Source organism: Actinoplanes sp. NPDC020271, from assembly GCF_044388125.1.
GTDB lineage: Bacteria > Actinomycetota > Actinomycetes > Mycobacteriales > Micromonosporaceae > Actinoplanes.
This window is the reverse complement of the sequence record NZ_JBIRWQ010000003.1, coordinates 392,954-449,067: the sequence shown is the minus strand read 5'-3', so window position 1 is coordinate 449,067 and position 56,114 is coordinate 392,954. Positions and strand designations below refer to the sequence as shown.

Sequence of the window (56,114 nt, the reverse complement as noted above, 5' to 3'; positions counted from 1 at the left end):
GGCCCGCCGGCGTCCCGAGTTCTACAAGCTGACGCCGCTCTACCCGCAGGAGCGCCTGCGGCTGGAGACCGAGCCGCACATCCTCACCACGCGCATCATCGACCTGGTGATGCCGATCGGTAAGGGCCAGCGCGCGCTCATCGTCTCCCCGCCGAAGGCCGGTAAGACGATGGTCCTGCAGGCCCTGGCCAACGCGATCACCCGCAACAACCCCGAGTGCCACCTGATGGTCGTGCTCGTGGACGAGCGGCCCGAAGAGGTCACGGACATGCAGCGCACGGTGAAGGGCGAGGTCATCGCGGCCACGTTCGACCGTCCGCCGCAGGACCACACCACGGTCGCCGAGCTCGCCATCGAGCGGGCGAAGCGGCTGGTCGAGCTGGGCCACGACGTGGTCGTGCTGCTCGACTCGGTGACGCGTCTGGGCCGGTCGTACAACCTGGCCGCGCCGGCTTCCGGTCGCATCATGTCGGGTGGTATCGACTCGACGGCGCTCTACCCGCCGAAGCGCTTCCTCGGCGCCGCGCGCAACATCGAGAACGGTGGCTCGCTCACCATTCTCGCGACCGCGCTGGTCGAGACCGGGTCGATGATGGACACGGTCATCTTCGAGGAGTTCAAGGGCACCGGTAACGCCGAGCTCAAGCTGGACCGGAAGATCGCCGACAAGCGGGTCTTCCCGGCCGTGGACGTCTCCGCCTCCAGCACCCGTAAGGAAGAGATCCTGCTGGGCAAGGAGGAGCTGGCGATCATCCACAAGCTCCGCAAGGTGCTCAGCTCGCTGGAGTCCGGCGCCGCTCTGGACCTGCTGATGGACCGGCTCAAGCAGACCCGGACCAACATCGAGTTCCTGATGCAGATCGCCAAGTCCACGCCTGGCGAGTAAACGTACAAACACGACGAGCCCCACCCGATCGGGTGGGGCTCGTCGTGTTTATCGCACACGTTGTCTGATTCGCCCCGTACGGGGTCGTGCGAACCTCCGGTATCCCATCCCTCGATTCTCCGGAGGCCTTCGATGCTCGTGCCCGGCTACCGGGACCATCCGACCGAGCCCTGGGATCCGGACGCGCCCGCCGACCCGGCCGAGGCCGAGGACTTCCTGCGGCAGTGCTACACCGAGAACCCGCGGCTCGGGCCGGTCGAGCCACGACTGGCGATCGTGCGCGCACAGATCGCCGCCACCGGAACCTACGTGCACACCACCGACGAGCTGACCCACGGCGCGCGGATGGCGTGGCGCAACGCGAGCCGCTGCATCGGCCGGCTCTACTGGCGCAGCCTGCTGGTGCTGGACCGCCGCCGGGCCCGGACCGCCGACGAGATCTTCTCGCTCCTCGTGCAGCACCTGCGGACCGCCGGGGACGGGCAGATCCGGCCGGTGATCAGCGTCTTCGCGCCGGCCGCGCCCGGGCAGCCGTACGCCCGGGTGTGGAATGAGCAGTTGATCCGCTATGCCGGGTACCGAGCCGAGGACGGGGAGACCGTCGGCGACCCGCGGCTGCGGGAGTTCACCACCGCCGTGCGCGCGTTCGGCTGGCAGGGCAAAGGCGAGGCGTTCGACGTCTTGCCGCTGGTCATCGAGACCCCGGCGGACGGGATCCGCCTCTACGAGCTGCCCGAACGCGCCATCCGGGAGGTGCCGATCACGCACCCCGAACACCCCTGGTTCACCGAACTCGGCCTGCGCTGGCATGCCGTCCCGGCGATCTCCAACATGCGGCTCACCATCGGTGGCGTGCACTACCCGCTCGCCCCGTTCAACGGCTGGTACCTCGGCACCGAGATCGGCGCCCGCAACTTCGCCGACACCGACCGTTACGACCTGTTGCCGGTCATCGCCGCACGACTCGGCCTCGACACCACCCGCGAGTCGTCCCTCTGGCGCGACCGCGCCCTGCTCGAACTCAACCTCGCCGTCCTGCACAGCTTCGAACAGGCCGGCGTCAAGATGAGCGACCATCACACGGAGTCACGGCGCTTCCTCAAGCACCTCGACAACGAACACCGCGCCGGCCGCCCGGTTCCGGCCGATTGGACGTGGATCGTCCCGCCGATGTCCGGCGGCATCACCCCGGTCTTCCACCGCTACTACGAGGAGCTGGACCTGCGCCCCGCCTTCTACCTCGACGAGGACGCGGCGATGCTGGCCAGTGAGGGCATGCGCCGTTGTCCCCACCGGAACTGAAAGATCAGGATCAAATTCTTCATGTCCGATCTCCGCTGTGGTCCCGATCGTCGCTCCCGCGGGGACCCTTCCGGGCTGAGCAGGGGCGCGGGGCGCCCCTGAACGCTCAGCCCGGAAGGGCGACGTCCGTGGGTGGTCCCGCTCAGAAAAACCCGCTACGTGATCTCCACCACGCCCCAGCCGCGCCCCGGACAAGAGGCCCCGACGCGAGCCGGTCCCGCTGCGCCCGAGCCGCGTGTGGGTGACACCGACGCGAGCCGGTCCCGGGTCGGGAGAACCGGCCGGCACCGGGATCGCGGCCGCGGCCCGGCGCGGGACGAAGCTCGCGGAGGGCGGGCCGCGGGGCTGGGTGTGATCTCGGGCGGCTCACGACGTACGCGCAAATGGTGTGCGGTGTGGGGGAGCTGAGCCGGCGGCTAGGCGAACTCGTTGACGGCGAAGTCGTCGCGGTGGCGCCAGGCGGCATCGGTCCGGACGTGGTCGGGCCGGACCCATTTGAGCAGCTTGAGCGGGAACTCGGCGGCCGGGATGCGCCCGGCCGCGCGGACCACGAACCCCTCCGAGGTGTCCGGGGAGCGCCGCAGCGACCACGCGGCCCGCGCCTCGGAGAGGCTGCCGCCGCGGTAGAGGACCGGGACGACCGGCAGCTCCAGGCGGCGCGCCCAGTCGACCGTGTCGTCCCAGCCCAGCAGCGTGTCCGTCTCGTCCCAGATGCCGAAGACCAGGAACACGCCGGGCAGATCCGTGTACGCGACGCTGCGGCGCGCCCACATCGACTCGCCGCAGACCCGCCACTCGTCCGGGATCTTGTACGCCGTCATCGCCCACAACGCCTTCGCCGGCCGATCCCACGGCTGAGTGCCGGAGTCGACCGAGCGCGCATACATCGCGTCGCGGGTGAAGGTGAGGTTCCCGCCGTCCATCTTCTCGGTCACCACGAGCTCACCGTCCAGCCACGACAGATCCGTCTGGATCCGATCGTCACCGGACGCACCAGGTGAATCGGGCAAGTGGAACGTACGCGGATACTTCCGCACCTCAGAAGTCTCCCTCCGCCACCTGGAACACCGTCAGGCCGAGCGCACGCCACATACGTACCACCTGCGCCCGGTCGTCGAACACCCCGACGACCCGCCACCGGTCCCGGATCTCGGTGTCGAAGATCTCGCGTTTGACCACCGAGTCCTTGCGGCTGTCACCCTCCGGGCGCATGAACAGAGCCTCGTACGGCACGTCCACGAACAGCTCGAGCCACGCCTGCGTCTCGGCCCGGCACACCTCGTCACGCCCGGTGCAGAAGACGATCGCGTGACCGGCCGCGTGCATCGCCCGGACCGCCGCGATGACCGACGGGTTCGGCTCGTCCTCGCCGACACGGCTCCAGTCGTACGGGCCGCGGCCGGCCATCAGCGCGACCGTCCCGTCGATGTCCACCAGCACGACCGGCGGCAACTCCGGATCCGGGTCGTAGGACAGTCCCGGGCCGCCCGGGTCGACGTACGGCACCGGCAGCGGCACGTTGCGCCCGGCCAGGAAACGCTCGTGCATCCGGCGGATCGCGCCCGCACCGACCCGGTCGTCCTCCGGCCGGGCGGCGTCCCGCCGGAGACACTCCGCCAGCGGGACCTCGGTGAAGTCGTGCACCTCGAACGACGCGCCGTAGCGGACGGCCAGCTCGGCCCACTCCCGTACGGTCCGGGACCGCAGGTTGGTGTCGTCGACGATCACGCTCGCCCGGGCCCGCAGCAGCGCCTCCACCGCGGCCCGCTGCGCGTGCGTGACCTGCGCCTCGGCGTGCTGGGTGAACAGGCGCTGCCCGTGCAGCATCCGCCGCAGGTCGTCCCGGTTGACCCGGACCACACCCGGCTGCAGCTTGCGGGCGAACGTGGTCTTCCCGGACGCGGGCAGACCCCGCGTGATCAGCAGTCGTGTCATTCCCCGGCTCCTCGTACGGCCACGTCCACCGGCGGACGGGCCCGCTGCCACAGGCCGGGCCGGTAGTCGTGCCCGTCCAGACGCTGGAACAACTCACCCCGGTGCGGGCTGCGCACCGCGGCGAGCGCGAACTTCTTGCGCCCCCACCCCGCCGGCAGGCCCGCGACCAGCTCGTCGTAGGCCGCCTCGACCGCCGCGGCGCGCGAGTCGACCTCGGTCGTCAGCCGCTCGGCGACGCCCCGGGCCCACACGTGGAACTCGTCCGGCAGCGGCTCCAGCAGTACGTCCCGGCTCCCGCCGGTGGCGAGGACCGCCCAGACGGTACGCGCGACGATCCGGCCGCCGGAAGAGACGATCAACCCGCGGTACGCGGGCGTGACCGGCGACCAGGCGCCGCTGTACCGGCGCGCCTCGGTGCAGTGGTAGATCGTGAACGGCAGCCGGGGGTGACGCTGCGTCCGGATCAGGCCGGTGCCGACCGCTTCGGTCAGTTCGACCGGATCGAGGACGTCGTGGAGCAGCGTCATGGACGGGCTCCTTCGTGAGCGGGAATTACCGGAGGGGCGCTCACGTTACGAAGACCGAAACCAGTTGCACCTCCGGATTTCCGGCAGCTACCGAGATCTGGCAGACTGGTACATCGGCCAGTAGAGGGTTCCGGTTCCCGTCCTCATTCATCACAGGACGACCCGGCGACCCGCATCATCGAGAGGGACCGAGAAGACATGAAGAGCGGCATCCACCCGGAGTACACGACCACCGAGGTCATCTGCTCCTGCGGCGAGACCTTCACCACCCGCAGCACCGCCAAGGGCGGCGAGATCCGCGTCGAGACCTGCAGCGCCTGCCACCCGTTCTACACCGGCAAGCAGCGCGTCCTCGACACCGCGGGCCGGGTCGCGAAGTTCCAGGCGAAGTACGCCAAGGTCAACGCCGCGAAGAAGAAGTAACTGCTTCAACGGCGCCCGTCCCGGATTCCGGGGCGGGCGCCGTTCGCATGTGCGTCCGCCGGCGGGAGAGCGTGGGAGATTTCGATGAGCAACGACCGTTTGAACATGCTTCTCGCCGAGTACGCGGACCTCGAGAAGCGCATGGAGGATCCGTCCATCCACTCGGACCAGGCGCTGGTCCGCCGGGTCGGCCGTCGCTTCGCCGAGCTGGCGCCGATCTACACGGCGAACGCGGAGCTGGAGGCGGCCCGCGAGGACCTGGTCGCGGCGAAGGAACTCGCGGCCGAGGACTCGGCGTTCGCGGCCGAGGCCGAGGCGATCTCCGCCACGCTGCCGGCGCTGGAGGAGAAGCTCGGCGAGATGCTGATGCCGCGCGACCCGAGCGACGCCAAGGACGTGATCATCGAGATCAAGGCGGGTGAGGGCGGTCAGGAGTCCGCGCTGTTCGCCGGCGACCTGCTGCGCATGTACACCCGGTACGCGGAGCGCCGCGGCTGGACGGTCGAGGTGATCGACTCGCAGGAGTCGGACCTCGGCGGCGTCAAGGACATCTCGGTCGCGGTGAAGACGAAGGGCATGCCGGAGGGCGGTCACGGCGTCTGGTCCCGGATGAAGTGGGAGGGCGGCGTGCACCGGGTGCAGCGCGTCCCGGTCACCGAGTCGCAGGGGCGGATCCACACCTCGGCGGCCGGCGTGCTGGTGCTGCCCGAGGCGGAGGACGTCGACGTCCAGATCGAGCCCGGTGACCTGCGCATCGACGTGTACCGGTCGTCGGGTCCGGGTGGCCAGTCGGTCAACACCACCGACTCGGCCGTGCGGATCACGCACCTGCCCACCGGGACCGTGGTGAGCTGCCAGAACGAGAAGAGCCAGCTGCAGAACAAGGAGTCGGCGATGCGCATCCTGCGTTCCCGGCTGCTCGCGCAGGCCCAGGAGGCGGCGGACGCGGCGGCCGGCGACGCCCGCAAGGCGCAGGTGCGCACGGTCGACCGGTCCGAGCGCGTACGCACGTACAACTTCCCGCAGAACCGCATCACCGACCATCGGATCGGTTTCACCGCGTACAACCTCGACCTGGTGCTCGGCGGTGAGCTGGACGGCGTGCTGGACGCGCTGGCCGCCGCGGACCGCGAGGCGCGGCTGGCCGGTGACACGGAGCTGAGCCGCCAGCGCTGACGCCGCCTCAGCGCGAGCGCGGGCCGAGGTCGGTGACGCCGAGCCGGCCCGAGCCGGTGCAGAGCAGCCGCTGCCCGACGGCCTGGCAGGTGTCGGAGCGGCCGGGGACCGCGCCGATCAGCGTGGCCCGGCCGGTGTCCGGGTCCCACTCGGAGATCGTCACGCGGTAGGGCGCGCTCCTCGTGTCGCCGAGTGCGAGCAGGCGCCCGTCGTCGAGCGGGACCACCTGCTTGCCGGCCGGCGCGACGCGGATGGTCCGGCCGGTGGCCGCGTCGAGCACCGACTGGGCGTCGGCCATCCCGCGGCTGCCGGTGAGCAGCAGCCGGCCGCCGGGCAGCTCGGTGGTGTTGCCGCTGGGCAGTTTCCACCGGCGTTCCCCGGTGACCGGGTCGAGGCCGCTGGTCAGGTGGGTGTCGCTGACGCAGACCACCGGCCCGCAGTCCTGCACGGAGGTTTCGCCGCTGGTCGGGAAGCGCCACAGCTCGGTCAGGGTGTCCGTCGCATACGCCACCACGGTGCTGTCCGGTGTCCCGGTCAGGATGTCGTAGAACTGCCCGCCGAGCACCTGCGGGCCCCAGCCGTAGGCGGTGGGCGGAGTGACCCGGCGCGAGGCGAGCGGGACACCGTCGGCCCAGCGCAGCGTGGTCAGCTCACCGTTCGTGCTCTTGGCGACGATCCGGGTGGAGTCGCCCGGCTCCTCGGAGACCACCAGGTAGTCCGTGGCCGCGATCGGACGGTCCCACACCGCGGTGCCGTCGGTGGTCCGGACCAGGTGCAGCGCGGTGACCCGGCCTCTGTCGTCGCGGCTGCCGAGCAGTACCTCGTCCGCGGTGGCCGCCAGTTCGTCGCCGGAACTATCCCACCGGACCTTCCCGGTACGGACGTCGACCGCGCGGGTGTCGGCACCGATGTAGGCCGGTCCGTCGGCGGCCTCGTAGCTGCGGATCCTCGCCGGGGCGTAGAGCTGGTTGCTGTCCGGGTCGGGGTTGAGCCACGAGGTGAGCGTCGGATCGTCGGCGGTCCAGCGCACCTGCCCGGTGACCAGGTCGTAGGCGGTCGTCTCCTGCTCGGTCCCGGGGTCGCCGTGAATGACCAGCACGGTGTCGTTCATCGTGTGGGGCCAGTTCTGCGCGCCGATCGGCGTGGACCAGGTCTCGGTGACGGCGGGCGGCGCGGGGCGTCCGGCGCCGTTCAGGGCGAGCGCGCAGGCCCCGGCCAGCACGGCCGCGACCACCCGGACGATGCCGCGGCGGGTCAGCGGACGCGCCGGCTCGGGCGGTTCCTCCGGGAAGTCCGGCGCGCTGACGTCGCCCAGATCGATGATGGCCATGGTGACGCCGATCCTATGCGGCCGGGGCACGTGCCGATCAGCTCAGTGCGTTCACCACGATGTCGTCGGAGCCGCGGCAGAGCAGGAACCGGCCACCGCCCGAGCACGGGCCGACGGCGGGTGACGCGACCGTGCCGATCGGGACGATGCGCCCGGCGACCGGGTCGATCCGGCTCACGACGCTGCGGTCCGGGTCGGCGGCGCTGGCCCGGATCAGGGTGCGCGGGCCGTCGGGGCCGCCGGCCGGGGTGGGCCACCCGGGGCTGGGACGGCCCAGCACCCGGCCGGTGGCCGCGTCCATCAGGACGTGCTCGGGCTGCTCGGCGGTGCTGTAGGCGAGCAGGCGCCCGGCTCCGGCCACGTTGACGCCGGCCCACCCGCTCGTCGACCAGAGGGGCGTGCCGGTCGCCGGGTTCAGCCCGGACAGCTCGGCGCCACTGGAGAGGCAGACGACCGGGCCGCACGGGGTCACGTACGCGCCGCGCAGCGTCCGCCGGTTCCAGAGCTCGGCCAGGTCGTCCAGCCGGTACGCCGTGACCGTCGCCCCGCGCTGGTCGGCCCGGGTCACGAAGAGCCGGCCGCCGGCGACCATGGTGGCGCTGTTGAACCAGTCCTGGCCGGTGGCGACGGGCCGGCTGGCCAAAGGGGTGCCGTCGTCGTAGCGGTACGTCGTGACCGTCCCGGCGGTCGTCGCGACGATCCGCGCCGGGCCGGTCTGCACGTCGAGCGCGCGGGCCAGGGGCCGGGTCCAGCGGACCACGCCGTCCCGCGTGCCGACCATCCGCATCGTGTGCAGCTCGCCGTGCGCGTCCCGGTCGGCCAGCAGCACCGCGTCGGCGGTGGCGTCGACCACCTCACCGGGTGAGCGCCAGCGGTCGGCGCCGGTGGCGGCGTCCAGCACGATCAGCTCGGTCGGGAAGGCCATCGCGGCCGACGGATAGCCCGGCGCGGTGACGAACTCGGGTGGGCCACCGAGCAACACCATACCGTCGCTGACCTGCATCGACGTCACGTCGCTGTAGGGCAGAGGCAGGTCGCGGCGCCACCGGACGGCGCCGGTCGCCAAGTCGTACGCGGTCATTCCGTTTCGCCGTACGACATAGACGGCGTCGGCCGTGAGCGCCACACTGTCCCGCTCGGTCAGGCCGGTCTCCCACAGCCGCCGCACCGGCGCCACCGGCGGCCCGCCCGACGCGGCCAGCACCAACGCGCAGATCAGCGCGACGATCGCGAGCCGGCCCCGGAACCGCATCGGCGGCCGTGACGCCGACGGCCCGGCCGGTGGTGAGCTGAGATCGCCCAGCTCGATCACGGACATCTCAGGTGGGTTTCCGGCTCGCCGCGGCCGCGGCCAGAGCGGCGCTGAGCCCGCGGCCGTTCGTCCCCACCTCGGACCAGCCGGCGGCCAGCCCGATCGGGGTGCCGGGCACCAGGACCTGCCAGTTCTCCGCGGCGGCGGCGGCGCTGATCCGGCGTGACACGTCGGCCGCGTGATGCGGGCCGGCGCCCGGCAGGACCAGGACGAACTCGTCCCCGGCGAACCGGGCCGCGAAGTCGCCGCGGCGCATCACCCGGGCCAGCACGCCGGCGATGCGCTGCAGCACCAGGTCACCGCAGTGCCGGCCGTGCCGCATGTTGACGGTGGTGAAACCGACGATGTCGCAGACCCCGACCGCGGCCCGCTCGCCCCGGGCCAGCAACGCGTCCACGTAGTGCTCCAGCTGGCGGCGGTTGGGCAGGCCGGTCAGCGGATCGGTGAGCGTCTCGTCCCCGTAACGGTGCGGGTCGCGCTGCGTCTCCTGAGCGTCCAGACGGGCGGCCACGCCGTCCAGATACCCGTCCCGGAGCTGATCGATGCGCTGGGAGGCGAGGCGGAACGCGTACCGGTCGGCGGTGTGCGCGGCAGCATGATCACCGGCGCTGGCGTGACAGATGCTGCGTAACCGGGCCGGCTCCGGGGCGCCGAGCACCTCGGCCGAGACCGGGATCGCCTCCAGCATGGTCAGCGCCCGCTCCGGCTTGCCGGCCGCGATGGTCAGACAGACCGAGCCGAGATGCCGCAGGTCACGGGTACGGGCGCTGTCCCCGCCGCCGGTCAGCCACCGGGCCGCGCCCTCCTCGGTCGGCTCACCCAGCGCGGCGCGGCGGGCCAGCGCGTACCCGTAGACCGCGCGGCTGCCCGGGCGCAGCTGGTCGGTGGCCACGTACCGCGAGAGCTCGGCGTCGATGTCGCGCAGCACGCGCAGGCAGCCGTCGGTGTCGCCCCAGTGATCCAGGGAGACCGCGTTGCGCAGCCGGATGCCGGGAGCGGCGAACACCTCCGGGGCCAGGCCGGCGCTCGCGCCCACCTCACGGGCCTGCTCGATCGCGGTCAGCGCCTGGCCGTGAAAGCCCAGATAGGAATACGCCATGGCCAGGTCGTGCCAGCCCCAGGCGGTCTCCTGGTCGTGCTCCGGCACGGCGGCCAGCGCCCGGGAAGCCTGCACCAGGTGGGTGACGCCACGGTCCAGATTGCTCTGCAGGTGGGCGCCGAGCGCGGCGAACGCGTGCATCTGGCCGCGCAGGTAAGGATCCGGCACCTCGCGGACGGCCTCGGCGGCCGCGGCCATCGCGGCGGCCAGCTCGGCGACCCGGCCCAGGTTGATCAGGGCGCCGAAGCGCTGGATCAACGCATACGCCCGGGTGATGGGGTCGGTGCTCGTGGCCAGCACCGCGTCCAGGATCGGCAGGGCCTGGGCCGAGCGGCCGTTCTGCTGCAGGTCACCGGCCCGGCGCAGGTCTTCGACATGTTCCGCGAGCTGGTCCAACCAACCCACCAGGCGCCTCCCAGGGCCTCGGCGCGGTGCTGGGCGACCCGGCCGATCCCCGGCGTGCGCGACGTCCCATGATTATGCCGTGACGCCGCCTGACGAACACCCCCGCCGGATCCGTCTGGCACCCGAGCTTGCATCGGCGACCGCCGAACTCTCCGCGGCCGGGGTGTCCTCGCCCCGCGTCGATGCCGAGCTGCTGGCCGCACACGTCCTGGACGTGTCCCGTGGGCGGCTCGTATTGACCGACAGCATGCGTGAGGACGAGGCCGTCCGGCTGCGCGCCCTCGTCGCCGAGCGGGCGGGACGGGTCCCGCTGCAGCACCTGCTCGGCACGGCCGCGTTCCGCCATGTGGAACTCGCGGTCGGCGACGGGGTGTTCGTGCCGCGCCCGGAGACCGAGCTGCTGGCCGGCTGGGGCATCGAGCGGGTCGCGCCCGGGGCGACCGTCGTGGACCTGTGCAGCGGCAGCGGGGCGATCGCGGTGTCGGTCGCCGACGAGTCCCCGGCCGGGCGGGTGATCGCGGTCGAACGCTCGGCGGAGGCTCTTCCGTGGCTGCGGCGCAACGCCTCGCCGTACCGGGAAATCGTGGTTCTCGAAGGTGATGTGACCGATCCGGATCTGCTGTCCGATCTGCACGGTCAGGTGGATGTGCTGCTCTGCAACCCGCCCTACGTGCCCGAGGGGACTCCGGTGCCGCCCGAGGTGTCCGATCACGACCCGGCCGAGGCGGTGTTCGGCGGGGCCGACGGGCTCAGCGTGATCCGGCCGGTGATCGCCCTCGCCGCCGTGCTTCTCGGAAAGGGCGGATGGGTCGGGATCGAGCACGACGACGTGCACGGGGCGGCGGTCCCCGAGTTGCTCCGGGCCGACGGCCGGTTCACCGAGGTGACAGCCCACGACGATCTCACCGGCCGCCCGCGATACGCGACCGCCCGTCGCGGGTGACGGCATGGCAGACTGCACGTCGTGATGCTCTACGACTGCGCTGCCATCGCTGATCGTGATCGCGGCATCGCCGCGGCCGTCGAGGCGGCCAAGAGCGGTGAGCTCGTGGTCCTGCCCACCGACACGGTCTACGGCGTCGGCGCGGACGCGTTCACCGCGCACGCGATCACCCAGCTGCACCACGCCCGCGGGTCGGACCGTCGGGTGCCGCCACCGGTGCTGGTCGGTTCCCGCCACACCCTCGACGGCCTGGTCTACTCCCTGCCCCGGGCCGCGCGGGACCTCGCCGACGCGTTCTGGCCGGGCGCGCTGACGATCATCGTCGAGCACTCTCCGAGCCTGCAGTGGGACCTCGGCGACACCGGCGGCGTGGTCGCGGTCCGGATGCCGCTGCACCCGGTCGCGCTCGAAGTGCTGCGCGAGGTCGGCCCGATGGCGGTGACCACGGCCAACAAGCTCGGCTCGCCCGCCCCGCTGACCGCTGAGGAAGCCCGCGAGCAGCTGGAATACTCGGTGCGCGTCTACCTCGAGGCCGGTCCCGCGGTCGACCCGTGGCCGAGCACGGTCGTGGATGTGACCGGCGACGTGCCCCGCGTCCTACGGGTCGGCTCCGTCCCCACCGAAAAACTGCGCGACGTGGTGCCCGAGATCGTCGAGGGCGAGGCCTGAGGTGGCGCCGTTCACCGTCCTGCACGTCTGCATGGGAAACATCTGCCGCTCCCCGATGGCCGAGCGCCTGCTCGCCCGGGCCGTCCGGGACCGGGCCGGGAGCGACGAGCAACTGCTCCGCAGCGTCAGCGCCGGCACCGGCGGCTGGCACGAGGGCGAGGAGATGAACCCGCCGGCCGCCCGCCAGGTCCGGGCCCGGCGCGGCTCGGCCGACGGTTTCACGGCCCGCAAACTGCGCGGCGACTTCATCGACGAGGCCGATCTGATCCTCACCGCGACCGCCGACCAGTTCGACTACGTGGTCGCGCTGCGCCCCGGCGCGGCCGCCCGCACCTTCGTGCTCGGCGAGTTCGGCCGCCTGCTGGCCGGCGTGGACAAGGCGGCACTGCCCCCGGCCGAGGCGAAACCCGAAGCGGTGCACCAGCGCGGCGCGGCAATCGTGGAAGCCGTGCACCGGCTCCGCGGCGGCGAGACCCCGCTGCTCACCGACGACCTGGACGACCCGTGGGGCCGCGGCGACCAGACGTTCCAGCGGGTCGGCGACGAAATCGAGGACACCACGCAGCCGTTCGTGGCGTTATTGCTCCCGTGAGCGACCGTGTCGTTCCGCCCGGCGCCGAAGGGCTGCGCCGGGCGGTCGAGATCCTGCGCGCCGACTCGGTCGTCGCGTTTCCCACCGAAACCGTCTACGGCCTCGGCGCCAACGCCTTCTCCAAGCAGGCCATCAGCGAGATCTACCGCCTGAAGAACCGCCCCAGCTGGAACCCGCTGATCGTGCACGTCGCCACCATCGGCGCCGCGCGCGACCTGGCCGCCGAATGGCCCGCCGGCGCGGACGCGCTCGCCGGAGCCTTCTGGCCCGGCCCGCTGACACTCGTCGTGCGCCGGGCGGCACACCTGGCCGGAGTCGGCGCCGACAACGACACCATCGCCATCCGGATCCCCGCCCACCCGGTCGCCCTACGCCTGCTCGAAGCATCCGGGCTGCCACTCGCCGCGCCCAGCGCCAATCGCTCCGAGTCGATCTCCCCGACCACCGCCGAGCACGTCATCCGCAGCCTGCCCGACGTGCCGCTGGTCCTCGACGGCGGCCCCTGCTCCTGGGGCATCGAATCGACGGTCCTCGACCTGACCACGGCCGTGCCGACCCTGCTGCGGCCCGGAGCACTGCCGCTGCGCGCACTGCGGGACGTGACCGGGGCCATCGCCCTCCGCGACACGGAAACCGCCGACGGGACAGCGCGGCCATCACCCGGAATGAGCCGGCGACACTATGCGCCGCGCGCGAAAACCCTGCTCCTGCGGGACTTGAGCGATGCGGACCGGTCCGGCCTGCCGGCGCCTACGGCGATCCTGACGTACGAAGGAGCGCCCGTTCCGTCGTACGGCGAAACGGTCGAAGTCCTCTCCGGAAACCCGCGGGAGTATGCGGCGGACCTGTACGCGGCGCTGCACCGATTGGACGACGCCGGAGCGGGCACGATCCTGATCCAGGAGCCGCCGGAAGCGGAGGACTGGCTGGCGGTACGCGACCGGTTGTCACGCGCGGCGGCCTGACCCGAAGTCATCCACACCGCGCCGCTGTCCACAGCCCCCAAGACGATCGTGCAATCGTGCCCTGAACTTCGCCTCGTGGAGGTGGTCGGCCTCCGGCGCGTGGCAGGCGTCGGCGGGGGAAGCGGGCGTTCGTCGTGCGTTCGCGAGGCAGACGTGCGGCGGCGGTAGGCGGCGGGGCGGGCTATTCTTCGGCACCGCGGGCGATGTTGCGGGCCATGCCGTTGAAGACGATGCCGTGGAACGGCCACACCGACGCCCAGTAAAGATGCCCGGCCAGCCCCCGCGGCAGGAAGACCGCCCGCTGCCGGTAGACCGAGGCCCCGTCCCCGTCCGGTTCGGCGCACATCTCCAGCCAGGCGCGTCCCGGCACGCGCATCTCGGCCCGCAACCGCAGCAGCGAGCCGGGCACGATTTCCTCGACCCGCCACCAGTCCAGGGCCTCGCCGACCCGCAGCCGTTGTTTGTCCCGCCGGCCGCGCCGCAGACCGACGCCGCCGACGAGGCGGTCCAGCCAGCCGCGGACGGACCAGGCGAGCGGGAACGAGTACCAGCCGTTCTCACCACCGACGCCTTCGATGACCCGCCACAGCCGGTCGGCCGGGGCGTGCACCGCCCGCCGGCGTTCGTCGGTGTAGACGCTGCCGCCGGACCAGTCCGGGTCGCTGGGCAGCGGTTCGGCGTCGGCGTCCCGGCCGGACGCGCTGGACCAGCGGGTTTCCACGTTCGCGTCGCGGATCTTGCCGAGGGCCAGGCGCACGGATTCGTCGAAGCCCAGGGGAGGGGGCCCGGGCAGGAGTCCGGCGAGGTCGTTCTCGCGGGCGACCGCTTCGTGGACGAGGCTGGCGACGAGGGGGCGGGCGATCGCGTTCGGCACGGGGGTGACCAGGCCGACCCAGTGGGCGGAGAGCCACGGGCTGAGCACCCGGGTGGGCACGATGATCCGGCGGCGCAGGCCGGCGACCCGGGCGTAGTGGCGCATCATCTGGGCGTAGGTGAGCACGTCGGCGCCGCCGATGTCGAAGCCGCGGTGCACCTCGGGCGGCAGTCCGGCCGCGCCGATCAGGTAGCGGAGCACGTCGCGGACCGCGATCGGCTGGATCCGGTTGTCGACCCAGCGTGGGCAGACCATGGCCGGCAGCCGTTCGGTCAGGTAGCGCAGCATCTCGAACGACGCCGAGCCGGACCCGATGATCACCGGGGCGCGCAGCACCGCGGTCGGCACGCCGCCGGCCAGCAGGATGCGGGCCACCTCGGCGCGGGACCGCAGGTGCGGGGAGGGCCGGTCGCCGGGCGGGGGTTCGGGGCCGCCCAGGTAGATGATCCGGCGGACCCCGGCTGCCCGGGCCGCGGCGGCGAAGTTCGCGGCGGCCTCCCGGTCGCGGCGTTCGAAGTCGCGCTGCCCGAGCGAATGCATCAGGAAGTACGCCACCTCGATGCCCTCGAAGGCGGCCGGCAGGGTGGCCGGGTCACCGAGGTCGGCTTCGACGATCTCCACCTGGTTGGCCCAGGGCACGTCCCGGAGCCGGACGGCGCTGCGGGTGAGACAGCGCACCTGATGACCGGATTCGACCAGTCGCGGCGCCAGTCGCCCGCCGATGTACCCGGTTGCTCCCGTGACGAGACAGCGCATGCTGAGCCTTTCCGCGGCGGATGACCGGAGTGAACCCGTGAGGTTCTGTCCCGCGGATCACGTGAGACAGAACCTAGTTCAAGACTGTGCCCCGAATTGCTCCACTTCAGCCATATGCTCGATCAGGCCGCGTTCACCGAGCTCGGGGAGGCCCAGGTGAGCACCTTCTGGGGACCGGACTTCGCCGCGCTCGAGCGCGACGACCCGGAGATCGCCGCCGTGCTCCTCGACGAGCTTGCCCGGCAGCGGGACACGTTGAACCTGATCGCCGGCGAGAGTTTCACCTCACCGGCGGTGCTGGCCGCGCTCGGTTCGACGCTGGCGAACAAGTATGCCGAGGGTTATCCCGGCAACCGCTACTACGGCGGGTGCGCGCAGGCCGACCGGGCCGAGGAGCTGGCCGTCGCGCGGGCGAAGGAGCTGTTCGGCGCCGACCACGCGAACGTGCAGCCGCACTCCGGGGCGTCGGCGAACCTCGCGGCCTACGCGGCGCTGGCCGAGCCGGGTGATCCGGTGCTGGCCATGGGCCTGCCGCACGGCGGGCACCTGACCCACGGGAGCCGGGCGAACTTCTCCGGGAAGTGGTTCCATCCGATCTCCTACCGGGTGGACCCGCTCACCGAATTGATCGATTACGACGAGGTACGCGACCTCGCGCTCGCCCACCGTCCGAAACTCATCATCTGCGGGGCGACGTCGTACCCCCGTCTGATCGACTTCGCCCGGTTCCGGGAGATCGCCGACGAGGTCGGCGCCTATCTGCTGGTCGACGCGGCGCACGTGATCGGGCTGGTGGCCGGGCGGGCGATCCCGTCCCCGGTGCCCTGGGCCGACGTGGTCACCTGCACCACCCACAAGGCGTTGCGCGGTCCCCGGGGCGGCATGATCCTCTGCCGTACGGACCTGGCGCAGCGCGTCGACAAGGCGGTCTTCCCGTTCGCGCAGGGCGGCCCGATGATGCACGCGGTCGCGGCCAAGGCGGTGGCCCTCCGCGAGGCGGGCTCGCCGGAGTTCCGGGGGTACGCTTCGCAGACCGTGCGCAACGCGCAGGCGCTCGCCTCCTGGCTGACCGCCGAGGGGATGCGCCCGGTGACCGGTGGCACCGACACCCATCTCGCCGTGCTGGATCTGCGCGAGCTGGGGGTCAGCGGCCGGGAGGCGGAGGCACGGTGTGCGGCCGCCGGGATCGCATTGAACAAGAACGCCATTCCGTACGATCCGGAGCGTCCCGCTGTGGCGTCCGGGATCCGGGTCGGCGCGCCGAGTGTCACCTCGCAGGGGCTGCGGGAGGCCGAGATGCGCCGGGTCGCGGAGCTGATCGGCGTGGCGGTGCGGTGCGATCCGGAGACGGCTGCCGGGATGTCCCGGCTGGCCGCTGTCCGTGAGGAGGTGACCGGCCTGGTGCGGCGCTTCCCTTTCTACGTTGACCAGGAGGTCATGGCGTGACTGGTGCCCCGTCGGCGGCACAGCCCGGTGCGTTCGGGGAGCTTCCCGGCGTACCCGAGAAAGATTTCGATCCTCCGCTGCCGGACCTGCCGCCTCTGCCGAAGGATCCGCGCTGGAAGGTCGAGCACCTCGGCTTCATGACCGCGGTCTCGTTCGCGCTGCTGCTCTGTGCCGCGTCGGTGGGTTTCCTGGTCAGCGGCCCGACCGCGGCATTCGCCGCGGCTGCCGGCGTGATGATCGTCCTGGTCAGTCACACCCTGACCACGCTGGTGGTCGCCTGGGCCGACACGGCACGCCCGGCTCTGGTCATGCCGTTAGGAATGTTGACGTATGTCGTCAAATATTCTTTGCTGGGAATTATCCTGGCGGTTGGTGTCTCGTCGGATTGGTCGGGAAAGAAAGCGCTGGGCCTCGGGGTCGTCGCGGGTGTGGTGGTCTGGACCGCGGTTCAAGCCTGGTGGGTGACTCGCCGGACTCTCCGGAAGTGATCTGACGCACGGGCATCGCTCCTGCTCAGCGGAGGTTTGACTGCTCAACTACCACGATTCGGTGATGTGTCCGCTCGTGCCGTGTTCCGTTTTGGCGCGACAGGAGTACCGTGTCCACTCAGTTGCGAGACCCCTGACGCCTGGACAACTGCGGTTGTGCGGGGGGTCCCGCTCATCCTCGTATTTCCGGCTGATATCGTTCGGGCCGTCATGACCGGCCAAGAACCCCCCCACGACAACCGCGGTGACGAAGGCCCTCCCCCGCCCGATACCGGTGCGGGCATGACGGCGGTCACCTACCTCATCGCGGGCATGTTGGTGTGGGGCGGGATCGGTTGGCTGGTCGACCACTACGTCGGCACCCCGGGCATCTTTACCGGCATCGGCTCGGTGCTCGGTATCGGCCTAGGTGTGTACCTCATCGTGCGCCGTCTCGGCGCCTGACAGGAAGGGCCCTGGTGATCGCTCAGTCGGTGGTCCTCGCGGCGGAGTTCCCGCCCAGCGTCGAGGACTTCTACCTGCCCAGCATCCTGCCGTGGAACGTTCACGACAATTACTGGTTCACCAAGATCACGTTCCTGGTGTGGGTGGCGGTCGCGGCGATTATCATCTTCTTCCTGGTCTCGTACCGGAAGCCGGAACTCGTCCCGACCAAGAAGCAGTGGATCGCCGAGAGCATCTACGGCTTCGTGCGCAACAACATCGCGGTCGAGATGATCGGGCCGAAGGGTGTGGCCTTCGCGCCGTACCTGACGACGTTGTTCATGTTCGTCATCCTGAACAACTTCTGGGGCATCGTGCCGTTCGTGCAGCTCTCGCCGAACTCGCACATCGCTTTCCCGGCAGTTCTCGCGGTCATCAGCTACGTGATGTTCATCTACGTCGGTATCCGCAAGCACGGTTTCTTCAAGTACTTCAAGCACGCTCTGATCCCGCCGGCGCCGCTGTTCATCCTGCCGCTGCTGATCCCGATCGAGTTCTTCTCCAACTTCCTGGTCCGGCCGTTCTCGCTGGCCGTGCGTCTCTTCGCCAACATGTTCGCCGGGCACATCCTGCTGCTGGTGTTCACGCTGGGTGGATTCGCGATGATCAGCGCAACCCCGTTGCTCGCCCCGGTGTCGCTGCTGTCCTGGGCGCTGAGCATCGCGCTGACCTTCCTCGAGTTCCTGGTGATCTGTCTCCAGGCCTACGTCTTCACGGTGCTGACGGCGAGCTACGTCCAGGGCGCGCTCGCCGACGAGCACTGATTTTGCTCCACCTGTTCGAGTAACACCCCGTTTGTCGTCCCGCGTGGCAGTCACGCGAGATACCAGGAGGAACTGAGAAATGCCACTCGCCGAAGTTGTTGGTAGCACCGCCGCCATCGGTTACGGCCTCGCCGCGATCGGCCCCGGCATCGGTGTTGGTCTGGTCTTCTCTGCTTACATCCAGTCCACCGCCCGTCAGCCGGAGTCGTCCCGCCTGACCCTGCCGTACGTCTGGATCGGCTTCGCCGTCGTCGAGGCGCTGGCCCTGCTGGGTATCGCGTTCGGCTTCGTCTGGGCTGCCAGCTAATCTCCCTCAGCCCTCGTTGGGAGGTCTCAATGCTCACTTATCTGGCTGCTGAGGCCGCGGAAAAGGGTCACAACCCGATCATTCCCGCCTGGGAAGAGATCGTGGTCGGGACCGTCGCGTTCGCGGTTCTCTGCTTCGTCCTGATGAAGTTCGTCTTCCCGCAGATGGAGAAGACGTTCCGCGCCCGCGTGGACGCGATCGAGGGCGGTATCAAGCGTGCCGAGGCCGCCCAGGCGGAGGCGAACGAGCTGCTCGAGCAGTACCGCGCGCAGCTCGCCGAGGCTCGGACCGAGGCCGCTCGCATCCGTGACGAGGCTCGTGCCGACGCCGAGGGAATCCGGCAGGACGTGCTCGCCAAGGCTCGCGAGGAGTCGGACCGCATCATCGCGGCCGGCAACGAGCAGCTCGCCGCGCAGCGCGAGTCGATCGTCCGGGAGCTCCGCGCCGAGGTCGGCACGCTTGCCGTCGACCTGGCCGGCAAGATCGTCGGTGAGGCGCTGGCCGACGAGGCCCGCACCCGCGGCACGGTCGAGCGTTTCATCGCGGACCTCGACACCGCCGGCACGGCGGGCGGGCGCTGATGGCGTCCGGCGTCACCAACCAGGCCTATGGCGACGCGGCGGCGCGGCTCAACGCCGGCACCGCCGCGTCGACGGCCGCGCAACTGGCCACGGTCGCCGACGAGATCCTGTCGGTGGCCGGCCTGCTGCGGGCACAGCCGCGGCTGCGCCGGGCGCTGACCGACCCGTCGCGGCCGGGCGAGGACCGCTCGGACCTGTTCCACTCGCTGCTGGCCGGCAAGGTCACCGAGGTGACCGCCGGCGCGCTGGCCACGCTCGTGGCCGGCCGCTTCTCCAAGCCCAGTGACCTGCTGGACGCGACGGAGCGGCTGGGTGTCGACACCCTGCTCGCCTCGGCGCAGAAGCAGAGCGTGCTGGCGGAGGTCGAGGACGAGCTCTTCCGGTTCTCGCAGATCGTCGCCGGCACGCCGCAGCTCGCCGCCACGCTCAGTGACATCGGCGCTCCGGTCGCACCGCGGGCTAAGCTGGTCGGGGATCTTCTCGACGGCAAGGCCCAGACGGTTACGGTCCGGCTCGTCCAGGTCGCGCTCGAGGGTTTCGGTGGCCGTGGCTTCGAGGCCTCGCTGAACCGGCTGGTCGAGGCGACCGCCGCTCGGCGCGACCGCGAGGTGGCGTATGTGACGGTTGCGAAGCCGCTGAGCGACGCCGAGGAGACCGCGCTGGCCGCCAAGCTGGCCACGATCTACGGTCGCGAGGTCTCGCTGAAGGTGGACGTGAACCCCGCGATCATCGGCGGCGTCAGCGTCCGCGTCGGCTCCGACCTCTACGACGGCACGATCCTGCGCCGGTTGAACGCTGCCAAGCAGGCGTTCGCTAAATAGTCCTTTCCCCTCGATCCTTTGATCGAGAAGCCCCTCGGTGGCGGCGACGTCCCGAGCTAGACAGAGAAGGCAGAGGATGGCCGAGCTGACCATCTCCTCGGACGAGATCCGGGGGGCGCTAGAGCGCTACGTCTCGTCCTATTCGCCCGAGGTCTCCCGCGAGGAGGTCGGCATCGTCTCCGATGCGGGCGACGGTATCGCGCACGTCGAGGGCCTGCCCTCGACGATGGCGAACGAGCTGCTGGAGTTCGCCGACGGCACGCTGGGTGTCGCCCTGAACCTCGACGTCCGTGAGATCGGCGCCGTGATCCTGGGTGACTACGCGGCCATCGAGGAGGGCCAGCCGGTCAAGCGCACCGGCCGCGTCCTCTCGGTGCCCGTCGGCGACGCCTTCCTGGGTCGCGTCGTGGACGCCCTGGGCAACCCGATCGACGACCGTGGCGAGATCGCGAACGAAGGCTTCCGCGAGCTCGAGCTGCAGGCGCCGAACGTGATGGCCCGTCAGCCGGTGAAGCAGCCGCTGCAGACCGGCATCAAGGCGATCGACGCCATGACGCCGATCGGCCGCGGCCAGCGCCAGCTGATCATCGGTGACCGCAAGACCGGCAAGACCACGGTCGCGCTCGACACGATCATCAACCAGAAGGCGAACTGGGAGTCCGGCGACCCGCAGAAGCAGGTCCGCTGCATCTACGTCGCCATCGGCCAGAAGGCCTCGACGATCGCCAGCATCCGCGGCGTCCTCGAGGCCCAGGGCGCACTGGAGTACACGACGATCGTCGCGGCTCCGGCGTCCGACCCGGCCGGCTTCAAGTACATCGCCCCGTACACCGGTTCGTCCATCGGACAGCACTGGATGTACAACGGCAAGCACGTCCTGATCGTCTTCGACGACCTGACCAAGCAGGCCGAGGCATACCGTGCCGTGTCGCTGCTGCTGCGCCGCCCGCCGGGCCGCGAGGCCTACCCGGGCGACGTCTTCTACTTGCACTCCCGCCTGCTGGAGCGCTGCGCCAAGCTCTCCGACGAGCTGGGCGGCGGCTCGATGACCGGTCTGCCGATCATCGAGACCAAGGCCAACGACATCTCGGCCTACATCCCGACCAACGTCATCTCGATCACCGACGGCCAGATCTTCCTGGAGTCCGACCTGTTCGCCTCGGGTGTCCGCCCGGCGATCAACGTCGGCACCTCGGTGTCCCGGGTGGGTGGCTCGGCGCAGGTGAAGGCGATGCGCTCGGTCTCCGGCCGTCTGCGTCTCGACCTGGCCCAGTTCCGTGAGCTGGAGGCCTTCTCGGCCTTCGCCTCCGACCTGGACCGCGCGTCGCGGGCCCAGCTGGAGAAGGGCATTCGCCTGGTCGAGCTGCTCAAGCAGCCGCAGTACTCGCCGTACTCGACGGTCGACCAGGTCATCACGATCTGGGCCGGCACCACCGGCCAGCTCGACGACATCGCCGTCGGTGACGTGCGCCGCTTCGAGCAGGAATTCCTGCAGTGGTTCAAGCAGCACAACAGCGACGTCTACACCGCGATCGAGTCGACGAACCTGCTGAGCGACGACAACATTGAGAGCCTGAAGGCCGGTGTCGTCGAGTTCAAGAAGGTCTTCCAGGGCAGCGCGACCGGCGAAAGCGGTAACTAGGCATGGCTGCCGGTCAGGTACAGGCGCTGCGTCGGCGCATTCGCACCGTCAAGTCGACCAAGAAGATCACCAAGGCGCAGGAGCTCGTCGCCACCAGCCGGATCGCGAAGGCCCAGGAACGGGTCGCCGCCTCCCGGCCGTACTCGGTGGCGATCACCAAGGTGCTCGGCGCGCTGGCGTCGAACGCCTCGGTGGACAACCCGCTGCTGGTCGCGCGGGAGCGCGTCCGGCGGGCGGGTGTCCTGCTGATCACCAGTGACCGGGGCCTGGCCGGCGCCTACAACGCCAACGCCATCCGGACCGCCGAGCAGCTGATCGCTCAGCTCCGCTCGGAGGGCAAGGAAGTGGCGCTGTACGTGGTGGGCCGCAAAGGCGTCGGTTACTACCGGTTCCGTGGGCGGGACATCGCCGCCAGCTGGACCGGCTTCTCCGAGCGCCCGTCGTTCGCCGACGCCAAGAAGGTCGGCGACGCCCTGATCGAGGCGTTCGCGGCGGGTTCGGAGACCGAGGGCACCTTCGGTCCCGAGGGCATCCCGGGCGTGGACGAGCTGCACCTCGTGAGCACCGAGTTCAAGTCTCTGATGACCCAGAACGCGCAGGCCAAGCCGCTCGCGCCGGTCCAGGTCGAGGGGCAGGACGAGGAGCCCCGGGGGCTGCGCCCGGCTTACGAATTCGAGCCGGACGCCGACGAGCTGCTCGACGCGCTGCTGCCGAAGTACCTCAACACGCGGATCTACGCGGCGTTGCTGGACTCGGCGGCCAGCGAGTCGGCCTCCCGGCGGCGGGCGATGAAGAGCGCGTCGGACAACGCCGACGACCTCCTCAAGCGGTACACGCGCGAGATGAACTCCGCGCGGCAGGCTGCGATCACCCAGGAAATCAGTGAGATCGTCGGCGGCGCCAACGCGCTGGCCGCGGCGGGAAGTGATGTGTGATGACTGCTGTTGCTGAGCCCACCAAGGCGGAGACCGCTGTCGGCCGTGTCGTCCGGGTCATCGGCCCGGTCGTCGACGTCGAGTTTCCCCGTGACGCCATGCCCGCGATCTTCAACGCGCTGCACGTTGAGGTCACCCTCTCCGAGGGCACCAAGAAGCTGACGCTGGAGGTCGCCCAGCACCTGGGTGACAACCTGCTCCGCGCGATCTCCATGCAGCCGACGGACGGTCTGGTCCGCGGCAAGGAGGTCGTCAACACCGGCGCGCCCATCTCGGTGCCGGTCGGTGACGTGACCAAGGGCCACGTGTTCAACGCCCTCGGCGAGGTGCTCAACGTCGACCCGTCGACGCTGGACATCCAGGAGCGCTGGTCGATCCACCGCAAGCCCCCGGCGTTCGCGGACCTCGAGCCGAAGACCGAGATGCTGGAGACCGGCATCAAGGTGCTCGACCTGCTCGCGCCGTACGTGCGCGGTGGCAAGATCGGCCTGTTCGGCGGCGCGGGCGTCGGCAAGACCGTTCTGATCCAGGAGATGATCATCCGGGTCGCCCGTAACTTCGGTGGCACCTCGGTGTTCGCCGGCGTCGGCGAGCGCACCCGTGAGGGCAACGACCTCATCCTGGAGATGGACGAGGGTGGCGTTCTGGACAAGACCGCTCTGGTCTTCGGCCAGATGGACGAGCCGCCGGGCACCCGTCTGCGGGTCGCCCTGACCGCCCTCACCATGGCGGAGTACTTCCGGGACGTCCAGAACCAGGAGGTGCTGCTCTTCATCGACAACATCTTCCGGTTCACCCAGGCCGGTTCCGAGGTCTCCACCCTGCTCGGGCGTATGCCGTCGGCCGTGGGTTACCAGCCCACCCTGGCGGACGAGATGGGTGAGCTGCAGGAGCGGATCACGTCGGTCCGGGGCAAGGCGATCACCTCGCTGCAGGCGATCTACGTGCCCGCCGACGACTACACCGACCCGGCGCCGGCCACCACCTTCGCCCACCTGGACGCGACCACGAACCTCGAGCGGTCGATCTCCGACAAGGGCATCTACCCCGCGGTGGACCCGCTGGCCTCCAGCTCGCGGATCCTGGCCCCGGAGTTCGTCGGCGCCGAGCACTACGCGGTGGCCCGTGAGGTCCAGCGGATCCTCCAGAAGTACAAGGACCTGCAGGACATCATCGCCATCCTCGGTATGGACGAGCTGTCCGAGGAGGACAAGGTCACGGTCGCCCGGGCCCGTCGTATCGAGCGGTTCCTGTCGCAGAACACCTACGCGGCGGAGCAGTTCACCGGCGTCGCCGGCTCGACGGTCCCGCTGAAGGAGACCATCGAGGCGTTCAAGAAGATCTCCGAGGGTGAGTACGACAACTACCCGGAGCAGGCCTTCTTCATGTGCGGCGGTCTCGAGGACCTGGAGAAGAACGCGCACGAGCTGATGAAGGGCTGACCCCAGCCTCTTCGCCAACTGCGACGAACGAAAAGCCGTGCCGGTGTCCACCGGCACGGCTTTTCGTTGTTCCTGCAGTGAAACGCGGGGGGAACGGCTTTACTGGGGTTTGGGGATCATCGGGTGACTCAGTCTGCGAAACGCCGGGCGCCGTTGTGGGCGCGTCTGTCCGGCATCCTCGGCGCCGTGCTGATGGTGGTCAGCGGCGGGTTGCTGGTCACGGGCTCGACCCTGATCACCCGGTACACGGGGTCGATCGACGCGGACGGCAGCCTGATCGGCGGACCGGCGGCCGGCGCGCCCCGGACGCACCCGGGCGACCTCCGCGGACCACTCAACATCCTGCTGGCCGGCATCGACCCGCGGGACGATCACACCGCGCCGCGCTCCGACTCGATCATCGTGGCGCACATCCCGGCCGGCATGGATCAGGTCTACCTGTTCTCCGTGCCGCGGGACCTCTACGTGGACATTCCGGCCTTCGCCCCGACCGGCTTCGCGGGCGGCAAATCGAAGATCAACGCCGCCATGTCGTACGGGAGCTCGGTGGGTGATGGCAGACACGACGTCAAGCAGGGCTTCCAGTTGCTGGCGAAGACGGTCACGCAGCTGACCGGCATCCCGGCGTTCGACGCCGGGGCGATCATCAACTTCGGCGGCTTCAAGAACATCGTCGAGGCGATGGGCGGCGTCACGATGAGGATCGACATGCGGGTGAAGTCCGAGCATCTCCAGCCGGACGGCACCCCGCGGCACCGGCGGGCGTCGTGCGCGGACAACTCGTGCTCCCACCCGTACATCGGGCCGCAGAAGAGCTACCGACCCGGGACCTACCACCTGCAGGCCTGGGAGGCGCTGGACTACGTGCGGCAGCGCTACGGCCTGCCGAACAGCGACTACGACCGGCAGCGGCACCAGCAGCAGTTCATCAAGGCGATGGCCAAGGAAGTGATGAGCAAGGGCGTGATCACCAGCCCGGCCCGGATGACGAAGATCCTGGGCTCGGCCGGCGACGCGCTCACCTTCGACGGCAACGGGCACAGCGTGCTGGACTGGGGGCTCGCGCTCAAGGGCCTGAACACCGACAACATGGTCTCGATCAAGTTGTCCGGCGGCGGGCTCTACGACGGCAACCGGTACGTGGGGGAGAAGCTGGCCCCGGGGTCCGACGAGTTCTTCACCGCGGTCCGGGAAGACCGGATCCAGGCGTTTCTGCTGGCCCACCCGGAATTCGTGAACAAGGACGCCTAACCCCGGGCGAACGGCTCGGGCGAGCGGCGATTAGACTTTCACCCAATCGGTTCGCAACGTCAGAGGGAGACAGCGTGGCCAACCAGCTTCACGTCGAGGTTGTCGCCGTCGAGGAGAAGGTCTGGGCCGGTGAGGCCGAGATGCTCGTCGCGCGCACCACCGAGGGTGAGATCGGTGTGCTGCCGGGCCACTCTCCGCTGCTCGGCCTGCTCAAGGAGCCGTCCCAGGTCCGGGTGAAACTCGCCGGTGGCGAGCAGCTGACCTACGACGTCGCCGGGGGCTTCCTCTCCATCGACGCGAACGGCGTCACGGTGCTCGCCGAGAGCGCGACGCCCGCCACGCCCGAGCAGCACTGACGCCGCCGATGCGGGTTCTGGAAGTCTTCGGAATCTGCGTCGTCGCGCTGCTCGCGCTTCTCTTCGCCATCTTCTTCCGCCGCCGCCTGCTGATGCTCGGCGGCGGCACCATCCGCCTGCAGGTCCGCACCAGCACGATGGTGCCGGGCCGCGGGTGGTCGCCCGGGCTGGGCCAGTTCGTCGGTGACGAGCTCCGCTTCCACAAGATGTTCAGCCTGGCGATCCGGCCCAAACGAGTGCTCGACCGGCGGCTCCTGACGATCGCCGAGCGTCGTCTGCCGACCGGGCCGGAACGGCTGACCATGCCCGGCCACTGGGTCGTGTTGCGCTGCGCGACGGGCGACACCCAGTTGGAGATCGCCATGGCCGAGACGACGGTGACCGGGTTCCTGTCCTGGCTCGAGGCCGGGCCGCCGCGCGATCCGGGCAGTGCTCCGGGCCGTTCCATCTTCGGGCCGCGCCAGCTGGAGAACTGAGGGCGTCGCCGGTTGGAGAACTGAGGGCGTCCCCGACCGGCCAGCTGAAGTCTGCGCCGGCTGGAGAACTGAGGGCGTCGCCGGCTGGAGAACTGAGGGCGTCGCCGACCGGCCAGCTGAAGTCTGCGCCGGCTGGAAAGCTGAAGTCTGCGCCGGGGGACGAGCTGAAGGCTCCACCGCTTCTGGATTGGCCGTCGCCCGCGGATGCTCATGCGAATAACGTCAGCTTCATGCGGATTCGAATCGTCGACGCCTTCACCGACCGGGCCTTCGCCGGCAACCCGGCCGGCGTCCTGATCCTCGACGGGGACACCTTCCCCGCCGACGACTGGCTGCAGCGGATCGCCATCGAGGTCAACCACTCCGAGACCGCGTTCCTGCACCGCCTGCCCGAGGGCGGCGACGCCGACTGGGCGCTGCGCTGGTTCACCCCGGCCGCCGAGGTCGCCCTCTGCGGGCACGCCACCCTCGCCAGTGCCCACGTGCTGCATCGGGCTGGGCCGGCTGCCGGGCGGATCCGGTTCCGGACCGTCCGCAGTGGCGTCCTCACCGCCGACGTGGCCGAGGACGGGCTGATCACGCTCGACTTCCCGGCTTCGCCGCTGAGCCCGCTCGACGCCGACCCGGCCCTGCTCGCGGCCCTCGGCGCGGAGGCGCTGGCCACCCACTGGACCGGGCCGATCACCGACGACGTGCTGGTCGAGGTCGCGGACGAGAAGACCGTCCGGGGCCTGACCCCGGATGTGAGCGTGCTCGCCAAGCTGACCCGTCGCGGCGTGCTGGTCACCGCGGCGGCCGACGACCCGGCGGGCGGGTACGACTTCGTGTCTCGTTTCTTCGCCCCGGCGGTCGGGGTGGCGGAGGACCCGGTGACCGGTTCCGCGCACACGTCGCTGACGCCGTTCTGGACCGCGCGGCTGGGCCGGGACGAGCTGACCGGCTATCAGGCGTCGGCCCGCGGCGGGCTGGTCAAGGTGGCTCTCCGGGGTGACCGCACGCTGCTCGGCGGCTATGCGGTCACCACGATCGACGGCGAACTCCAGGTGGACGTCCCGGCCGCCTGAACCGCGCTCGGGTCCGCCGGCGATGAGCCGAAGCCGCCCGGCCGAAATCGCTCAGCCGAACCGGCTCAGCCGAACCGGCTCAGCCAAACCGGCTCAGCCGAACCGGCTCAGTTCAATCGGCTCAGCGGGACCCGCCGGGGACCCACTTCACGTCGCCGTCCGGGTTCGCCACCCGGGACAGGATGAAGAGCAGGTCGGAGAGCCGGTTCAGGTATTTCGCCGGCAGCACCGAGGTACGTTCCGCGTCCGCCTCGATCAGCGCCCACGCCGACCGCTCGGCCCGCCGCGCGACGGTCCGCGCCACATGCAGCAGGGCCGCGCCGGGGGTCCCACCCGGCAGGATGAAACTGTCGAGCGCGGCGAGACGTTCGTTGAACTCGTCGCACCAGCCCTCGAGCCGGGTCACGTACTCCTCGGTGATCCGCAGCGGCGGGTACGGCGGGTTCGCGTCGAGTGGGTTGCCGAGATCCGCCCCGAGGTCGAAGAGGTCGTTCTGGATGCGGCCCAGCACCGCCCGTACGTCCTCGGGAAGTGAACCGAGAGCCAGGGCCGCGCCCAGTGCCGCGTTGCATTCGTCCGCGTCGGCGTAGGCCGCGATCCGGGGATCGGTCTTCGCGGCCACCTCGTTGTTGACCAGACGGGTCTGCCCGCCGTCGCCGGTACGGGTGTAGATCCGGGTGAGATGCACAGCCATGCCAACACCCTATGCGTGCAGGCGGGGATGCGGCCCATACGATGGCCCGCGTGGATGTGATCAGGGTCAAGGGCGGTGCCCCGCTCACCGGTGATGTCACGGTCGGTGGCGCGAAGAACTCAGCGCTCAAGCTGATGGCGGTCGCCCTGCTCGGCGAGGGCCGCAGCGTGGTCTCCAACGTCCCGCGGATCACCGATATCGCGATCATGGCCGAGGTGCTGCGCCGGCTCGGTTGTGACGTCGTGCTGGACGGCACCGAGGCGATCATCGACGTGCCGCTGGAGCCGGGCGCCGAGGCGGATTACGACCTGGTCCGGCGGCTGCGCGCGTCGATCTGTGTGCTCGGCCCGCTGCTGGCCCGCCGCGGTTACGTGCGGGTGGCGCTCCCGGGCGGCGACATGATCGGCTCCCGGGGTCTGGACATGCACATCTCCGGCCTGGCCCGGATGGGCGCGGAGATCTCCAACGAGCACGGTTTCGTGATCGCCTCGGCTCCGGCCGGCCTACGCGGTTCGAAGATCTGGCTGGACTTCCCGAGCGTCGGTGCCACCGAGAACCTGCTGATGGCGGCGGTCCTGGCCAAGGGCGTCACGGAGATCGACAATGCGGCCCGCGAGCCGGAGATCGTCGACATCTGCGACATGCTCACCGCGATGGGCGCGCGGATCGAGGGCGCCGGCACGTCGACGCTGATCATCGAGGGGGTGGACGGGCCGCTCAAGCCGGTGCGGCACACCACGATCGGTGACCGGATCGTCGGCGGCACCTGGGCCTACGGTGCGGCGATGACCCGTGGCGACGTCACGATCCACGGCGTGCGTCCCGAGTTCCTCGACATCGCGCTGGACAAACTGGTGTCGGCCGGCGCGACCGTCGATCCGGGTGACAACCGGTTCCGCGTACGGATGGCGGAGCGCCCGAAGCACGTCGACATCGTCACGCTGCCCTACCCGGGGTTCGCCACCGACCTGCTGCCGATGGCGATCGGTCTCGCGGCGGTGGCCGAGGGCGCGTCACTGATCACCGAGAACATCTTCGACGGCCGGTTCATGTTCGTGAACGAGATGGTCCGGCTGGGCGCCGACATCCGCACCGACGGGCACCACGCGGTGGTCAACGGGCGCGCGCGGCTGTCGGGTGCCCCGGTGCGGGCCACCGACATCCGGGCCGGGGCCGGGCTGGTCATCGCCGGTCTGTGCGCGGACGGGGTGACCGAGGTCGGTGAGGTGCACCACATCGACCGCGGCTACCCGGACTTCGTGGCCGACCTGGCCCGTCTGGGCGTCGAGGTGGAGCGGACCGACGTGCCGGAGCCGACCTTCGACTTCTGACGGGTCAGGCTCCGCCCCGCGGAGCACGCGGGGCTGCGACGTGGCCCAGCCGACGCAGGCCACCACCTGGACCTCGTCTCGCTCCCCCCGTGATCCGCGGACAGAACCTAAGCGGAGCCGACCAGACGCCGGGCTTCCTCGACCTCTTCGGCGAAGACGAGCACGCAGACCCGGCCGTCGCGCCGGGTCGCGCTCGTGGCGCGGATCCCGGCGTCCGAGAGCAACCGCCTGATCTCGTCGGCTGTCTTGGGCTCGTCGGTGACCGCGGCCGGCGACAGGAGCCCGTAGTCCTCCTGTTCGCCGAAGATGGCGAGGCCGTCCGTGCATCCGTCGACGGCGCCGGTGGGTTGCAGGCCCATCCGCCAGAAGACCGCGCCGAGAAAGCCGACCAGACCGACGGCGATCAACGGTCCGATGAGGTACCAGCCGTCGCTCGTGGCCATGCGCACAGTCTGGCACCGTGACGCACCTTTTTCTGGCGCTTTGCCCCGAACGAGAATGGGCCTAAGTTTCCGTTAAGTAACCCCGCTACACTGTGGCCCCATCTGACAAAGGAGTGCAGCATGGCGGGTCGTCTCGCGGTCATCGGGTCCGGACTGATGGGTTCCGGCATCGCTCAGGTCTCGGCGCAGGCCGGCTGGCAGGTCACGATGCGGGATGTCGACGACGCCTCGCTCAAGCGGGGTCTCGGCGCGATCCGTGACTCGCTGACCCGTTTCGCCGCCAAGGGCAAGATCGCCGAGGCGGACGTCGAGGCCACCCTGCAGCGCATCACCCCGACCACCGACCTGGACGCGGTCGCCGAGGCCGATGTCGTCGTCGAGGCGATCTTCGAGAAGGTCGAGGCCAAGCACGACGTCTTCAAGCAGCTCGACAAGATCTGCAAGGCCGGCGCGATCCTCGGGACCAACACCTCGGCCATCCCGATCACCCAGATCGCCGCGATCACCGCGCGGCCGGAGTCGGTGGTCGGCATCCACTTCTTCTCACCGGTCCCGATGATGAAGCTGGTCGAGCTCGTCCGCGGCTATCAGACGTCCGACGAGACCATGGCGGCCGCGCGCAACTTCGCCGAGGAGGTCGGCAAGACCTGCGTCGAGGTGAAGCGCGACGTCGCCGGCTTCGTCTCCAACCGGCTCTTCTCGGCGCTGCTCGTCGAGGCGATCAAGCTGGTCGAGTCCGGCGTCGTCTCCGCCGCCGATCTGGACACGGTGATGAAGCTCGGGTTCGGCCACGCCATGGGCCCGCTCGCCACGGTCGACCTGACCGGTCTCGACGTCATGCTCAACGCCGCCGGGAACATCTACCGCGACACCCAGGACGAGAAGTTCTTCCCGCCGGAGCTGCTGCAGCGCATGGTCACGGCCGGCGACCTGGGCCGCAAGACCGGCAAGGGCTTCTACAGCTACTGACCGATCCCGATCGCTTTGAGTGCCCCGGCCCCCGGCCGGGGCTCTCGCTTTTCCCGACCCCGATCCGGTACGTCGTGAGCCCGGTCCCGTGGCACTCGCACGCGAGGCCCGCCACCACCCGGACCCGAGGCGCGACCTGCTCTCCCGGCTGGTTCTCACCGTGGTCATGAGGCGCGGATGACCACGGTGAGAACCAGCCGGAACCGGGACGCGCGCCGCTTCGCCGCAGTGCCGCGGAGCTCGCGGCGTACCCGTGAACGGGTCAATGGGCCGCGAAGGAGAGCGACAGAAGGGTGGCCGCGACCATCCCGCCGAGCAGGGTCAGGCCGATCCCGCCGACGTCGAGCCGCGCGTGCAGCCGGCGATGTGCCAGGAACGCCGCGGCCGGAATCCCGGCGGACGGCGCGACGATGAACGTCAGCCACCCGATCGCACGGATCAGCAGCCCTCCGAAGGCCACCGTGTGACCGAAAGTGACCAGCCCGGCGGCGACCAGCCCGGCCATCGCCGCCGCGATCGCGCCGATCACCGGGAGCAGCGCGAGCGCCCAGCGCGGCAGCAGACGACGGCCGCCGGGGCGGACCCGGTCGTCGATGCGGTCGGCGGCCCGGGCCAGCAGCGCGCGCGGCGACTGACGGCCGTGCCCGGTGACGACCAGGTCGTCGGAGGTGGGCCGGCGCTGCAGGGCGACCCGCGGCAACGCCTCGACCGGCGCGGGGTCGGGCATCTCGCCGAGCGCCCGGACCCGCAGACCACGGGCACGCCGCAGCTGGTTCCAGAGCCGGGCCGCCTCCCGGTCCACGTCGAGAACCTGCGCGGCGGCGGCGCCGGCCCAGCGGTCGGCGGCGAGCGCGTCGTTCTCGGCGCGGGCCAGCTCCCCGGCGGCCCGGGCGGCGTTGTCCTGGTAGGCCTGTTCCGCGTCGTCGAGTTCGGCGTCGCGCCGCCGGGTCACCTCGGCCAGGGCGCTCACCATCAACTGGTAGTCGCGGGAGGGCGGCTGCCGGTCACGTGTGGTCACTGTTCACCTCGTACGGGATGATGATCTCGGGTGTGCGGTGCACGGAACGGTCGAAGAACAGGGCTCGCCGCGGCCGCGGGTACCAGACCGGCCCGCCCGGCTGGGGGTGCAGCGGGGCCAGGTCGGCGCCCTGCACGTCGAGGGCGACCCAGGCGCCGATGGCGTCGAACCGCGCGCCGATGCCGCCCAGGTCGTCGCGCAGCCGTGGCACGGACCGCCACCAGCCGAGCACGTGGGTCCGCTGCTCCGGCCCGTCGGTCAGCAGTTTGCGCAGCCCGGCGTCCCGCGCGGCGTCCAGTGCGTAGCCGATCACGTAGTGCGGGACGTCGTGAGGACCAAGATCGAAGTGGACGTCCCCGGCGTCGTACCAGTCGGCCGAGGGCAGCTCGGCGACCAGGCGGGCGGCGGCCGGACCGGCCGCGACGTCCAGGCACATCACGCTGAAATGAGCTGGTCCCTGCGCGGCCAGGCTCAGCGCGGCGGCCGCGAGAACATCACAGGCTTCCCCGGTACGGGTTCCGAGCACCGCGAGATTGCGCCCCGGCATCCGTCCGAGCCGCAGCCGCGCGGGCTGGGCGGCCACGTCGATGCGCTCGCCGAGGACCGCGCCGGGTGACGATCCGACCGGTTCCGTGCCGGACGGCACCCGGCCGGACGGCCGCAGCGTCTCCGGCAGCCGGGGCACCGCGTCGCCGTCGAAGAGCCGGGGCGGCTCGCAGCCGGCCGGCCGGTCCCGCCACAGCCGCCGTTGCAGGCCCCGCCAGACGTTGCGGTCGCCGGCGTCGGGCAAGCGCACGATCCGGTTCGCCCCGGACATCCCGGACTCGGTGTTGACCACCGCGTGGAAGCGCGGGATGACCGCGGCGGCCAGGTTGTCGTCGGCCAGGATCCGGCGCGCCTTGGGCAGGGCGATCCGGAGCGTGAACTGGGCGATCAGCCCGGCCCGGCCCCACAGCGCCTGGATGCCGGCCACGTCCTGGGAGGCGAGGATCAGGTGGATGCCCTGCGAGCGGCCCCGCCGGGCGAGGTCCTCGAGCAGCGTGACGGCCTCGTCGGCGACCGCGTCGCGACCGTCCAGCAGCACCTGGAACTCGTCGATCACCGCGACGATCCGCGGCCAGTGCCCACCCGGGTCCTCGGCGCGCAGCTCGGCGAGCTTGCCGGCGTCGTACCGTTTCGCCGCCTGCGCCCGCAGCCGCAGCTCCTCGCTCAGGTGCCGGAGCATGGCCAGGCCGAACTCGCGGTCGCCGTTGACGTTGATGCCGGCCAGGCGCACCTGCGGCAGCCAGCTCGCGTCGCGCGGGCCGGGGACGTAGCGCGCGAAGGAGACGCCCTCCTTGAAGTCGAGCAGGTAGAGCGCCAACTCCTCGGGGCCGTACCGGGTGGCCAGCGAGCCGAGCCAGGTGTAGATCAGGTTGGTCTTGCCCGAGCCGGACGGCCCGCCGATCAGCGCGTGCGGCGGGTCGTCGCCGAGCGGCACCTCGACCAGCGTGCCGTCGGTGCTGTCCCCGATCGGCGCGACCAGGCCGTGGATCGAGGACTCGGACCAGAACTCGGCCGGCTCCAGGTCGGCCAGCCGGGCCGGGTCCGGTCCGGCCCGCAGCCGCTCGGCAGTGGTCCGGCAGAACGCGGCGATCCGCTCCGGCGGGGGCGGCGGGTCCAGCTTGATCTCCAGGCTGCCCAGCGAGTCGCAGGTGGCGGTCCGGTCCCGGACCACGATCCGCTCGACGGTCGGGTCGTCCTCCAGCGCCAGCCCGCGGACGACCAGGTGCACCCCGCAGGCCACCCCGGTACGCACGATCCGGTCCAGTTGCGCCCGCTGCGCCGTCGTCATCTCGACCGAGGTGGCGCGGTCGGCGAGCAGCACGACCAGTTTCCACGGCTCCGGGCGAGGCCCGGGCCGGGCGGCGGCCAGCTCGGCGATCGTCGGGTACTGCCCGCCCAGCGACTCGTTGACCCGGCAGATGTGGTCGGCCAGGTCGTCGAGGAGCGAGCCGAGGCCGCCCGGGCCGACGAAGGTCGGGTTCAGCGGCGCGAACGGTGCGAGCGTGCCGCCCAGGTTCTCCGGGTCGTAGACGGTCAGGTGCACGTCCCCGGCCCGGGTGCTGCCCAGGGCCCGCAGCAGCACCCCGGTGATCAGGTCGTCGACCTGCGGGGACGGCCCGGAGACGTGCAGGTGCACGGCGTCCAGCAGCGGGATCAGACCGGGCAGCGCGGCGGTTTCCTCGAACGTGATCGCGCCGATCCGCAGCAGGCCGGGACGGCTGCCCGGGTCCGGCTCGCTCGGCGACCACAGCCGCCAGGGTGCGCCGGCCGCGCCGCCGGCGCTGGAGGTGGCCAGGCCGCGCAGGTGCCCGGCGAGCCGGGTGGCCTCGCTCTGGAAGCGGCGCTGCACGTCGTTGCGGGCGGCCTCGCGTGCGGCGGTGAGCTGGCTCAGGCAGGTGGCGTAGGCCTCCCGGACCAGGCGGCGGCGGTTCTGGGCCTCGCCCCGGGCCGACTCGGCGGCGGCCAGCAACGCCCGCGCGGAACCGCGGGCCTCGGCAAGTTCCTGCCGGACCACGGCGACCAGCGCGTTGCGGTTACTGACCACGCGACCCCCCGGAATCCATGTGGGGGGATTTTAGCGATTTTCCACCATTATGACGGATTAGGCGTTGCGTGTCGTGATCTGTCGCTCGAAAAGGCCTCCGTCCACAGGCGGCCCGCCACGACCATCGCCGCCTCCCGCTGCCACTGCCGCATGGTGTCGCGCGGAACGTTGCGCCGGAACCAGTCGACGGCCATCCGCGCCTCGCGGCTCAACCCGTCCAGCCGCTGCCGCCGGGAGTACGGATTCAGCCCCAGCACCCCGCAGAACTGCAGCGTGCTGTAGTACCGCCAGTCCTCGGTGGTGCCGAACGGCCCGGCCGGGCGCAGCGCCGACACCGCCTCGCGCAGCACCGCCCGCAACTCCCGCGCCCGGGCCCGCGGCTGGTCGTCACCGCGACCCGCGACCCGGCGCGCCACCACCGGCAGATCGGTCAGCGGACTGCGCGACAACCGGTTCAGATCGTTGAAGTCGTCCAGCGCCCGCCGGGTCAGCCGCAGGAACTCCGGCTCACCGACCTCGGCCAGCCGCCGCCGCTCCCGCAGACGCAGCAGCGCATCCGCGTTCAGGAACAGCGTGGCCCGCTCGTGACGCAGCCGGGTCTCGCCCGGCAGCGCGACCCGGTCGATCAGCCGGCTGAGCCGCCCGGTCAGGCCGGCCGCGGTCGCCGCCACCGCCAGCGGGACGAACTGCAGGACGATGACCAGGTGGTTGCCGCGCACCTCGGACATGGTCAGCAACACCGGGGTGCCGACCAGCACCAGCACGCCGAGGCCGGCGACCAGTGAACGCCGCAGGTCCGGCCGGAGCCGCTCGCCGCCGGCCATCGCGTGCGCGACCGCGATCAGATAGCCGAACACCAGCAGGTCCAGCCCGTTCGCGGCGAGCGCCGGGGCCGGGCCGCCGGCGTCGAGCGGGATCAGGACCAGGGCGAGGCTCGCCGCGTACAGCCCGGCGATGGCGCTCAGGGCGAACGGCAGACTGCGCGGGACCACCTGATCATGGCTGCGCCAGAGCAGGATCAGCGCACCGGCGAGCGGGGTGAGCGCCACCAGTTTCCCCGCGCCGGGCAGCGCCACCACCATCAGCTGGAAGCTGACGCCGAGCACCAGCGCGCCGATGTCGATCGGGCGGCGCTCCGCGGGCGCCAGCGGCAGCAGCGACACCACGCTCCCGGCCCAGGCCAGGGCCGGGAGGCAGATGAGGATCTCCGCTGTCCGGGAGCCCGGCGCGATGGTCCAGGCCGCCACCGCGATCGCGTACGCCACGAGGGCCGCACCCGCCCAGCGCAGCGCCGGACGCCCGGGATCACGGCCGATCAGATACCCGGCGAGCCACCAGGTGAGGGCGAAGGCGGGGACGGCGATCGCGAGCACCCGGAGAGTCAACCAAACAGTCGGCGCGTTTCGACACCCGCCAGTTTCGCTTCCTTCCGGCGCTTGCGGCGCTGGAAGACCCAGACCGCGGCCCAGACCAGCAGAACGAGCCCGACGAGAACCAGCACGGGCAGGAGAATCGCCAGCACCGAGAGGAGCACACTGCCGATGTCCTCCACCGTGCTGGCCACCGGGGCGCCGAAACCGGCCGTGGTGACATTGACCACCGGGCGGGACGCGGCTTTCACCCCGTGGACGGTGAGCGCGATCAGCGTGCCGGTCACGACCGGCACCCACTGGTGCGAGCTGAAGAACGTGCCCGGGTCGGAGACGGTTACCGTCTGCGACGCCGAGCCGGCGCCGAAGACCAGGCCACCGGCGGTGGGCCGGACGAACGTCTGGACCACGTCGTTGACGTGGTCGACCACCGGCACCTTGTCGGCCACGACCTCGATCGCCAGCAGGACGGCCAGGATCAGGATCGTCCAGCCGTTGGTGACCCACGACCAGCTCTGCGGCAGGTCGATGGCATCGGTGTAACGGGCCAGCAGGGCCATCGTCAGCAGGGGGATGTAGGCATTCAGTCCGGCGGATGCCGCGAGACCGGTGCCGGTCAATGCTTCTAACACGACGTCAGCATGGCACCGGCGTGCGACATTTTCCCCTCGGGGCGCCTGACGATAGTGTCGTCCGGTGCGTCTGGTCATCGCGAAATGCTCCGTCGACTACGTCGGCCGGCTCTCCGCCCATCTCCCGCTCGCCACCCGGCTGCTCATGGTCAAGGCCGACGGATCCGTGTCGATCCACGCCGACGACCGTGCCTACAAGCCGCTGAACTGGATGAGCCCGCCCTGCAAGCTGCAGGAGGCGCCCGGCGTGTGGAAGGTGGTGAACAAGGCCGGCGAGGAACTCCGGATCACCCTCGAGGAGATCTTCCAGGATTACTCGTACGAGTTGGGGGTCGACCCCGGCCTGGTCAAGGACGGTGTCGAGGCCCATCTGCAGGAGCTGCTGGCCGAGCACCCGGAGACCTTCGGCGAGGGATTCACGCTGGTCCGCCGTGAGTTCATGACCGCGATCGGCCCGGTCGACCTGCTCCTCAAGGACTCGACCGGCGCGTCGGTCGCCGTCGAGGTCAAGCGCCGCGGCGAGATCGACGGCGTCGAGCAGCTCACCCGCTACCTCGAACTGATGAACCGGGACCCGCTGCTCGCCCCGGTCCACGGCGTCTTCGCCGCGCAGGAGATCAAGCCGCAGGCCCGCGTCCTGGCCACCGACCGCGGCATCCGCTGCGTCGTCGTCGACTACGACAAGCTCCGCGGGATGGAACGCAACGAGCTCACGCTCTTCTGACTTGCGGGCTGCGGACACACTGCGGCCGTGAAGGTGCTCAAGGTCCTCGGCGGGCTCGTCGCGGTGGCGCTGGTGATCCTGGCCGGTGGCGTGGCCTGGTTGCTGTACCGGCTCGGCACCGACGATCCGGCCTGGAACGCCGTCGACACGACCGCCGCGACCGTCGCCCGTCAGGTCGACCTGGCGGTGGCGGACGTCAGCCCGGGAGAGTATTCGAGGGCCGGCATCCGGGCGCTGGCCACGGCGATCGAGGCCCGCGGCGGGTCGGTCCGCCACGCAGGGACCGACGACAGCGCGGATCTGAGGAATCTGCACGCGTCGGCCGACGTCGAACTCCGCGGTGGGGCCGACGGTCAGCAGGACGAGACCGTGTGCGTCCGGTTCGAGCTGCGCTGGGCCGACGACGGGCAGTCGACCACCTATCACCGGATCGACTGCTCCTGATCAGGCCTGGAGTTCGACCCGCTCCGGGTCGGTGGTGCCGGCCAGGTAGGCGCGGGCGCCGACCAGGGCCAGCGCTGTCTGGAACAGCAGCAGGGTCAGCGTCAGCGGCGTCCCCTGACCGATTGCGATCACCGTGGGGATGCCCAGGATCAGGGCGTCCGGCCCGGCGAACGCGTAGACCAGGGGACCGGTCGAGACCGTGCCCATCGGAGTGTCCAGCGGCAGCAGGTCGTTGCGGACGAAACCGGCCCGGGCCCGGCGGACCGCGGCCAGCCCGCCGACCACGCCGGCCGGGATGCTGAGCAGCGGCCACGGGCCGGCCGGCAGGTCACCGGCGAGCTGCATCAGGACCAGCGCGATCAGCGACCAGGCGAAGGCCAGCACGCCGGGGATCCACAGCCGCTGCGTCAGTGCCTGCCGGGAGCTGAGGCCGAGCAGGCGCAGCAGGACCGGGTTCCCGGCGTCGGTGTTGACGGTCTTGGTGGTGGTGCCGCCGGCGATCATCGCGCCGAGCAGGACGGCGATCGCGGCGACCCAGCGCGGCGCGGCGGTGAGCAGCAGCGGGATCGGGGTGGCGGCCAGCAGCCACACGAGCCGGGGGAGCCGGCGGCGCAGCATCAGGTAGTCCTGCCCGGTGAGGACCGGGAGCCGGGACGGCGGACGGGTGCTGGTCAGCCGACGCCGGGTCCAGTAGCGCCGGGCCACCATGTCGGTGATGAACGACGGCTCCATCCCGAACGCGGTGTCGAAGATGGTGCCGGTGGTCTTCGCCGCTTCCAGGATGCGGTCGTCCGGGGTGCGGGCCAGATCCCGTACGACGACAGCGGTTGCCAGACCGACGGCGACCGCGAGGGCCAGGACCAGCGTGAGCAGAGCGGAGCCGGAGGGTCGGCCGCCGGTCGCGGGCGGGTCGCCGATCGCGAGGTTGTCGACGATCAGCAGGATCAGGCCGGCGGCCGCGGCGAGGGTCGCGGCCCCGTCGGTGACGGTGGCGCCGAGCCGGACCCGCTGGGCGACCACGGCGATCAGCAGCAGTCCGATTCCGATCAGCGCACCGCCGCCGATCAGCGGCCCGGCGAGTGAGTGCGGTGCGGCGTGGCCGGCGATCGCGGTGGTGATCAGCGCGGCGACGAACGCGGCGGCCAGCGCGGCCAGCCGCAACGACGGCAGCAGCAGGCGACGGCGGCTGACCGGGGCGGTGAGCAAGAAGTACGCCGCGGGCCGCCCGAGCGTGACCGGCCCGACCGCCCGCATCGTCTTCAGCAGGAAACCGGCGCCGAGCAGGCCCAGCGCGAGGGCCGGCAGCACGCCCAGGTCGGGCGCGGGCGGCCAGAAGATCTTGGCGAGTTGCCGGTGGGTCATCGCGCCGACGACCGCGATCAGCAGAGCTGCGAAGTAGAGGTTGCCCAGCGTGGCGCCGCGTTCCCGGTGGGACACCTGGCGCTGGTGGATCCAGCGGCGGACCGGCCGCAGCGGCACGATGACGGTCATGGGTGCAGGGACTCCATCGTGGTGAGTTCCGCCCCCGAGGCCACCGAGAACTTGTCGTCGTGGCTGGCCATCAGCAGCGAACCGCCACCGGCCAGGTAGTCCACGAGCATCGCGGCGACCGAGGCCCGGCCCTCCGGGTCGAGGCGCTGCTCCGGCTCGTCCAGGATCAGCAGCGAACTGGGCCGGATCAGGGCCAGCGCCAGCGTGAGCCGCTGTTTCTGGCCCGACGAGAGCGACGGCGGGATCGCGTCGGCGTGCCCGGTCAGCCCGAACCGCTCCAGGGCCTCGTCGACGCCGGCCTCGTCCGGGTCCTGCCCGTGCGCGCGGCAGATCAGCTCGGCGTGCTCGCGGGTGGTCAGCCCCGGGTACCAGGTCGGCGGCTCGACCGTGGTGACCACCGCGGCCCAGAACTCGGGGCTGGAGCCGGGGTTCGCGCCGAACACCCGGATCCGGCCGTCGTCCGGGCGCTGCAGGCCGCTGACACAGCGCAGCAGGGTGGACTTGCCGATGCCGTTCTCCCCGGTCACACAGACGCCCGTGCCGGCCGGGACGGTCAGCGCCACGCCGGTCAGGACCGGGGTCGAGCCGTAGCTCACCGACAGATCGCTTACCTCAACCGCGGGGTGGTCAGACACCCCGACAGCCTAGGGCTTGCGGCCGTACAGCAGACGCAGGGCCTTTACGATCTGGCGCACCTGGGCCGGCGTGCGCTCGAACGTCATCGCCGGGAGCAGGGACTTCGCCCGGCGTACGGTGATCGCCTTGGGCCGGGCGAACTCGCGCAGCCCGTCCTCACCGTGGATGCGCCCGAACCCGGACTGGCCCACGCCGCCGAACGGCAGGTTGCCCATCCCGACGAACGTCAGGGTTCCGTTGACGGCGACCATGCCGGAGCGCAGCCGCCGGGCGATGCGGATCGCGTTCTTCTTGCCGAAGACCGAGCCGCCCAGACCGTACGGGGAATCGTTGGCTTTCTGAACCGCCTCGTCGGCGTCGCGAACCTTGGTGATCGTCAGCGTCGGACCGAACGTCTCCTCGCGCATCTCCGACGAGTCCTCCGGGACGTCGACCAGCACCGTCGGCGAGACGTAGGGCGCCTGCACCGCCTCGGCCCCGCCCAGCACCGCACGACCGCCCTTGGCCAGCGCGTCCTCGATGTGGTCGCGGATGATGTCCAGCTGTCCGGGCATGGTGATCGGGCCGATCTCCTCGCCGGTGCGCAGCTTGCCGGCCTTCTCCACCACGGCTTCGACGAAGCGGTCGTAGACCGGATCGACCGCGTAGACCCGCTCGATCCCGATGCAGGTCTGACCGGCATTGGTCATCGCGCCCCAGACCGCGGCCTCGGCGGCGGCCTGGACGTCCGCGTCGGCGTCCACGATCAGCGCGTCCTTGCCGCCGGCCTCGATCACCACCGGCACCAGGTTCTCCGCGCAGGCGGCCATCACCTTCTTGCCGGTGGCGGTGGAGCCGGTGAAGCTGACCTTGCCGACGCCGGAGCGGCACAGCGCGCCGCCGACGTCGCCGAGCCCGTGCACCGCCTGCAGCACCGGGTGCTCCGGGACGACCTGGGCGAACGAGTCGGCCAGCCACTGGCCGACGATCGGCGTGTACTCACTGGGCTTGAAGACCACCGCGTTGCCGGCCGCCAGCGCGCCCGAGATCGGGCCGATCGGGGTGACGATCGGATAGTTCCACGGGCCGATCACGCCGACCACGCCGAACGGCTGGTACTCCAGGTGACCCACGTGCTCGGCGAGCAGCAGGCGGGTGCGCATCCGGCGCGGGCCGAGGACCCGTTTGGCGTGCCGGGCGGCCCAGTCCAGGTGCTCGACGGCGGCGGTGATCTCGATGAGCCCGTCGTTGATCGGCTTGCCGCTCTCCCGTTTCGTGAGCTCGGCCAACTCGTCGATCCGCTCGACCAGCAGGGTGCGCCAGCGCAACAGCCGGGTCTTGCGCCCCTCCCAGCCGAGGCTCTGCCACCAGACGGCGGCCTCGCGGGCGCGCTCGACGGCGGCGATCACCGCTTTCTCGTCGGCGGCCGGCACGCGACCGGCCTCTTCACCGGTGGCCGGGTTCGTGGAGATCAGCTGGCCGTCCTCGATCACGGGCAGGCCGGGAACGTGAGTCGCCGTCATGTCCGGAGTCTAGGCCGAATGTTACCGATGAGTCACTACGTACTCTTAACCTTGTGAGCCCCCGTCGTAACCGCCCCCGCCGCCCCGTGGGGCAGGAATCGAACCCGGACCGCCCCGGGATCACCGAGCAGCGCGTCCAGCAGTGGCGGGACGGCGACTGGATGGTGCGCAACATCTTCGGGGCCGCGGCCGTGAAGACGTACCTGTGCCCGGGGTGCATGCAGGACATCCGGCCCGGTGTCGCGCACGTCGTCGCCTGGCCGGTCGACGACCTCGCCGACGGCGCGGACCGGCGGCACTGGCACACCGGCTGCTGGCGGGCCCGCGACCGGCGCGGCCCAGGGGTGGAGCGCTCGCGCAACGCCCCGAGGTACGGGTAACCCGTCCGACCGCCCCGACCCCTGCCCCCGAAACGGAACAAAGGCCTCCTGACATGAGCAACCACATCCGTGCCAACTCGATCCTCCCCGCGAAACGCGAGGACATCGAGCTGCACACCGCGGACGGCGTCACCCTCGTCGGTGAGCTGGCCGTGCCGCTGGACCGCGAGCCGGTGGCCACCATCGTCTGCCTGCACCCGCTGCCGACCCACGGCGGGATGATGGACAGTCACGTCTTCCGCAAGGCCGCCTGGCGGCTCCCGGCGCTGGCCGGGCTCGCGGTGCTGCGCTTCAACACTCGCGGCACCAGCAGCGTCCGCGGCACCAGCGGCGGCACGTTCTCCGGCGCGGCCGACGAGCGCTTCGACGTCGCCGCCGCGATCGAGTACGCGGAGTTCGCCGACCTGCCCGACATCTGGCTCGTCGGCTGGTCGTTCGGCACCGACCTCACCCTGATGTACGGCCTGGAGCCCGGGGTCACCGGCGCGGTCCTGCTCTCCCCACCGTTGCGCTTCTCCCAGCCGGCGCACCTGGACGCGTGGGCCGCCGACGGGAAACCGCTGACCGCGCTGATCCCCGAGTTCGACGACTACCTGCGCCCGGCGGAAGCGGCCACCCGGTTCGCGGCGATCCCGCAGGCCGAGGTCGTCCCGATGCCCGGCGCCAAGCACCTGTGGGTCGGCGACGCCGAGAAGGTCCTCGACGAGATCGTCACGCGCGTCGCGCCGTCCGTGCCGACTCCGCTCCCGCGCACCTGGGACGGCCCGATGGAGACGGGCGACATGAACGCCTACGCCGATCGCACGGTTGCCGCCTTCGCCGACGTCGAGGTTCCCCAACCCCTCGAAGACTGATTTCCCGTACGCCCGCGAGCCCCGGCCCACTCGAGTCCCGGCCCACTCGAGTCCCGGCCCGATCGAGTCCCGGCCCGATCGAGTCCCGGCCCGATCGAGTCCCGGCCCGATCGAGTCCCGGCCCGATCGAGTCCCGGCCCACTCGAGTTCCGGCCGGGAGAGCGGGGCGCGCTGCCTGCTCGACCACGGCGGAGATCGCTCGCGGACCGGCCGGGCGTGGTGCCCGGCACCGGGCCGGACCCTTGCCTGTGGACGGGCGGGCGGCTCACGGGCGTACGGGAAATTGGTTCTGATCTATCTTTGGTCCATGCTGGGGACCAGGACCTCGCGCATGATCAGCTGGATGGCGGCGACCATCGGGATCGCGACCAGGGCGCCGACCACGCCGAAGAGGGCCACGCCGAGCAACGCCGCCACGACCGCGGCCACGTCGCTGACCTTGACCGAGCGCCGCATCACGCCGGGGTAGATCAGATAGTTCTCGACCTGCTGGTAGACGATGAAGAACACGATGCAGATCACGCCGTCGGTGACCGACGAGGCCAGGCCGACCAGGCTGACGATCACCGCGCCGATCGTGGCGCCGATCTGCGGGATCAGGTCGCAGACGGCGACGACCACGGCCAGGGCGAACGGGTACGGCAGACCGAGCAGCATCGCCGCCACGAACGTGCTCAGCCCGGCCAGCACCGCGATCGAGATGGCGCCGACCATGTACGCCCCGACCTTGGTCAGGATCTCGTCGGTGAGCAGCCGCACCCGGTCGCGCCGGGTCGACGGGACCAGCGAGTAACCGGCCTCCTTGATCCGCTCGAACGAGGCCATGAAGTAGATCGTCAGCACCAGCACGGTCAGGACGTTGAAGATCGTCCCGAAGATCAGCTTGGCGCCACCGACGACGCCGCCGAGCGCGTTGCCGATCGTGCCGGCGTTCACCGCGCTCTGCACCTTGTTGACGATGTCGTAGCGCTGGACCAGCTCGTTGACGGTCTCACTGCGGCGCAGGTCGTCGATGGTCTGCGGGGCATTGTTGATCAGCTCGGTGGTCTGGGTCACCAGCGGCGGGATCAGCGCGATGATGCCGCCCGCCAGCAACGCCACCACCAGCAGCGACACGATGGCCACGGCCAGGCCGCGGGGCACCCCCCAGCGGTGCAGCCGGACCACGGCCGGGTTCAAGCCGATCGCCAGGAACAGCGCGATGAAGATCAGGACGAGGATCGAGGCGGCGTTGCGGACGCCCAGGAACAGTGCGTACGCCACGATGACGCCCAGCCCGAACAGGAAGCCGAACAGGAACGGGCTGCGCCGGTTCAACGGCTGGCCGGGCGCGCCGAACCGGCCCTTGCCGACCTCCGGCTCCGGCTCGGCGACCGGCTCTTCCGGGGTGGCCGCTGCCTCCACGGGCTCGGATGACATACGGGACCTCCACAGCGGAACGTGAAGACCCGGACGTTATCGCTGTGGCGCAACGACCGCCAGCCGCGTTACTCCGCGTCGGCCGGCACCCGGCTCGCCTGCGGCACCGTCACCTTGGCCGAAGCGGTCACCTTCGCCGGCGTGGCCGGCTTCTCGTTCAGCTCGGCGGCGGCGTGCCCGGGGCTCTTGACCGGCTCGGAGCTCTTGGCCGGCTCGACCGCGGCGTGCGCGGCGGCCTTGGCCGGCTCGACCGCGGCGTGCCCGGCGGCCTTGACCGGCTCGACCGCGGCGTGCGCGGCGGCCTTGACCGGCTCGGGCTCCGAGTCGTCCGGCGAGGCGGCGGCGGCCAGCACCGCGGCGGCGGCCAGCTCGGCCACCCGCTTCGCCTCCTGCTGGACCTGGCGGCGCACGTCGGCGGCGTGCCGCTCGGCGGCCTCGCCGGCCCGCTTCGCCTCCTCCACCCGCTCCAGCTCGGTCTCCAGCAGCTTGGTGGCCGCGGTCAGCTCCAGCTGGACCCGCTCGGTCTCCTTCTCCGCCGCCTGCGCCTGCTCCTGCGCGACGGCCAGACGCCGCTCGGCCTCCGTGATCTTGGCCTGGGTGGCCTCCAGCTCACGGCCGGCCTGGGCGATCCGCTCCTGCTGGGCGGTGAGTTCCTTACGGGTGGCGGTGGCCTGCTCGTCGGAGCGGCGCAGCACCTCCTCCGCATACTTGTCGGCCTCGCTGCGCAGGTCGGCGCACTGCTTCTCGACACCGGCGCGCATCTGGCCGAGTTCCTCGATCACCGCGTGCCGGCGCAGCGCCAGCTCGTGCTCGACGGCCGCCTTCAGGTCGGACTGCTCGCGCTCCGCCTCCGTACGCCTGGCGTTGATCTCCTGGTTGTTCTTCTCGCGGAGCGCCTTGATCTCCTGGTCGGCCTGCACCCGGGTGGACTGCACGTAACCGTCCACCTCGGCGCGGGCCCGCTGGGCCTCCTGCGCGGCCTTGTCGCCCAGGTGCTGCGCCTCGGCGCGGGCGCGGGCCAGCAGCGCCTCGCTCTCGGTGCGGATCTGCTCGGCGGTCTGCCGGGCGGTGGCGACCGCCTTCTCCGCCGCGGCGCGCTTGGCCGCGTCGACCTTCTCCTCCTCGGAGCGGCGGGCGGCCAGCGCCACCTCGAAGTCGCGGACCGCGTCGTGCGCGTGCGCCTCGGCCTCGGCCCGGATCCGTTCCGCCTCGGCGAGCCGGCCGGCGATGTCGTCGGTGGCCGAGGCCTTGATCACCTCAGCCTGCTCCTCGGCGAGCGCGAGGATCTGCTCGACCCGGGGACCGAGGTGCCGGAAGGAGACCTCGCCGCTCATGCCGTTGTTGCGCCGGGCGGCGGTGATCTCCTGCTGGAGGCGCTCGATCTGCGCGGCCATCGCCTGGATCTGCGAATATGCCTGCTCACGTTCGGCGGCCAGCGCGGAGATCTCGTTCTCGGCACGGGCGACGTATCTCTCGACCTGCTTCCGCTCATAACCTCGCAGAGCGGTCTCGAAGCTCGGCTCGGTGGCCGAGTCCCCGCCGAGGCCGAAGATTTCACCGCCGTGCGACATGCTTTCCATCCTCACATACGCCTAGTCCTGCGGCATGTGGTTACACACCGGCTTGAGCGGGACTGTGCGGGTAGTTGCGAATTGTCCGACCGGGTGCCGTGCGGAACCCAGGCTACGCGCCAAAACGAATCAGGCCGTGCCGGAGAAACTCCGGTACGGCCTGCGTCACAAAAGCCACCGACCGGTCTCACCGTTGCGTACTCCCGAGGAGTACGCAACCGGAGCGACCGGGACGGAAAGCTTACGAATTCGTCTTGGCGGCCACCGGCTCGTCGCCGGCGTCGGCCTCCTCCGGCTCGGGCTGCTCGGCCGGCTGGCTCTGCTTCGGGGCCTCGGCCTGCTTCGGAGCAGCCGCCGCGGCGACAGCGGCCGCCGCCGGAGCACCACCCACGCCGGGCACCAGACCGGAAAGGCCGGAGAGCATCTGCCCCAGCTGGTTGGTGACCGCGTCCTTCTGGCGGGTGAGGTCCTCGACCTCGCGGCGGGCGGCCTGAGTGGTCAGCTCGGCCTCGGTGCGGGCCTCGCTGAGCAGACGGTTGGCCTCGGAGCGAGCCTCCGACACGGTCTTGTCGGCCAGGGCGCGGGCCTTCTCCACCGCCTCGGCGGCGCTGCGCTCGGACTCGATGCGGCGGCTCTCGGCGCGCTGCTCGATCTCCTTCGCCCGGTCCTCCGCGGCGCGGGCCCGCTCCTCGCCCTCGGACACCATCTTCTGGGTGGCCTGGAGCTGAGCGGCGTGCCGCTGCGACTCCTCGGTCTCCGCCTTCTCCCGGCGCTCGGCGATCTCCAGCGCCAGGGCCTGCAGGTCCTTGTCGCGCTTGTCACGGGCGTCGGCGAGCATCTTGGTGGCCTCGGCGCGCTTCTCCTCGGCCTCCCGGCCGGCCTTGGCGCGAGCCTGGGTGATCTCCCGCTCGGCGGTCGCCCGCAGCGAGGAGACCTCGCGCTCGACGGTCGACTTGAGCTCGGCGACCTCGTGCGCGGTGACCGTGCGCAGCTGCTTGGTCTCGCGGTCCGCGTCCGACCGGAGGGTGTCGGCCTCGCGCCGGGCCTGGACCCGGGTCTCCGCGGCCTCCCGCTCGGCGTGGGTGCGCACCTGGCCGGCCTCGCGCTCGGCGGTCGCCTTCATCGCGGCGGCCTCGGCGCGGGCCTTGTCGGTGATCTCACGAGCCTCGAGGCGCGCGGCGGAGAGGATGCCCTCACTCTCCCGCTTGGCCTCGCTGCGGTGGTCGTTGGCCTGCTCCTCGGCGAGCCGGAGGATCTGCTCGACCCGGGTGCCCAGCCCGGAGAGCGTCGGCCGGTTGTTCTCCTCCAGCAGTTTGTTGCTGTCGGCGAGCTTCTGCTCCAGCACGTTCAGCCGCTGCTCGGCCTGACGGAGCCGGCGCTGGGCGTCGTTCATGCGCTGCTCGGCCTCGCCCCGGGCCTGATAGGCCTGGTTCAGCGCGGCCAGCAGACGGCCGATGTGGCCGTCCACCTGCTGCCGGTCGTAACCACGCAGGACGACGGTGAAGTCGTGCTGGGTATTCGCGGTTTCGAAGAAGTCCACGGACTGATCCTGCTGCTGGGGCATTGCGCCATCCTGGCGAGAAGGGGGCGGACATGCAAGGGCGGAGTGTCTCTCGGACCCCAATGTAGATCAGCTTTGAGCTGGTGCGCGGGCGGGTGCCGGGCCGTTCGGGGGACGACCGTCACTCGCCGGGCGGTCCCGCGTCGTCCCGTCGCTACCTGCTGACTCGGGGCTTCGGGTGATCGTCACCCGGCCGATGAGGTCGTCGGACCTGCTCAATGGCACCGATCCTGCCAGCCGGCCGGGCTCACGTCAGGCCGATTCACCCGCCCGGGGTACGCCCCCGGCCGGCTCGACCAGCTCGACGAGCACCCCGCCGGCGTCCTTCGGATGGACGAAATTGATCCTCGACCCGGCCGTACCCCGTTTCGGGGCGTCGTAGAGAAGCCGCATGCCGCGGGACCGCAGGGTGGCCGCGGCAGCCTCCACGTCGGCCACCGTGTACGCCAGTTGTTGCAGGCCGGGGCCGCTGCGGTCGAGGAACTTGGCGATCGCCGAGTCGGGGCGGGCAGGGGCGAGCAGCTGGATCCGGGGACCGGTGCCGTCGCCGACCGCGAGCATGGCCTCCCGTACGCCCTGTTCGTCATTGGTCTCTTGGTGCACACACCGCAAACCGAACTTATCGGCATAAAAGTCGATGGCCTCGTCGAGGTCCGCCACCGCGATGCCGACGTGGTCGATCCGCAGCAGTTCGAGGCCCGCGAGTGTGACATTCTCGGAACGGCCGGTACTCGATGTGTGCTCAGTCATGCCATTAGTCTCTGACCTGACTCATCGTTAAGTCCCGGCCGGGTGATCCACCCCACCCGTCGCCGTCGCAGATCGGACGTGACCGTGACCAGCTCCGTGATCATCAGTGGCGCCCGCACCCCGATGGGGCGGCTGCTCGGCAACCTCAAGCACCTGAGCGGCACCGCCCTCGGCGCGCACGCCATCGCCGCCGCCCTGGAGCGCGGCGGCGTCGCCCCCGACCAGGTGCAGTACGTGATCATGGGCCAGGTGCTGCAGGCCGGCGCCGGGCAGATCACCGCCCGCCAGGCCGCCGTCGGCGCCGGCATCCCGATGAGCGTGCCGGCCGTCACGGTGAACAAGGTGTGCCTCTCCGGGCTCGACGCGATCGCCCTGGCCGACCAGCTGATCCGGGCCGGCGAGTTCGACATCGTGGTCGCCGGCGGCATGGAGTCCATGACCAACGCCCCGCACCTGCTGATGGACCAGCGCCGGGGCGTCAAGTTCGGCGACACCGTGGTCAAGGACCACATGGCCCTCGACGGGCTGACCGACCCATGGGCCGGCATCTCCATGGGCGCGTCCACCGAGGAAGCCGGCACCCGGCTGAACATCAGCCGCGCCGAACAGGACGCGTTCGCCGCGCTCAGCCACCAGCGGGCCGCCGCCGCCCAGCGCGAAGGCCGGTTCGCCGAGGAGATCGCGCCGCTGCCCTCCGGCGACCGGAAGAGCCCCGGCCCGATCGACACCGACGAAGGCGTCCGGCCCGACACCACCGCCGAGTCGCTGGCCAAGCTGCGGCCCGCGTTCAGCCCCGACGGCACGATCACCGCGGCCAGCTCCTCGCCGATCTCCGACGGCGCCGCCGCCGTCGTCGTGATGAGCCGGGCCAAGGCCGAGGAACTGGGGCTGACCTGGATCGCCGAGATCGTCTCCCACGGCAACGTGGCCGGGCCGGACAGCTCGCTGCAGTCCCAGCCGGCCAATGCCATCCGGCACGCGCTGGACAAGGCCCGGCTCACCGTCGACGACCTCGACCTGATTGAGATCAACGAGGCGTTCGCGCAGGTGGCGATCCAGTCGATGCGCGAGCTGAAGGTCGACGAGACCAAGGTCAACGTGAACGGCGGGGCGATCGCTCTCGGCCACCCGATCGGGATGTCCGGGGCTCGGCTGGTGCTGACGCTGGCGCTGGAACTCAAGCGGCGCGGCGGCGGGACCGGGGCGGCGTCGCTGTGCGGCGGAGGTGGGCAGGGCGACGCGCTGATCATCAAGGTGGCCGCGTGATCGCTGGTTCCACGCTTCGTCCGGGTGGCCGCGTGATCGCTGGTTCCGTGCTTCGTCCGGGTGGCCGCGTGATCGCTGGTTCCGTGCGCTGTTCCCGCGGGGGCTCCTCGTGAGTCGCTCCCGTGACGTGCCCTCCCTCGTCGTCAAGGCCCGGGAGGGCGACCCCCGGTCCGTCGCCCGCCTGATCACCCTGGTGGAGAACGGTGACCCGGCGCTGCCCGAGGTCGCCGCCGCGATGGCCCCCTACGCCGGCCGCGCCCAGGTCGTCGGCCTCACCGGCGCACCCGGGGTCGGCAAGTCCACCACCACGAACGAACTGGTCAAGGCCCTGCGCCTGGCCGGCCGCCGGGTCGGCGTGCTCGCCGTCGACCCGTCCAGCCCGTTCACCGGCGGCGCGATCCTCGGCGACCGGGTCCGCATGCAGGAACACACCGCCGACCGGGGCGTCTACATCCGCTCGATGTCCAGTCGCGGTCAGCTCGGCGGGCTCTCCGCCGCCACCCCGCAGGCCGTCCGGGTCCTCGAAGGCGCCGGCTGCGACGTCGTACTGGTCGAGACGGTCGGCGTCGGACAGGCCGAGGTAGAGATCGCCTCGCTCGCCGACACCACCCTCGTACTGCTCGCACCCGGGATGGGCGACGCGATCCAGGCGGTCAAGGCCGGGGTGCTGGAGATCGCCGACGTGTTCGTGATCAACAAGGCGGACCGGCCGGGGGCGGACAACACCTACCGCGACATCCAGGGCATGCTCGCGCTCGGCGAACGGGCCGCGGGGGACTGGCGGCCGCAGGTGGTCCGGGCCGTCGCCGTCAAGGGCGAAGGCGTGGACGACGTGGTCGCCGCGATCGAGAAACACCGCGCCTGGCTGACCGACAGCGGTGAACTGCGCACCCGTCAGGAGCGGCGGGCGGCGGCGGAGATCTCGGCGCTGGCGCTCGGCACGTTGCGGGCCAGGATCGGAGACCTTTCCGGGGGTACGGCGTTGGGCTCCCTCGCCGCTCGGGTGGCGGACGGGGCGCTGGATCCGTACGCCGCGGCCGACGAACTGCTCGCCGGCCTGTAGCCCCGTCAGGTAGATCCACCGGCTGGTCGTCAGCGTTGTCGTCAGGCCTGGACAATCACGCCGGGCGCCGGCCGGGAGCCGCCGGCTGGTCGTGGCTGTTTTTGCCGGGCCTGGACAAGCACGGTGAGCGCCGGCCGGAGGCCTGCGGGCTTATCACCTCGGCGGGGCGTCCGGGCGTTGTCCACAACGGTGGGTTGTCCACAGGGCAGCCTGCCAAGATCCGCCCAGCGCGGGATAATGGCGTTGGGATCGCCCCCCGGTGGTGGGTGGGGGCTGTTCAGGTGCGGGCTGTTCAGGTGGGCCTGCTCACGCGGGGAACTGGGCCATCGTGGTCTGAATCATGGCCCAGTCCCAGGTCAGCGTGCCGTTGTCCAGGTCCGCCACGACGCCGCGCAACCAGCTCAGTTCGGCTCGCAGCACCGCCGCCCGGTATTCGTCCTCCAGCAGGAACAGCCGTGGCAGGCCGGGTGGCGCCTGGGCGGCCAGGGCGGCGATCCGTTCGGTGAGCGTCTCGGCCCGCTGGTTGAGCAGTTCGCGGGTTTGGGCCGGGCTGATCAGGGCGAGGAAGGCGAGCGCGACCGGGAACTCGGGGAATTCGCGGGCCGGTGCGGGCAGCATTTCCAGCAGCCATCGGCGGAGGGTCGCTTCGCCTTCGTCGGTGATTTCGTAGACGGTCCGTTCGGGTCGTCCGGCTTCGCGGGTGGTTTCTCCGGCGCGGGCGAGTCCTTCCCGGACGAGGCGGTCGAGTGCCTGGTAGACGCTGTTGCGCTGGGCGACGTTGACGAGTTGGTCCTGCCCGCGCTCCTTGATCACCTGCTGCATCCGGTACGGGTGCATGGGCGCTTCCACCAGCAGCGCCAGCAGCAGCATCGCAAGTGGGGAGCGTTTCATGCCAAGCAGCGTACGGTCCCTTGACGTTCCTTAGTCATTTTATGGATAGTCATGGCATGACTAAAAAAGCTGTCGTGATCGGTGGTGGCGTCGCCGGCACTGCCGCGGCCATCGCCCTGCAGAGCGCCGGGTTCGATCCGGTGATCCACGAACGGTCCGAGCGGGGTGTCGCCGACGAGCGCGGCGCGTTCCTCACCGTCGCGGTGAACGGGCTGAACGCGTTGCGCTCGCTCGGCCTCGATCCGGCGAAAGTGCTGGCCAAGGGGTTTCCGACGTCGACCATGGAGCTGTTCGGCCGGGCCGGGCAGCGGCTCGTCAGGCTGCCCCTGGGCGGGCCGGAGGCGGACGGGACGGTCACCACGACGATCCGCCGGTCGGAGCTCTACGCGTCGCTGCGCGCCGAGGCCGAGGCGCGTGGTGTTCCGGTCGTCTACGGGGCGTCGCTGACCAGGGCGGTCACCGGGCGGGACGCGGTCGAGGCGGAATTCGCCGACGGGCGGCGCGTGTCGGCGGATCTTCTCGTGGGGGCGGACGGGCTTCGGTCCCGTACGCGCAAATCTCTTGATCCTTCCGCGCCCGAACCGCACTATCTCGGGCTGCTGAACGCCGGAGGGTTCACCGCCGGGCCGATGGACGGCCCGCCACCGGGGGTGATGCGGATGTCGTTCGGCCGGCGGGCGTTCTTCGGCTGGGCGACGGCGCCCGACGGCACGATCTGGTGGTTCGCGAACCCGCCGAGCAAGCGGCCGGTCGACGCGCGCTCGTTCACGCCGGAGTCGTGGCGGGCGCACCTGCTGGAACTCTTCGAGGGGGAACCGGCCGCGGAGATCGTCCGGGCCGGCGGCGAGATCGTCGGCCCGTGGAGCACCGAGGACCTCGGGCCGATCCGGGTCTGGCACGACGACCGGATCGTGCTGGTCGGCGACGCCGCCCACGCGCTCGCGCCGACCTCCGGGCAGGGCGCGTCACAGGCCCTGGAGGACGCGGTCGTCCTCGGTCACAGCCTGCGGCAGAACCCCGAGATCAAAACCGGATTGCGGGCGTACGAGGCCACGCGCCGGCCCCGCGTCGAGAAGGTCGCCGCCCACGGGCGCCGTGGCAACAGCAGCAAGGTGCAGGGTCCCGTCGGCGCGGCGATCCGCGACGCCCTGATGCCGGCCATGTTCCGCCTGCTGATGCGCAAGGGCGACCCCCAGGCCTGGATCCTGAACCATCGCCTCGACCACCTGCCGTCCTGACCGCCACCAGCACGCATTGCGCCCGCCGATGCCGCGGCGCCGAAGGCGACGCCATCAGGCTCAGCCTTAGTAATCGTTCAGTCGAGCCCTTAGGATGGCCGCATGGACGCAGCCGAGATCGACGCCGGGCGGGAGCGCTGGCAGCGCCGCTACGACGCGGCCCGCAAGCGGGACGCCGACTTCACCACGCTCTCCGGTAACACGGTGGAGCCGGTCTACGGGCCGCCCGCCGGCACGCCGTACCCCGGGTTCGAGCGGATCGGCTGGCCGGGCGAGTTCCCGTACACTCGCGGTCTCTATCCGACCGGTTACCGCGGCCGGACCTGGACCATCCGGCAGTTCGCGGGGTTCGGCAACGCGCGGCAGACCAACGAGCGCTACAAGATGATCCTGGCCGCCGGCGGTGGCGGGCTCAGCGTCGCGTTCGACATGCCGACCCTGATGGGCCGCGACTCGGACGACGCGCACTCGCTCGGCGAGGTCGGCCACTGCGGGGTGGCGATCGACTCGGCCGCCGACATGGACGTGCTGTTCGAGGGCATCCCGCTGCAGGACGTGACGACCAGCATGACGATCTCCGGCCCGGCCGTCCCGGTCTTCGTGATGTACCTGGTGGCCGCCGAGCGGCAGGGGGCCGACCTCGGCAAGCTCGACGGCACCCTGCAGACCGACATCTTCAAGGAGTACATCGCGCAGAAGGAGTGGCTCTTCGCCCCCGAGCCGCACCTGCGGCTGATCGGCGACCTCATGGAGTACTGCGCGGCCGAGATCCCGAAGTACAAGCCGCTCTCGGTCAGTGGCTACCACATCCGCGAGGCCGGGGCGACCGCCGCGCAGGAGTTGGCGTACACCCTCGCCGACGGCTTCGGCTACGTCGAGCTCGGCCTGTCCCGCGGGCTCGACGTCAACCAGTTCGCGCCCGGGCTCAGCTTCTTCTTCGACTCGCACCTCGACTTCTTCGAGGAGATCGCGAAGTTCCGCGCGGCCCGGCGCATCTGGGCCCGGCACCTGCGCGACGACTACGGCGCGACCAGCGAGAAAGCGCTGTGGCTGAAGTTCCACACGCAGACCGCCGGGGTGTCGCTCACCGCCCAGCAGCCGGTCAACAACGTGGTGCGTACGGCCGTGGAAGCGCTCGCCGCGGTCCTCGGCGGGACGAACTCGCTGCACACCAACGCCCTCGACGAGACGCTCGCGTTGCCGACCGACGAGTCGGCCGAGATCGCGTTGCGTACCCAGCAGGTGCTGATGGAGGAGACCGGCGTGGTCAACGTGGCCGACCCGCTCGGCGGTTCCTGGTACGTGGAGGCCCTCACCGACCGCATCGAAGCCGAGGCCGAGGAGATCTTCGAGCGGATCCGCGGGCTCGGGCACGACGGCAGCATCACCGCGGGCATCCTGCGCGGCATCGAGGACGGCTGGTTCACCGCGCACATCGCCGAGGCCGCCTTCGTCTACCAGCAGGCGCTGGAGAAGAACGAGAAGCGGATCGTCGGCGTCAACGCCCACACCGGAACAGTCGCCAAGGAACTGGAGATCCTCCGCGTCTCGCACGAGGTCGAGGTCGAGCAGAAACGAGCGTTGAAGACCCGCAAAGAGGACCGCGATCCGGTACGGGTGAAAGCCGCGCTCGCCGAGCTGGTGGGCGTCTCCCGCACGTCGCAGAACATGATCCCGGCCATGCTCGAAGCGGCGCGGGCCGAGGCGACCCTGGGCGAGATCTGCGACGCCCTGCGCGGCGAGTGGGGCGTCTACCGGGAGCCCGCCCGGTTCTGATCGGCACGAGTACGAATCGATACGGAAAGTGGCAGGTGGGGACGGGCCGGGCGGGAGTGTTGTGACGTCGGATATCGCCCGCCCGGCGGCGGGGCGAACAGGCCCGGCTGCGTGCGAGACTAGGTAACCATGAGCGACCCACGGACCACTCCGTCGATCTTCACCCGCGGCGCGGTCGATCTCAGCGCGCTGCGTAGCCCGGCACCGGCCAAACCCGCCGCGCCGAGCCGTCCCGCCGACACCGACGGCGAGCCGACCGGCGGGGTTCCCGGCACCCTGCCGGGGCTGAGCCCAGAGACCATCATCGACGTCACCGAGACCAACTTCCAGAGCACCGTGCTGGAGCGGTCGCTCACCACCCCGGTGATCCTCGACTTCTGGGCCGACTGGTGCGGGCCGTGCAAACAACTCTCGCCGATCCTGGAGAAACTGGCCGTCGAGGGCCAGGGCGCCTGGGTGCTCGGCAAGGTCGACGTCGACGCGAACCCGCGGCTCGCCCAGGTCTTCCGGGTGCAGGGCATCCCAATGGTCCTCGCGGTGATCGGCGGCCAGCCGGTCGAGGGCTTCACCGGGGTGCTGCCCGAGGTCCAGGTCAAGCAGTACATCGACGCGGTGCTCAAGGCCGCCGGGGTCAACTCCGGCGCGGCCCCGGTGGAGGACCCGCGGCTCGACGCCGCCGACGACGCGCTGATGGTCGGCGACCTGGACGCGGCCGAGGCGGCGTACAAGAAAATTCTCGCCGAGTCGCCGGCCGACGCGGCCGCCGAGGCCGGGCTCGCGCAGGTCGAGCTCTACCGGCGGATCGGCGGCGAGGACCCGGCGTCCGTGCTGGCCCGGGCCGCGGCCGACCCCGACGACATCGAGGCGCAGCGGCTCGCCGCCGACGTCGAGGTGCTCAGCGGGCAGGCCGCCGACGCGTACGCGCGGCTCGTCGCTCTGGTCAAGCGGACCAGCGGAGAGGATCGTGAGGCCGTGCGCAAGCACCTGCTGTCGCTGTTCTCCGTCGCCGGGCCGGACGACCCGGCGGTGGCCGGCGCCCGCAGAGCACTGGCCAGCGCGCTTTTCTAGACCGACAACTCGACACAGCGGGAGGGCGTCGTGCGACGCATCGCCGTTCTGGACGCGCCGTCCAACCTCGGCCTGCGCCCGCCGACGCCCACGTCGGTGCCGGGCTGCGCCAAAGCGCCCGGCGCCCTCCGCGACCACGGTCTGCTGACCAAGCTCGCCGCCCGGGATGCCGGCTGCCTCACCCCGCCGCGCTACGACCCGGGCGACTGGCGACCCGGCGACGGGGTCGCGCACGCCGCCGAGATCGCCGCCTACTCGCGCGCCCTCGCCGACCGGATCGGCGCGATCATCGACGGCGGGGAGTTCCCCGTCGTGCTCGGCGGGGACTGCTCGATCCTGATCGGCTCCGGGCTGGCCATGCACCGGCTCGGCGAGGCCGTCGGCGGGCGGATCGGCCTGGTCTTCGTCGACGGGCACTCCGACTTCCGGCACCCCGGCAACGCGTCGTACGTGGGGGCGGCCGCCGGGGAGGACCTGGCCCTGGTCACCGGCCGCGGCCAGGCCAACCTGGCGGCGATCGAGAGCCGCCGGCCGTACTTTCGTGACGTCGACGTGGTGGTGCTGGGCATCCGCGCGCAGGACGAGTACCGGCTCGACCTGCAGGCCGCCGGGATAGTGACCCGCCCCGTGCCGATGCTCCGCGTCGAAGGAGCGGCCCGCAGCGCCCAGTGGGCCCGCGACCAGCTCGTCGACTGCGCGGGCTACTGGGTGCACGTCGACGTGGACGTCCTCGACCCGGCCGTGATGCCCGCGGTCGACGCCCCCGACCCCGGCGGCATCGCCTTCCCGGAGTTGGAACTGCTGCTCACCGGCCTGGTGGAGTCGCCGCACTGCCTGGGCGTGGAGATCACCGTCTTCGACCCGGACTACGACCCGGACGGGCGTTACGCCGCGGAGATCACGTCGGCGGTGGTGAGCGGGCTGGCGCCGGTGCGGACGGTCACGCCCCGGCCCGACCTGGTCGCCGCCCGGCGTGACCTCGCCTCCCAGCCCCGACGCCACCCCGCGGCATCCGCTGCTGCCCCGGCCTCCGCAGCCGCAGCCGCAGCCGCAGCGGCCTCGGCTTCCCCGGCCTCCGCAGCTACTCCGGCCTCCGCAGCTACTCCGGCCTCCGCAGCTACTCCGGCCTCCGCAGCTACTCCGGCCTCCGCAGCTACTCCGGCCTCCGCAGCTACTCCGGCCG

55 protein-coding genes (1 of these 55 cut by a window edge) are annotated in these 56,114 nt (G+C 71.1%); 34 read left to right on the top strand and 21 right to left on the bottom strand.

Annotated features, from left to right (window positions below; all coding sequences use genetic code 11):
* Together rho and ACH442_RS09360 are read left to right on the top strand one after the other, a co-directional pair.
* On the top strand, positions 1–886 hold the end of the coding sequence (gene rho / locus ACH442_RS09365; RefSeq protein ID WP_396337441.1) for a transcription termination factor Rho. The gene continues 1,253 nt to the left of window position 1, outside the view; 886 of the gene's 2,139 nt are visible here — the last part of the coding sequence; the start codon falls outside the window, past its left edge; it ends in the stop codon at positions 884–886.
* A gap of 132 nt (positions 887–1,018) precedes the next feature.
* Entirely contained in the window at positions 1,019–2,188 is a 1,170-nt protein-coding gene (locus ACH442_RS09360; protein WP_396337440.1) for a nitric oxide synthase oxygenase, read from the top strand.
* A gap of 416 nt (positions 2,189–2,604) precedes the next feature.
* Here the strand turns inward: ACH442_RS09360 and ACH442_RS09355 are convergent, their stop codons facing one another.
* Genes ACH442_RS09355 through ACH442_RS09345 form a run of 3 tightly spaced genes read right to left on the bottom strand, consistent with a single transcriptional unit; the run spans position 2,605 to position 4,650 of the window.
* The gene (locus ACH442_RS09355) at positions 2,605–3,198 is read right to left on the bottom strand and encodes an RNA ligase family protein (RefSeq protein WP_396337439.1); all 594 of its coding nucleotides are present in this window, start codon (positions 3,196–3,198) and stop codon (positions 2,605–2,607) included.
* Positions 3,199–3,226: 28 nt separating this feature from the next.
* Complete coding sequence (locus ACH442_RS09350; protein ID WP_396337438.1) at positions 3,227–4,123, bottom strand: AAA family ATPase; 897 nt, start codon at positions 4,121–4,123, stop codon at positions 3,227–3,229.
* Positions 4,120–4,650: a hypothetical protein gene (locus ACH442_RS09345; protein WP_396337437.1), complete on the bottom strand. Its 531-nt coding sequence runs from the start codon at positions 4,648–4,650 to the stop codon at positions 4,120–4,122. Before ACH442_RS09345 ends, ACH442_RS09350 begins: the two co-directional genes overlap by 4 nt.
* A gap of 198 nt (positions 4,651–4,848) precedes the next feature.
* Between ACH442_RS09345 and rpmE the strand changes: the two genes are divergently transcribed.
* Both rpmE and prfA read left to right on the top strand, forming a co-directional pair.
* Positions 4,849–5,073 (top strand): 50S ribosomal protein L31, encoded by a 225-nt coding sequence (gene rpmE / locus ACH442_RS09340; RefSeq protein ID WP_221324145.1) that lies wholly within the window; start codon positions 4,849–4,851, stop codon positions 5,071–5,073.
* Between the two features lie 84 nt (positions 5,074–5,157).
* Entirely contained in the window at positions 5,158–6,249 is a 1,092-nt protein-coding gene (gene prfA / locus ACH442_RS09335; protein WP_396337436.1) for a peptide chain release factor 1, read from the top strand.
* Between the two features lie 7 nt (positions 6,250–6,256).
* Here prfA and ACH442_RS09330 read toward each other — a convergent pair whose 3' ends face one another.
* Genes ACH442_RS09330 through ACH442_RS09320 form a run of 3 tightly spaced genes read right to left on the bottom strand, consistent with a single transcriptional unit; the run spans position 6,257 to position 10,395 of the window.
* A complete protein-coding gene (locus ACH442_RS09330) occupies positions 6,257–7,579 on the bottom strand; it encodes a hypothetical protein (RefSeq protein WP_396337435.1) in 1,323 nt (440 codons plus the stop codon).
* Between the two features lie 37 nt (positions 7,580–7,616).
* Entirely contained in the window at positions 7,617–8,897 is a 1,281-nt protein-coding gene (locus ACH442_RS09325; protein WP_396337434.1) for a PQQ-binding-like beta-propeller repeat protein, read from the bottom strand.
* Position 8,898: 1 nt separating this feature from the next.
* Positions 8,899–10,395, bottom strand: a complete 1,497-nt coding sequence (locus ACH442_RS09320) for a diguanylate cyclase domain-containing protein (protein WP_396337433.1) — start codon at positions 10,393–10,395, stop codon at positions 8,899–8,901.
* A 79-nt stretch (positions 10,396–10,474) separates the two neighbouring features.
* Here ACH442_RS09320 and prmC point away from each other — a divergent pair, with 79 nt between their 5' ends.
* From prmC to ACH442_RS09300, 4 genes are read left to right on the top strand one after another with little or no spacing between them, the layout of a single operon-like run.
* On the top strand, positions 10,475–11,338 hold the full coding sequence (gene prmC / locus ACH442_RS09315; protein ID WP_396337432.1) for a peptide chain release factor N(5)-glutamine methyltransferase: 864 nt from the start codon (positions 10,475–10,477) through the stop codon (positions 11,336–11,338).
* Between the two features lie 24 nt (positions 11,339–11,362).
* Positions 11,363–12,007 carry an L-threonylcarbamoyladenylate synthase gene (locus ACH442_RS09310; RefSeq protein ID WP_396337611.1) on the top strand — a complete coding sequence of 215 codons (645 nt, stop codon included), beginning with the start codon at positions 11,363–11,365 and terminating at the stop codon, positions 12,005–12,007.
* Between the two features lies 1 nt (position 12,008).
* Positions 12,009–12,599 (top strand): phosphotyrosine protein phosphatase, encoded by a 591-nt coding sequence (locus ACH442_RS09305; RefSeq protein ID WP_396337431.1) that lies wholly within the window; start codon positions 12,009–12,011, stop codon positions 12,597–12,599.
* Complete coding sequence (locus ACH442_RS09300) at positions 12,596–13,564, top strand: L-threonylcarbamoyladenylate synthase (RefSeq protein ID WP_396337430.1); 969 nt, start codon at positions 12,596–12,598, stop codon at positions 13,562–13,564. Before ACH442_RS09305 ends, ACH442_RS09300 begins: the two co-directional genes overlap by 4 nt.
* A 181-nt stretch (positions 13,565–13,745) precedes the next feature.
* On the opposite strand, the gene ACH442_RS09295 is transcribed toward ACH442_RS09300, so the two are convergent.
* Entirely contained in the window at positions 13,746–15,194 is a 1,449-nt protein-coding gene (locus tag ACH442_RS09295) for an SDR family oxidoreductase (RefSeq protein ID WP_396337429.1), read from the bottom strand.
* A gap of 114 nt (positions 15,195–15,308) precedes the next feature.
* On the opposite strand from ACH442_RS09295, the gene glyA reads away from it, so the two are divergent.
* From glyA to ACH442_RS09225, 14 genes are all read left to right on the top strand, one after another.
* Positions 15,309–16,640 carry a serine hydroxymethyltransferase gene (gene glyA, locus ACH442_RS09290; RefSeq protein WP_396337428.1) on the top strand — a complete coding sequence of 444 codons (1,332 nt, stop codon included), beginning with the start codon at positions 15,309–15,311 and terminating at the stop codon, positions 16,638–16,640.
* Positions 16,637–17,128 carry a hypothetical protein gene (locus tag ACH442_RS09285; protein ID WP_396337427.1) on the top strand — a complete coding sequence of 164 codons (492 nt, stop codon included), beginning with the start codon at positions 16,637–16,639 and terminating at the stop codon, positions 17,126–17,128. Before glyA ends, ACH442_RS09285 begins: the two co-directional genes overlap by 4 nt.
* A 282-nt stretch (positions 17,129–17,410) precedes the next feature.
* Complete coding sequence (locus ACH442_RS09280) at positions 17,411–17,572, top strand: AtpZ/AtpI family protein (RefSeq protein ID WP_239175333.1); 162 nt, start codon at positions 17,411–17,413, stop codon at positions 17,570–17,572.
* A complete protein-coding gene (gene atpB, locus ACH442_RS09275) occupies positions 17,569–18,375 on the top strand; it encodes a F0F1 ATP synthase subunit A (protein ID WP_396337610.1) in 807 nt (268 codons plus the stop codon). The genes ACH442_RS09280 and atpB overlap by 4 nt, the downstream gene beginning before the upstream one ends.
* A 79-nt stretch (positions 18,376–18,454) precedes the next feature.
* Positions 18,455–18,682, top strand: a complete 228-nt coding sequence (locus ACH442_RS09270) for a F0F1 ATP synthase subunit C (protein WP_396337426.1) — start codon at positions 18,455–18,457, stop codon at positions 18,680–18,682.
* A gap of 29 nt (positions 18,683–18,711) precedes the next feature.
* The gene (locus tag ACH442_RS09265) at positions 18,712–19,263 is read left to right on the top strand and encodes a F0F1 ATP synthase subunit B (protein ID WP_396337425.1); all 552 of its coding nucleotides are present in this window, start codon (positions 18,712–18,714) and stop codon (positions 19,261–19,263) included.
* The gene (locus ACH442_RS09260) at positions 19,263–20,084 is read left to right on the top strand and encodes a F0F1 ATP synthase subunit delta (RefSeq protein WP_396337424.1); all 822 of its coding nucleotides are present in this window, start codon (positions 19,263–19,265) and stop codon (positions 20,082–20,084) included. Before ACH442_RS09265 ends, ACH442_RS09260 begins: the two co-directional genes overlap by 1 nt.
* A gap of 76 nt (positions 20,085–20,160) precedes the next feature.
* Complete coding sequence (atpA, locus tag ACH442_RS09255) at positions 20,161–21,726, top strand: F0F1 ATP synthase subunit alpha (protein ID WP_396337423.1); 1,566 nt, start codon at positions 20,161–20,163, stop codon at positions 21,724–21,726.
* A 2-nt stretch (positions 21,727–21,728) separates the two neighbouring features.
* Positions 21,729–22,661, top strand: coding sequence for a F0F1 ATP synthase subunit gamma (locus ACH442_RS09250; RefSeq protein ID WP_396337422.1), 933 nt, complete (start codon positions 21,729–21,731; stop codon positions 22,659–22,661).
* Entirely contained in the window at positions 22,661–24,103 is a 1,443-nt protein-coding gene (gene atpD / locus ACH442_RS09245) for a F0F1 ATP synthase subunit beta (protein ID WP_396337421.1), read from the top strand. Before ACH442_RS09250 ends, atpD begins: the two co-directional genes overlap by 1 nt.
* A gap of 192 nt (positions 24,104–24,295) precedes the next feature.
* A complete protein-coding gene (locus ACH442_RS09240; RefSeq protein WP_396337609.1) occupies positions 24,296–25,354 on the top strand; it encodes an LCP family protein in 1,059 nt (352 codons plus the stop codon).
* Positions 25,355–25,428: 74 nt separating this feature from the next.
* Positions 25,429–25,710 carry a F0F1 ATP synthase subunit epsilon gene (locus ACH442_RS09235; protein ID WP_014694384.1) on the top strand — a complete coding sequence of 94 codons (282 nt, stop codon included), beginning with the start codon at positions 25,429–25,431 and terminating at the stop codon, positions 25,708–25,710.
* Positions 25,711–25,718: 8 nt separating this feature from the next.
* Complete coding sequence (locus ACH442_RS09230) at positions 25,719–26,186, top strand: DUF2550 domain-containing protein (protein WP_396337420.1); 468 nt, start codon at positions 25,719–25,721, stop codon at positions 26,184–26,186.
* A 230-nt stretch (positions 26,187–26,416) separates the two neighbouring features.
* On the top strand, positions 26,417–27,250 hold the full coding sequence (locus ACH442_RS09225; protein ID WP_396337419.1) for a PhzF family phenazine biosynthesis protein: 834 nt from the start codon (positions 26,417–26,419) through the stop codon (positions 27,248–27,250).
* Positions 27,251–27,371: 121 nt separating this feature from the next.
* Here ACH442_RS09225 and ACH442_RS09220 read toward each other — a convergent pair whose 3' ends face one another.
* Positions 27,372–27,944 carry a cob(I)yrinic acid a,c-diamide adenosyltransferase gene (locus ACH442_RS09220; protein WP_396337418.1) on the bottom strand — a complete coding sequence of 191 codons (573 nt, stop codon included), beginning with the start codon at positions 27,942–27,944 and terminating at the stop codon, positions 27,372–27,374.
* Between the two features lie 11 nt (positions 27,945–27,955).
* Between ACH442_RS09220 and murA the strand changes: the two genes are divergently transcribed.
* Positions 27,956–29,275, top strand: a complete 1,320-nt coding sequence (gene murA / locus ACH442_RS09215; RefSeq protein WP_396337417.1) for a UDP-N-acetylglucosamine 1-carboxyvinyltransferase — start codon at positions 27,956–27,958, stop codon at positions 29,273–29,275.
* 107 nt (positions 29,276–29,382) lie between these two features.
* On the opposite strand, the gene ACH442_RS09210 is transcribed toward murA, so the two are convergent.
* A complete protein-coding gene (locus ACH442_RS09210) occupies positions 29,383–29,718 on the bottom strand; it encodes a hypothetical protein (protein ID WP_396337416.1) in 336 nt (111 codons plus the stop codon).
* A gap of 120 nt (positions 29,719–29,838) precedes the next feature.
* Between ACH442_RS09210 and ACH442_RS09205 the strand changes: the two genes are divergently transcribed.
* Positions 29,839–30,687: a 3-hydroxyacyl-CoA dehydrogenase family protein gene (locus ACH442_RS09205; protein WP_396337415.1), complete on the top strand. Its 849-nt coding sequence runs from the start codon at positions 29,839–29,841 to the stop codon at positions 30,685–30,687.
* A gap of 262 nt (positions 30,688–30,949) precedes the next feature.
* Here the strand turns inward: ACH442_RS09205 and ACH442_RS09200 are convergent, their stop codons facing one another.
* From ACH442_RS09200 to ACH442_RS09185, 4 genes are read right to left on the bottom strand one after another with little or no spacing between them, the layout of a single operon-like run.
* On the bottom strand, positions 30,950–31,705 hold the full coding sequence (locus tag ACH442_RS09200) for a hypothetical protein (RefSeq protein WP_396337414.1): 756 nt from the start codon (positions 31,703–31,705) through the stop codon (positions 30,950–30,952).
* Positions 31,692–34,295, bottom strand: coding sequence for an FtsK/SpoIIIE domain-containing protein (locus ACH442_RS09195; RefSeq protein WP_396337413.1), 2,604 nt, complete (start codon positions 34,293–34,295; stop codon positions 31,692–31,694). Before ACH442_RS09195 ends, ACH442_RS09200 begins: the two co-directional genes overlap by 14 nt.
* 47 nt (positions 34,296–34,342) lie before the next feature.
* Entirely contained in the window at positions 34,343–35,668 is a 1,326-nt protein-coding gene (locus ACH442_RS09190; RefSeq protein WP_396337412.1) for a hypothetical protein, read from the bottom strand.
* Positions 35,669–35,676: 8 nt separating this feature from the next.
* Positions 35,677–36,297 (bottom strand): DUF4126 domain-containing protein, encoded by a 621-nt coding sequence (locus ACH442_RS09185; RefSeq protein WP_396337411.1) that lies wholly within the window; start codon positions 36,295–36,297, stop codon positions 35,677–35,679.
* 64 nt (positions 36,298–36,361) lie between these two features.
* On the opposite strand from ACH442_RS09185, the gene nucS reads away from it, so the two are divergent.
* Together nucS and ACH442_RS09175 are read left to right on the top strand one after the other, a co-directional pair.
* Complete coding sequence (nucS, locus tag ACH442_RS09180) at positions 36,362–37,021, top strand: endonuclease NucS (protein ID WP_396337410.1); 660 nt, start codon at positions 36,362–36,364, stop codon at positions 37,019–37,021.
* A 27-nt stretch (positions 37,022–37,048) separates the two neighbouring features.
* Positions 37,049–37,465: a hypothetical protein gene (locus tag ACH442_RS09175; protein WP_396337409.1), complete on the top strand. Its 417-nt coding sequence runs from the start codon at positions 37,049–37,051 to the stop codon at positions 37,463–37,465.
* Here the strand turns inward: ACH442_RS09175 and ACH442_RS09170 are convergent, their stop codons facing one another.
* Genes ACH442_RS09170 through ACH442_RS09160 form a run of 3 tightly spaced genes read right to left on the bottom strand, consistent with a single transcriptional unit; the run spans position 37,466 to position 41,094 of the window.
* Complete coding sequence (locus ACH442_RS09170) at positions 37,466–38,956, bottom strand: DUF6297 family protein (protein ID WP_396337408.1); 1,491 nt, start codon at positions 38,954–38,956, stop codon at positions 37,466–37,468.
* Positions 38,953–39,591 carry an ATP-binding cassette domain-containing protein gene (locus ACH442_RS09165; protein ID WP_396337407.1) on the bottom strand — a complete coding sequence of 213 codons (639 nt, stop codon included), beginning with the start codon at positions 39,589–39,591 and terminating at the stop codon, positions 38,953–38,955. The genes ACH442_RS09170 and ACH442_RS09165 overlap by 4 nt, the downstream gene beginning before the upstream one ends.
* Positions 39,592–39,600: 9 nt before the next feature.
* Complete coding sequence (locus ACH442_RS09160) at positions 39,601–41,094, bottom strand: aldehyde dehydrogenase family protein (RefSeq protein WP_396337406.1); 1,494 nt, start codon at positions 41,092–41,094, stop codon at positions 39,601–39,603.
* Between the two features lie 86 nt (positions 41,095–41,180).
* On the opposite strand from ACH442_RS09160, the gene ACH442_RS09155 reads away from it, so the two are divergent.
* Both ACH442_RS09155 and ACH442_RS09150 read left to right on the top strand, forming a co-directional pair.
* Positions 41,181–41,474 (top strand): hypothetical protein, encoded by a 294-nt coding sequence (locus tag ACH442_RS09155; protein WP_396337608.1) that lies wholly within the window; start codon positions 41,181–41,183, stop codon positions 41,472–41,474.
* A gap of 53 nt (positions 41,475–41,527) precedes the next feature.
* The gene (locus ACH442_RS09150; protein WP_396337405.1) at positions 41,528–42,328 is read left to right on the top strand and encodes an alpha/beta hydrolase; all 801 of its coding nucleotides are present in this window, start codon (positions 41,528–41,530) and stop codon (positions 42,326–42,328) included.
* A 294-nt stretch (positions 42,329–42,622) separates the two neighbouring features.
* Here ACH442_RS09150 and ACH442_RS09145 read toward each other — a convergent pair whose 3' ends face one another.
* The 4 genes from ACH442_RS09145 to mce form a co-directional block, all read right to left on the bottom strand.
* Positions 42,623–43,747, bottom strand: a complete 1,125-nt coding sequence (locus ACH442_RS09145; RefSeq protein ID WP_396337404.1) for an AI-2E family transporter — start codon at positions 43,745–43,747, stop codon at positions 42,623–42,625.
* A 68-nt stretch (positions 43,748–43,815) separates the two neighbouring features.
* Positions 43,816–45,318 carry a Laminin subunit beta-1 gene (locus ACH442_RS09140; RefSeq protein ID WP_396337403.1) on the bottom strand — a complete coding sequence of 501 codons (1,503 nt, stop codon included), beginning with the start codon at positions 45,316–45,318 and terminating at the stop codon, positions 43,816–43,818.
* A 241-nt stretch (positions 45,319–45,559) separates the two neighbouring features.
* Positions 45,560–46,882 (bottom strand): cell division protein DivIVA, encoded by a 1,323-nt coding sequence (locus tag ACH442_RS09135; protein WP_396337402.1) that lies wholly within the window; start codon positions 46,880–46,882, stop codon positions 45,560–45,562.
* Between the two features lie 249 nt (positions 46,883–47,131).
* Positions 47,132–47,629 carry a methylmalonyl-CoA epimerase gene (gene mce, locus ACH442_RS09130; protein ID WP_396337401.1) on the bottom strand — a complete coding sequence of 166 codons (498 nt, stop codon included), beginning with the start codon at positions 47,627–47,629 and terminating at the stop codon, positions 47,132–47,134.
* An 84-nt stretch (positions 47,630–47,713) separates the two neighbouring features.
* Between mce and ACH442_RS09125 the strand changes: the two genes are divergently transcribed.
* Entirely contained in the window at positions 47,714–48,895 is a 1,182-nt protein-coding gene (locus tag ACH442_RS09125) for an acetyl-CoA C-acetyltransferase (RefSeq protein WP_396337400.1), read from the top strand.
* A 109-nt stretch (positions 48,896–49,004) separates the two neighbouring features.
* Positions 49,005–49,958: a methylmalonyl Co-A mutase-associated GTPase MeaB gene (meaB, locus tag ACH442_RS09120; RefSeq protein WP_396337399.1), complete on the top strand. Its 954-nt coding sequence runs from the start codon at positions 49,005–49,007 to the stop codon at positions 49,956–49,958.
* Positions 49,959–50,264: 306 nt separating this feature from the next.
* Here the strand turns inward: meaB and ACH442_RS09115 are convergent, their stop codons facing one another.
* Positions 50,265–50,849 carry a PadR family transcriptional regulator gene (locus tag ACH442_RS09115; RefSeq protein WP_396337398.1) on the bottom strand — a complete coding sequence of 195 codons (585 nt, stop codon included), beginning with the start codon at positions 50,847–50,849 and terminating at the stop codon, positions 50,265–50,267.
* 56 nt (positions 50,850–50,905) lie between these two features.
* On the opposite strand from ACH442_RS09115, the gene ACH442_RS09110 reads away from it, so the two are divergent.
* The 4 genes from ACH442_RS09110 to ACH442_RS09095 form a co-directional block, all read left to right on the top strand.
* A complete protein-coding gene (locus ACH442_RS09110) occupies positions 50,906–52,087 on the top strand; it encodes an FAD-dependent oxidoreductase (protein ID WP_396337397.1) in 1,182 nt (393 codons plus the stop codon).
* A 102-nt stretch (positions 52,088–52,189) separates the two neighbouring features.
* Positions 52,190–53,863, top strand: a complete 1,674-nt coding sequence (locus ACH442_RS09105; RefSeq protein WP_396337396.1) for a methylmalonyl-CoA mutase — start codon at positions 52,190–52,192, stop codon at positions 53,861–53,863.
* A 129-nt stretch (positions 53,864–53,992) separates the two neighbouring features.
* Complete coding sequence (locus ACH442_RS09100; protein ID WP_396337395.1) at positions 53,993–54,931, top strand: tetratricopeptide repeat protein; 939 nt, start codon at positions 53,993–53,995, stop codon at positions 54,929–54,931.
* Between the two features lie 30 nt (positions 54,932–54,961).
* Positions 54,962–56,114, top strand: a 1,153-nt coding sequence (locus ACH442_RS09095) for an arginase family protein (protein WP_396337394.1), incomplete at its 3' end; no start/stop codon positions are given.

What these genes read in the sequence shown, in the direction of transcription:
- rpmE (WP_221324145.1), top strand. Translation starts at nt 4,849, where the DNA reads ATGAAGAGCGGCATCCACCCGGAGTACACGACCACCGAGGTCATCTGC.
- ACH442_RS09260 (WP_396337424.1), top strand. Translation starts at nt 19,263, where the DNA reads ATGGCGTCCGGCGTCACCAACCAGGCCTATGGCGACGCGGCGGCGCGG.
- ACH442_RS09100 (WP_396337395.1), top strand. Translation starts at nt 53,993, where the DNA reads ATGAGCGACCCACGGACCACTCCGTCGATCTTCACCCGCGGCGCGGTC.
- ACH442_RS09295 (WP_396337429.1), bottom strand. Translation starts at nt 15,194, where the DNA reads ATGCGCTGTCTCGTCACGGGAGCAACCGGGTACATCGGCGGGCGACTG.
- ACH442_RS09150 (WP_396337405.1), top strand. Translation starts at nt 41,528, where the DNA reads ATGAGCAACCACATCCGTGCCAACTCGATCCTCCCCGCGAAACGCGAG.
- ACH442_RS09330 (WP_396337435.1), bottom strand. Translation starts at nt 7,579, where the DNA reads ATGGCCATCATCGATCTGGGCGACGTCAGCGCGCCGGACTTCCCGGAG.
- ACH442_RS09160 (WP_396337406.1), bottom strand. Translation starts at nt 41,094, where the DNA reads ATGACGGCGACTCACGTTCCCGGCCTGCCCGTGATCGAGGACGGCCAG.
- ACH442_RS09115 (WP_396337398.1), bottom strand. Translation starts at nt 50,849, where the DNA reads ATGAAACGCTCCCCACTTGCGATGCTGCTGCTGGCGCTGCTGGTGGAA.
- ACH442_RS09265 (WP_396337425.1), top strand. Translation starts at nt 18,712, where the DNA reads ATGCTCACTTATCTGGCTGCTGAGGCCGCGGAAAAGGGTCACAACCCG.
- ACH442_RS09360 (WP_396337440.1), top strand. Translation starts at nt 1,019, where the DNA reads ATGCTCGTGCCCGGCTACCGGGACCATCCGACCGAGCCCTGGGATCCG.
- ACH442_RS09270 (WP_396337426.1), top strand. Translation starts at nt 18,455, where the DNA reads ATGCCACTCGCCGAAGTTGTTGGTAGCACCGCCGCCATCGGTTACGGC.
- glyA (WP_396337428.1), top strand. Translation starts at nt 15,309, where the DNA reads ATGCTCGATCAGGCCGCGTTCACCGAGCTCGGGGAGGCCCAGGTGAGC.
- murA (WP_396337417.1), top strand. Translation starts at nt 27,956, where the DNA reads ATGCGTGCAGGCGGGGATGCGGCCCATACGATGGCCCGCGTGGATGTG.
- ACH442_RS09310 (WP_396337611.1), top strand. Translation starts at nt 11,363, where the DNA reads ATGCTCTACGACTGCGCTGCCATCGCTGATCGTGATCGCGGCATCGCC.
- ACH442_RS09230 (WP_396337420.1), top strand. Translation starts at nt 25,719, where the DNA reads ATGCGGGTTCTGGAAGTCTTCGGAATCTGCGTCGTCGCGCTGCTCGCG.
- atpD (WP_396337421.1), top strand. Translation starts at nt 22,661, where the DNA reads ATGACTGCTGTTGCTGAGCCCACCAAGGCGGAGACCGCTGTCGGCCGT.
- ACH442_RS09140 (WP_396337403.1), bottom strand. Translation starts at nt 45,318, where the DNA reads ATGTCGCACGGCGGTGAAATCTTCGGCCTCGGCGGGGACTCGGCCACC.
- atpA (WP_396337423.1), top strand. Translation starts at nt 20,161, where the DNA reads ATGGCCGAGCTGACCATCTCCTCGGACGAGATCCGGGGGGCGCTAGAG.
- ACH442_RS09240 (WP_396337609.1), top strand. Translation starts at nt 24,296, where the DNA reads ATGGTGGTCAGCGGCGGGTTGCTGGTCACGGGCTCGACCCTGATCACC.
- ACH442_RS09280 (WP_239175333.1), top strand. Translation starts at nt 17,411, where the DNA reads ATGACGGCGGTCACCTACCTCATCGCGGGCATGTTGGTGTGGGGCGGG.
- prfA (WP_396337436.1), top strand. Translation starts at nt 5,158, where the DNA reads ATGAGCAACGACCGTTTGAACATGCTTCTCGCCGAGTACGCGGACCTC.
- ACH442_RS09220 (WP_396337418.1), bottom strand. Translation starts at nt 27,944, where the DNA reads ATGGCTGTGCATCTCACCCGGATCTACACCCGTACCGGCGACGGCGGG.
- ACH442_RS09205 (WP_396337415.1), top strand. Translation starts at nt 29,839, where the DNA reads ATGGCGGGTCGTCTCGCGGTCATCGGGTCCGGACTGATGGGTTCCGGC.
- ACH442_RS09345 (WP_396337437.1), bottom strand. Translation starts at nt 4,650, where the DNA reads ATGACGCTGCTCCACGACGTCCTCGATCCGGTCGAACTGACCGAAGCG.
- ACH442_RS09105 (WP_396337396.1), top strand. Translation starts at nt 52,190, where the DNA reads ATGGACGCAGCCGAGATCGACGCCGGGCGGGAGCGCTGGCAGCGCCGC.
- ACH442_RS09145 (WP_396337404.1), bottom strand. Translation starts at nt 43,747, where the DNA reads ATGTCATCCGAGCCCGTGGAGGCAGCGGCCACCCCGGAAGAGCCGGTC.
- ACH442_RS09110 (WP_396337397.1), top strand. Translation starts at nt 50,906, where the DNA reads ATGACTAAAAAAGCTGTCGTGATCGGTGGTGGCGTCGCCGGCACTGCC.
- ACH442_RS09170 (WP_396337408.1), bottom strand. Translation starts at nt 38,956, where the DNA reads ATGACCGTCATCGTGCCGCTGCGGCCGGTCCGCCGCTGGATCCACCAG.
- ACH442_RS09210 (WP_396337416.1), bottom strand. Translation starts at nt 29,718, where the DNA reads ATGGCCACGAGCGACGGCTGGTACCTCATCGGACCGTTGATCGCCGTC.
- ACH442_RS09350 (WP_396337438.1), bottom strand. Translation starts at nt 4,123, where the DNA reads ATGACACGACTGCTGATCACGCGGGGTCTGCCCGCGTCCGGGAAGACC.
- ACH442_RS09225 (WP_396337419.1), top strand. Translation starts at nt 26,417, where the DNA reads ATGCGGATTCGAATCGTCGACGCCTTCACCGACCGGGCCTTCGCCGGC.
- ACH442_RS09135 (WP_396337402.1), bottom strand. Translation starts at nt 46,882, where the DNA reads ATGCCCCAGCAGCAGGATCAGTCCGTGGACTTCTTCGAAACCGCGAAT.
- mce (WP_396337401.1), bottom strand. Translation starts at nt 47,629, where the DNA reads ATGACTGAGCACACATCGAGTACCGGCCGTTCCGAGAATGTCACACTC.
- ACH442_RS09250 (WP_396337422.1), top strand. Translation starts at nt 21,729, where the DNA reads ATGGCTGCCGGTCAGGTACAGGCGCTGCGTCGGCGCATTCGCACCGTC.
- ACH442_RS09325 (WP_396337434.1), bottom strand. Translation starts at nt 8,897, where the DNA reads ATGTCCGTGATCGAGCTGGGCGATCTCAGCTCACCACCGGCCGGGCCG.